The sequence below is a fragment of the Ruegeria sp. AB8 genome (assembly GCF_056542605.1).
In genome coordinates this window covers 1-48,869 of record NZ_JBQGAB010000024.1, presented here as the reverse complement: position 1 = coordinate 48,869, position 48,869 = coordinate 1, and the positions used below count along the sequence as shown (strand labels likewise).

The 48,869-nt window shown below is 58.1% G+C and carries 41 protein-coding genes; 34 read left to right on the top strand and 7 right to left on the bottom strand.

The window, feature by feature from the left end; all coding sequences use genetic code 11:
* Nucleotides 1-282 precede the first annotated feature (282 nt).
* The 11 genes from ACR0CG_RS20105 (at nt 283) to ACR0CG_RS20055 (ending at nt 11,650) form a co-directional block, all read left to right on the top strand.
* On the top strand, nt 283-633 hold the full coding sequence (locus tag ACR0CG_RS20105; protein WP_170709457.1) for a hypothetical protein: 351 nt from the start codon (nt 283-285) through the stop codon (nt 631-633).
* Nucleotides 634-914: 281 nt separating this feature from the next.
* Nucleotides 915-2,036, top strand: coding sequence for a hypothetical protein (locus tag ACR0CG_RS20100; protein WP_170709455.1), 1,122 nt, complete (start codon nt 915-917; stop codon nt 2,034-2,036).
* A 103-nt stretch (nt 2,037-2,139) separates the two neighbouring features.
* A complete protein-coding gene (locus ACR0CG_RS20095; protein ID WP_170709453.1) occupies nt 2,140-2,391 on the top strand; it encodes a WGR domain-containing protein in 252 nt (83 codons plus the stop codon).
* 527 nt (nt 2,392-2,918) lie between these two features.
* Nucleotides 2,919-3,323: a DUF3768 domain-containing protein gene (locus tag ACR0CG_RS20090; protein ID WP_170709450.1), complete on the top strand. Its 405-nt coding sequence runs from the start codon at nt 2,919-2,921 to the stop codon at nt 3,321-3,323.
* Nucleotides 3,324-3,543: 220 nt separating this feature from the next.
* Complete coding sequence (locus ACR0CG_RS20085; RefSeq protein ID WP_480527065.1) at nt 3,544-5,409, top strand: ParB/RepB/Spo0J family partition protein; 1,866 nt, start codon at nt 3,544-3,546, stop codon at nt 5,407-5,409.
* 177 nt (nt 5,410-5,586) lie between these two features.
* Nucleotides 5,587-6,123, top strand: coding sequence for a hypothetical protein (locus ACR0CG_RS20080; RefSeq protein ID WP_170709445.1), 537 nt, complete (start codon nt 5,587-5,589; stop codon nt 6,121-6,123).
* 246 nt (nt 6,124-6,369) lie between these two features.
* Nucleotides 6,370-6,972, top strand: a complete 603-nt coding sequence (locus ACR0CG_RS20075; RefSeq protein WP_170709443.1) for a methyltransferase — start codon at nt 6,370-6,372, stop codon at nt 6,970-6,972.
* Between the two features lie 629 nt (nt 6,973-7,601).
* Nucleotides 7,602-7,802: a hypothetical protein gene (locus tag ACR0CG_RS20070; protein ID WP_170709440.1), complete on the top strand. Its 201-nt coding sequence runs from the start codon at nt 7,602-7,604 to the stop codon at nt 7,800-7,802.
* A 516-nt stretch (nt 7,803-8,318) separates the two neighbouring features.
* The gene (locus ACR0CG_RS20065) at nt 8,319-8,693 is read left to right on the top strand and encodes a hypothetical protein (RefSeq protein WP_480527062.1); all 375 of its coding nucleotides are present in this window, start codon (nt 8,319-8,321) and stop codon (nt 8,691-8,693) included.
* Nucleotides 8,690-10,525 carry a relaxase/mobilization nuclease domain-containing protein gene (locus ACR0CG_RS20060; RefSeq protein ID WP_170709436.1) on the top strand — a complete coding sequence of 612 codons (1,836 nt, stop codon included), beginning with the start codon at nt 8,690-8,692 and terminating at the stop codon, nt 10,523-10,525. Before ACR0CG_RS20065 ends, ACR0CG_RS20060 begins: the two co-directional genes overlap by 4 nt.
* Nucleotides 10,526-10,612: 87 nt before the next feature.
* Nucleotides 10,613-11,650 carry a hypothetical protein gene (locus ACR0CG_RS20055; protein ID WP_170649850.1) on the top strand — a complete coding sequence of 346 codons (1,038 nt, stop codon included), beginning with the start codon at nt 10,613-10,615 and terminating at the stop codon, nt 11,648-11,650.
* A gap of 449 nt (nt 11,651-12,099) precedes the next feature.
* On the opposite strand, the gene ACR0CG_RS20050 is transcribed toward ACR0CG_RS20055, so the two are convergent.
* The 3 genes from ACR0CG_RS20050 to ACR0CG_RS20040 form a co-directional block, all read right to left on the bottom strand.
* A complete protein-coding gene (locus tag ACR0CG_RS20050) occupies nt 12,100-13,269 on the bottom strand; it encodes a CaiB/BaiF CoA transferase family protein (protein WP_170415554.1) in 1,170 nt (389 codons plus the stop codon).
* A gap of 21 nt (nt 13,270-13,290) precedes the next feature.
* A complete protein-coding gene (locus ACR0CG_RS20045; RefSeq protein ID WP_170415552.1) occupies nt 13,291-14,673 on the bottom strand; it encodes an MmgE/PrpD family protein in 1,383 nt (460 codons plus the stop codon).
* Nucleotides 14,674-14,783: 110 nt separating this feature from the next.
* Entirely contained in the window at nt 14,784-16,163 is a 1,380-nt protein-coding gene (locus tag ACR0CG_RS20040) for an MmgE/PrpD family protein (protein WP_170649848.1), read from the bottom strand.
* Nucleotides 16,164-16,288: 125 nt separating this feature from the next.
* Between ACR0CG_RS20040 and ACR0CG_RS20035 the strand changes: the two genes are divergently transcribed.
* The 9 genes from ACR0CG_RS20035 to ACR0CG_RS19995 all read left to right on the top strand — a co-directional run bounded on the left by ACR0CG_RS20035 (nt 16,289) and on the right by ACR0CG_RS19995 (nt 25,812).
* Nucleotides 16,289-17,233 carry a LysR family transcriptional regulator gene (locus tag ACR0CG_RS20035; RefSeq protein ID WP_170649847.1) on the top strand — a complete coding sequence of 315 codons (945 nt, stop codon included), beginning with the start codon at nt 16,289-16,291 and terminating at the stop codon, nt 17,231-17,233.
* A gap of 107 nt (nt 17,234-17,340) precedes the next feature.
* Nucleotides 17,341-18,138 carry an enoyl-CoA hydratase-related protein gene (locus tag ACR0CG_RS20030; RefSeq protein ID WP_170415546.1) on the top strand — a complete coding sequence of 266 codons (798 nt, stop codon included), beginning with the start codon at nt 17,341-17,343 and terminating at the stop codon, nt 18,136-18,138.
* A 5-nt stretch (nt 18,139-18,143) separates the two neighbouring features.
* Nucleotides 18,144-19,076: a hydroxymethylglutaryl-CoA lyase gene (locus tag ACR0CG_RS20025; RefSeq protein ID WP_170415544.1), complete on the top strand. Its 933-nt coding sequence runs from the start codon at nt 18,144-18,146 to the stop codon at nt 19,074-19,076.
* Nucleotides 19,077-19,204: 128 nt separating this feature from the next.
* A complete protein-coding gene (locus tag ACR0CG_RS20020) occupies nt 19,205-20,197 on the top strand; it encodes a TRAP transporter substrate-binding protein DctP (protein ID WP_170415542.1) in 993 nt (330 codons plus the stop codon).
* A gap of 42 nt (nt 20,198-20,239) precedes the next feature.
* Complete coding sequence (locus ACR0CG_RS20015) at nt 20,240-20,680, top strand: TRAP transporter small permease subunit (protein ID WP_170415540.1); 441 nt, start codon at nt 20,240-20,242, stop codon at nt 20,678-20,680.
* Nucleotides 20,677-21,981: a TRAP transporter large permease gene (locus tag ACR0CG_RS20010; RefSeq protein ID WP_170415538.1), complete on the top strand. Its 1,305-nt coding sequence runs from the start codon at nt 20,677-20,679 to the stop codon at nt 21,979-21,981. The genes ACR0CG_RS20015 and ACR0CG_RS20010 overlap by 4 nt, the downstream gene beginning before the upstream one ends.
* A gap of 8 nt (nt 21,982-21,989) precedes the next feature.
* Entirely contained in the window at nt 21,990-23,066 is a 1,077-nt protein-coding gene (locus ACR0CG_RS20005; RefSeq protein ID WP_170415536.1) for an alcohol dehydrogenase, read from the top strand.
* Nucleotides 23,067-23,070: 4 nt separating this feature from the next.
* Nucleotides 23,071-24,549: an aldehyde dehydrogenase gene (locus ACR0CG_RS20000; protein WP_480527059.1), complete on the top strand. Its 1,479-nt coding sequence runs from the start codon at nt 23,071-23,073 to the stop codon at nt 24,547-24,549.
* A gap of 51 nt (nt 24,550-24,600) precedes the next feature.
* Nucleotides 24,601-25,812, top strand: coding sequence for an aminomethyl transferase family protein (locus tag ACR0CG_RS19995; protein WP_170649845.1), 1,212 nt, complete (start codon nt 24,601-24,603; stop codon nt 25,810-25,812).
* Nucleotides 25,813-25,929: 117 nt separating this feature from the next.
* Here the strand turns inward: ACR0CG_RS19995 and ACR0CG_RS19990 are convergent, their stop codons facing one another.
* A complete protein-coding gene (locus tag ACR0CG_RS19990; protein WP_170415531.1) occupies nt 25,930-26,799 on the bottom strand; it encodes a LysR family transcriptional regulator in 870 nt (289 codons plus the stop codon).
* Between the two features lie 93 nt (nt 26,800-26,892).
* Here ACR0CG_RS19990 and ACR0CG_RS19985 point away from each other — a divergent pair, with 93 nt between their 5' ends.
* Genes ACR0CG_RS19985 through ACR0CG_RS19975 form a run of 3 tightly spaced genes read left to right on the top strand, consistent with a single transcriptional unit; the run spans nt 26,893 to nt 31,820 of the window.
* Nucleotides 26,893-28,542: an acyl-CoA dehydrogenase family protein gene (locus ACR0CG_RS19985; protein WP_170415529.1), complete on the top strand. Its 1,650-nt coding sequence runs from the start codon at nt 26,893-26,895 to the stop codon at nt 28,540-28,542.
* 33 nt (nt 28,543-28,575) lie between these two features.
* Nucleotides 28,576-29,718: an aminomethyl transferase family protein gene (locus tag ACR0CG_RS19980; RefSeq protein ID WP_170649843.1), complete on the top strand. Its 1,143-nt coding sequence runs from the start codon at nt 28,576-28,578 to the stop codon at nt 29,716-29,718.
* Nucleotides 29,715-31,820 carry an acetate--CoA ligase family protein gene (locus ACR0CG_RS19975; RefSeq protein WP_480527056.1) on the top strand — a complete coding sequence of 702 codons (2,106 nt, stop codon included), beginning with the start codon at nt 29,715-29,717 and terminating at the stop codon, nt 31,818-31,820. The genes ACR0CG_RS19980 and ACR0CG_RS19975 overlap by 4 nt, the downstream gene beginning before the upstream one ends.
* A 4-nt stretch (nt 31,821-31,824) precedes the next feature.
* Here ACR0CG_RS19975 and ACR0CG_RS19970 read toward each other — a convergent pair whose 3' ends face one another.
* Nucleotides 31,825-32,694, bottom strand: coding sequence for a LysR substrate-binding domain-containing protein (locus tag ACR0CG_RS19970; protein ID WP_170415523.1), 870 nt, complete (start codon nt 32,692-32,694; stop codon nt 31,825-31,827).
* A gap of 152 nt (nt 32,695-32,846) precedes the next feature.
* Between ACR0CG_RS19970 and ACR0CG_RS19965 the strand changes: the two genes are divergently transcribed.
* The 7 genes from ACR0CG_RS19965 to ACR0CG_RS19935 are packed head-to-tail and all read left to right on the top strand — an operon-like array spanning nt 32,847 to nt 41,405.
* Nucleotides 32,847-34,058 (top strand): aminomethyl transferase family protein, encoded by a 1,212-nt coding sequence (locus ACR0CG_RS19965; RefSeq protein WP_170649840.1) that lies wholly within the window; start codon nt 32,847-32,849, stop codon nt 34,056-34,058.
* Complete coding sequence (locus ACR0CG_RS19960) at nt 34,055-35,122, top strand: helix-turn-helix domain-containing protein (protein ID WP_170709419.1); 1,068 nt, start codon at nt 34,055-34,057, stop codon at nt 35,120-35,122. Before ACR0CG_RS19965 ends, ACR0CG_RS19960 begins: the two co-directional genes overlap by 4 nt.
* On the top strand, nt 35,110-36,723 hold the full coding sequence (locus ACR0CG_RS19955; RefSeq protein ID WP_170649838.1) for an AMP-binding protein: 1,614 nt from the start codon (nt 35,110-35,112) through the stop codon (nt 36,721-36,723). The genes ACR0CG_RS19960 and ACR0CG_RS19955 overlap by 13 nt, the downstream gene beginning before the upstream one ends.
* Nucleotides 36,720-37,511, top strand: a complete 792-nt coding sequence (locus ACR0CG_RS19950) for a crotonase/enoyl-CoA hydratase family protein (protein WP_170709417.1) — start codon at nt 36,720-36,722, stop codon at nt 37,509-37,511. The genes ACR0CG_RS19955 and ACR0CG_RS19950 overlap by 4 nt, the downstream gene beginning before the upstream one ends.
* Nucleotides 37,504-39,108 carry an AMP-binding protein gene (locus tag ACR0CG_RS19945; protein ID WP_170709488.1) on the top strand — a complete coding sequence of 535 codons (1,605 nt, stop codon included), beginning with the start codon at nt 37,504-37,506 and terminating at the stop codon, nt 39,106-39,108. Before ACR0CG_RS19950 ends, ACR0CG_RS19945 begins: the two co-directional genes overlap by 8 nt.
* Before the next feature lie 15 nt (nt 39,109-39,123).
* Nucleotides 39,124-40,557 (top strand): aldehyde dehydrogenase family protein, encoded by a 1,434-nt coding sequence (locus ACR0CG_RS19940; RefSeq protein WP_170649837.1) that lies wholly within the window; start codon nt 39,124-39,126, stop codon nt 40,555-40,557.
* 2 nt (nt 40,558-40,559) lie between these two features.
* Entirely contained in the window at nt 40,560-41,405 is an 846-nt protein-coding gene (locus ACR0CG_RS19935) for a crotonase/enoyl-CoA hydratase family protein (protein ID WP_170649836.1), read from the top strand.
* Nucleotides 41,406-41,890: 485 nt separating this feature from the next.
* On the opposite strand, the gene ACR0CG_RS19930 is transcribed toward ACR0CG_RS19935, so the two are convergent.
* Nucleotides 41,891-42,886, bottom strand: a complete 996-nt coding sequence (locus ACR0CG_RS19930; RefSeq protein WP_170570592.1) for a LysR family transcriptional regulator — start codon at nt 42,884-42,886, stop codon at nt 41,891-41,893.
* Nucleotides 42,887-42,965: 79 nt separating this feature from the next.
* On the opposite strand from ACR0CG_RS19930, the gene ACR0CG_RS19925 reads away from it, so the two are divergent.
* The 3 genes from ACR0CG_RS19925 to ACR0CG_RS19915 all read left to right on the top strand — a co-directional run bounded on the left by ACR0CG_RS19925 (nt 42,966) and on the right by ACR0CG_RS19915 (nt 45,017).
* Nucleotides 42,966-43,280, top strand: a complete 315-nt coding sequence (locus ACR0CG_RS19925) for a hypothetical protein (RefSeq protein ID WP_170415507.1) — start codon at nt 42,966-42,968, stop codon at nt 43,278-43,280.
* A 75-nt stretch (nt 43,281-43,355) separates the two neighbouring features.
* Entirely contained in the window at nt 43,356-44,336 is a 981-nt protein-coding gene (locus ACR0CG_RS19920) for a haloalkane dehalogenase (RefSeq protein WP_170570589.1), read from the top strand.
* A 69-nt stretch (nt 44,337-44,405) separates the two neighbouring features.
* Nucleotides 44,406-45,017, top strand: a complete 612-nt coding sequence (locus ACR0CG_RS19915) for a glutathione S-transferase family protein (RefSeq protein ID WP_170415503.1) — start codon at nt 44,406-44,408, stop codon at nt 45,015-45,017.
* A gap of 291 nt (nt 45,018-45,308) precedes the next feature.
* Here the strand turns inward: ACR0CG_RS19915 and ACR0CG_RS19910 are convergent, their stop codons facing one another.
* On the bottom strand, nt 45,309-47,201 hold the full coding sequence (locus ACR0CG_RS19910; protein WP_170649835.1) for a type IV secretory system conjugative DNA transfer family protein: 1,893 nt from the start codon (nt 47,199-47,201) through the stop codon (nt 45,309-45,311).
* A 164-nt stretch (nt 47,202-47,365) separates the two neighbouring features.
* Here ACR0CG_RS19910 and ACR0CG_RS19905 point away from each other — a divergent pair, with 164 nt between their 5' ends.
* On the top strand, nt 47,366-48,067 hold the full coding sequence (locus ACR0CG_RS19905; protein WP_170389003.1) for an IS6 family transposase: 702 nt from the start codon (nt 47,366-47,368) through the stop codon (nt 48,065-48,067).
* Nucleotides 48,068-48,869 lie beyond the last annotated feature (802 nt).

Below are 48,869 nucleotides of genomic sequence, written 5' to 3'. Positions count from 1 at the left end.
CATGGGGTGGCTCCTTTCAAAAGCAGACTTTGACACCTGCACTATGGCGCATTGCGACGCCGGTTGAAGCAGGAGCCATCCACCCCATCAGCTATGTGGGCGTGAACGCAGCATCGTGAGGGTAACGTGAAAGTCCGGAAAGGGCCGAATGAGTCTAATGAGGGCCTGTTGCTGGTTGAACTGGTCACCAAGATTGCCGTATTGGAACTGTGAGGCTCAGCCGACAGAAATCGCCTTCGATAGCCTGACCAACCAAAGTTCTTTTCCAGAAGAGATTTCCTTATGAAAACACCCAAAGTCGATCCTTCTAGCACACAGACCAAGCACGAGATCGAACAGTATTTGAGATCCGTCAACGAAGGCGATCAGGTTGTAATCCGCAGCACTCAAGGTGGGTTATTGGGTTTGAAGGTTGCTCAAGTCACCGGTACCAAGCCGAGTGCAGGGCGCCTTAATACCGAGCATAGCGGCGGTTGGGGAGGAACTGCTTGGTATGCGAAATCTGGGAAGAACTGCCATGCCCCCAAGGGCCAATCAACTCTCGTTATCCCTACGCGTGAAGTCCTTGAATACGCAAGTACAGTCAAAATTCCTGAGTTCTATGTCGTCGCGCCTGGATCCCACATGCTCTAGCTATTGAATTGGTACTACGCAGAGGGTTTTGTTGACTAAATCGACGCCGAGCGGATCGACAACCGAGCCAATCTTGTGGCCAATTTCGAATTTGTTGAACGACCATTTAAGGTGCTTGACGATACGCTATAGAAGTCATACCCAGTGATTGGCCTTCACGCAGGCCGGTGTGCCCGCCATGCAAAGCTAAGCAGCGTTTCAGCATAATATTAGCGCCTCCGCGTCTACTGCGCGGAAAGATTAGTAGCGGGCACCTAGTCAGATCCAAAAGGAGATGACACATGTCAGATTATCACATGAAGAAGTTAAAAGTGTTGGGGAAGCGGTACGCGCGAGCGACCACTATGGCCCACAACGAAGCTCTGAACGCTATCGCAGTACAGCTCGGTTTTGCTCACTGGAAAGCACTGACTGATGCTGTGAAAGCTGAATGGCAGCCAACCGAAGACGATCTCAAGCAAGCTGAAGCGTTTGTATGCGATGCTGGTGCAAAGGCAAACGGTGATGCCACCAACAATGATACCCTATTCTCCTTCGAACCAGCATTTGAAGAGGGGGAGCTTTGCGGTCATTGGTACCAGATTGGAGACAGTCTTGGTGATGTTGTAGTTTCAGGAAAGGGTTGGGATTTACGGATTCCTGAGGCTCCGCTTGAAGCGCCTATTGTTGAAATTGACGAGCGCTATTCAGAAACAAGCCCGGTAAATGATCCGAACTTTCTTGCCCAACTTCTTGAGATCGCTCAGGCGCGCAGCAATAGAGTGCGCGCACAGATGGCGGTTGATTGGCCTCGAAGATCAACAAAAGCAGATCTTGATGGCGTAGCACGGCATCCTTTGGGGCGTGGCGACGCCGCAACATGGTTTTGTCACAGTTGCGATGTACAGATCACGGGCTCGCAAGCGGCCGAAAACTACTGGCATTGTCCCAACTGTGGCACTCACCCATTGAATATCCATCCGGTACCATTTGATGACCAGTTTCCTGGGGAGCCAGTTCAGACTCCAGATGTGGCGCAAAGGCAGAATCCGGAAATAAGGATTGTGGAACCGCGGCTTACACTGCGTTTGGATGAGGAAACCGTTGCAACTCTGGTTCGCTGCGCATTGCTTGAGGACGCGACTACAGTCAACGAACGGCTTGGCGCTATTCGCGCACAAATAAGTCTGATCGACGGAGAGGTTGTTTGGATCACCTTTGACGAATTGCTTTGGCCTGAGGACAAGGAGCCGACTTCTGCGCGGGCGGTTGCCACGAAGCTCGGGCTCGAGGTCGAACAGGAGATTTCCTTGTTCTCGGAACCATTCGCCTGGCCTGATTTAGGCGGAATGACGGCAAATACCGCCGAGTATGTGGAAATGCTGTTGAACGCTTATGAGGAACACGGTGTGATAAAGCGCTGATGCCGACGACCTGACGTCAGTTGGGTGACTGGGTGTGAGATCCCGGTCACCTCGTTTTGCAATGTCATTGGACAGACGGGCTGAGTTCGCCGACAATCGCGTCATGAAACTGACGGCAACCACACCTGTCCACCTGATCCATGTGGACCCGGACGTCAACATGGCGCGGTTCTATGGAATTGAGTTGCAGCCGACATTATTTGGGGAAGTGTCCGTCCTTCGTACCTGGGGACGAATTGGTACAAACGGACAGGCCATGATGGTGACATATGACGACGAAGCCCAGGCTGCTGATGCACTCCAGAAACTCGAAAAGCAAAAGCGCCGACGAGGCTACGTCCCGGTCGGTGAGTGACTTCGGGTGGCAATCTGTTTCCTTAGCAAATCCCGAGCCTGTCGTCTCGTGACCGGGCTCTAGGTTTCAGCCGGCATGCCGGCTTCCACCCAGAACACCCCAGCATGATCTCCCTGTCCCAGTAGCCCCTGATCCGTCTCTTGCGAGCCGGGGCAGGGGGCTTTGGGTCATGGTCGCTCCATGCCGTTGTGATCTGCCCGTTCGGGTTTCGATCCCTTTTGTGCTCCCGCAGGATCGAAGATCCTTTGGCTTCTTTTGTTGGTCAGGCGGGATTTGGACAAGCCAAACGCCCCCCGACGTCAGGGGGAAGGCGCGGCCTCCCCCCTCGGACAAGACAAATAGACAAGACCGTGTCCTCGCGCGTTGCGCTGCGGGCCGCACCACTCTTGTCGATTTGTCCTGTCTCGCCCCTCTCCGCGTTCGCCACGGGGCAGGTTTTAGAGACGACGCCCTTTCAGGGCTCGGCTCAAAACCAGCACCAAAAGGGGATCAACCCCGAAGGTCGCACCACAAAAGGAGAGACGGTTTTGGACACTGAGACGACAAACGACATCGAAAATGACACCAGCCTTCAGGCGGCAGAGATTGCAGCCCAGAATGACCTGTTCCGGAAAGCCCTGATCGATCCGACAGCGGCGATTGAGATGCACTCCAAAGGCATTCAGGGGCAGGTGTTTGTCACGCCCGGTGTGTCAGACGAAGGGGTTGAGTTCCAAACCGCCGCTTTGGCTGCAGTGGCGTCGGATGACCAGTTTGACGAAGGCAATGACCCTTATGGCGATCACACATTCGGAACGGTGACGGTCAGCGGCCAGAAGCTGTTCTGGAAAATCGACCTTTATGACGCGGACTACAAATACGGCTCCGAGCGACCGTTTGATCCCGCAGTGACCCGCCGCGTCCTGACCATCATGTGCCCCAGCGAATACTGATCCCAATCCCAATCCAGAAAGGAGGTGAGTTCATGAACCCATACACCCTCGCGCGTCAACGTCAGTTGGCTTGGAACAATCTCAAGAAGGGCGGCCTCTCCGGCAAGATCGCCCGCGCCTTCTTGAAACAACACGCAACCGCCTAATCGGCCCCGCTCTACCCCCGAAGGGGTAGGGCACCCTTAACACAAAGCAAAACACTCAAACAAGGATTTGCCCCATGAGCAAAATTGAAACATTCACCGCACCTGAAACCATCGAAACCGTCGCACTGTCCAATCTCTACCTGTCTGATCTGAACCCACGACAGGAGGTCACGGAGGAAAGCATCGCCCTGCTGGCCGACAGTCTGGTCATGTGCGGACTGATCCAGAACCTCAGTGGCCTGCGGGATGCAGATGGCAAAGTCGCCATCGTCGCCGGTGGCCGCCGCCTGCGGGCTCTGAATATCGCCGTGACCGAACGGGCCGATCTGGCTCAGGTCCCCGTGAAGGTCACGGATAATCCCTTTGTGGCCGAACAATGGGCCAATGCGGAAAACACGGCCCGCGAAGAACTGGACCCGGTGGACGAGGTCCGCGCCTATGGCAATATGGCCGAGAAATCCCTGTCTGTTGCCAAGATCAGCAATGCGTTTGGCGTGACCGAAGCCCATGTGCGCCGCCGCCTCGCGCTTGCCTATCTGCCCGCCGCCGTATTGGACGCGCTCAAGGCGGGTGAGATCAGCATGGGACTGGCCAAGGCCATGACCGTCAGCACCGAGGAAGAGAAAATTCTGGACGTGCTGGAACAGGCCAAGGAATGCAGGTGGTTTAGTGAGCATGATGTGAAACAGGCCCTGACGTCGGAAGCTGTCAGCAGCACCAACCGCAAGGCCGTGTTTGTGGGGCAGGAGGCCTATGTAGAAGCAGGCGGCACGGTCACCGCTGATCTCTTTGCCGATCAAACCCTGTTCAATGACGGCGTGCTATTGGATCATCTGTTTGCTGAGAAACTGGCGGCAGAAGCAGCAAAGCTACGCGAAGCAGAAGGCTGGGACTGGGTGGACACCCATGAAGACAGCTACATTCCGTATGGGTTTTCGGGCATCGAAGGCATGCACCGTCTGGAGATGGTGAGCCGGGAGTTCACCAAAGAACAGGCCGAGCGGTATGACGAACTTGTCGAACTCTATGAGGCAGAGGCTCTGGACGCGGATGGTGAAAAGGAGCTGGTCGCGCTCGAGGACTATGCAGCACCCTTCTATTCCGACGATCAGCGCAAGCTGTCCGGTGTGTTTGTCTATGTCGGCAACAACGGCGAGATCAAAACATCCTCAGCCTATGTCGCGGATGAACATGTGCAGGCCGCCATTGAGGTCGGCGTTCTGGCCCCGGTCAAAGAGACAAAGACCAAGGAGGCACCAAAACCTGCCTATTCGCAGAAGTTCATTGATGACATGGTGGCGATCCGGCTGGCCGCGATTCAAACGGCTTTGCTGGATAAGCCTGATTACGTGTTGAGCCTGTTTGCCTTCTACGCAACCCCGGCTTCCGGTCTGACCAGCAACCTGTTTGGGTTGGGCTATGGTGGCGCTGAGCGAAACACGCCCCAGATCGATGACCAGTTCATCCTCGATCCGCGTCTTGGAGGGGAGCGGGATGAAGCGGCAGATGCAGCCTATGACCAATTCCAGGAGATGGCCGCTCAAGGCAGCGTGGAGGCGTTCAAAGCGTTTCGCGAGCTGGGCAAGAAGGTCCGGAATGGAGAGATCACGGCTTTTCTGGCCCGGCGGTTCCTGACCCAGCGCCCGGAGTTCATGGCCGAGATCGAGGCTGAGATTGGCGCTGACATGCGCGCGATCTGGACACCGTCGGCAGAAAACTGCTTCCAACGGCTGAAAGGCTGGCAGCTGGATGATCTCTACAAGGACCTGCTGGAACTGCATGTGGACACCGACGCCTTCAAAGCCTTCGCGAAATCCAAGAAGGGCGCGAAGAACGACGCGCTGCACAAGCTGTTCAACGACAACGCGCATCAGGCCGCATTGGCTGTGACCGAGGCACAGAAAGCCCGGATCGATGCTTGGGTGCCGGATTGCTTCTGACCCCAACAGGGCAGGGTGCGTTGCGCCCTGCCTATCAATCTCTGGCTGTGTCAGCCTCAATGATGAAAACTCAAAGTGGCATTGCGCAAACACCCCGTCGCGCATAGCTATCAGAGGTCGGTCACCCGGCTCATTTTCTAAAGCGATCACTTGATCAGAACGGATTTGGTAAGACCCATGGATACCTCATCGAACAAGCTCGAGAAAGCCGCCCGCCGCGTTTGGAAATCCGCGCAGATGTTTGTCGGGTTTCATACGGATCAGGAGGGCAAGCCGCGCGAACAGCCAAAGCTCTGGCCACCAAAGAACGGAAGCGCGTCGATCCACAACGACCCCAGCGCACAGGAGGCGATTGTTGTGGTCAAAGCCGCTGATCCGGAAGCAACGCAGGACGTGCAGATCAAGCTGCATCCAAACCGTATCGTTGTGCGCCGCGATGCGGATATGTGGTGGCAGGGAGTTGCGATGGATCAGCATTCCGTGACGGTCCGAATGGCTGACAATACGCTCATTGAAATCCGCCATGACGGGTCGGTGAAACGTCGCTCGGCGGAAGATGAAACCCATGTTGAGGCCGATGGCAGCATCTTCAAGTTCACGGAATTTGCCGAGGCGCATATGACGGGTGACGGGGTGGAGATCACCCGGCGCACCGAGGATCGGATTGCCACGATCACGGCCGATGGTGTTGTCGATCGCGCGCGCAAGCGTTAGCCTGCAATCAATACCTCGAGACTTTCCTTCGATTAAACTTGTGGCCCGCTTCGGTGGGCCTCTTTCTTGTGGGAAAGGTCGTCGGCAGAGGCTTGCCGAAGTCGCTTCTATTCCTTCCATATGCTGTTCCAAATCCATGTTGACTGTTGTCGCCAACCTAGCCAATGTCGCGCGTTCGTATCGATGCGTCTGCCTCAGCGCAGATGTGTTGGGGCCGATGCAAACCCACAAGGAAACGCGAGCAACATGACTGATGACTGGAACAACTATGCCGATGGTTGGGACGACAATAGCGACGTCAGACGCTATGCGAGTCGCGCGTTCGCCACGCTGGACGAACACCTGGATATTTGTGGGAAGGATTGGCGATCAAAACGCGTGCTCGACTTTGGATGTGGTACCGGATTGCTCGCGGAAAAAATTGCACCGCATGTGGAGGAAGTTGTCGCCGTCGATACTTCGGAGAATATGATTGCCGTCCTGCAGCAAAAGCAGCTGCACAATGTCAGAGCAGTTCACGGAGATATTCTGGCTGGAGATGTTCCGGAACTAGGGAATGGGTTTTCAGAATTCGATTTGATCTGTGCGTCTTCCGTTTGCGCTTTTCTTCCAGATTACAGTGGCGCTGTGGCGGTGCTGGTGGGTTTGCTCAACAAGGGAGGGCATTTTGTGCAGTGGGATTGGCAAGCGTCAGATGATGACGGCTTTGGATTGACGCTGAATCAAATGAAGGCCGCGCTGGAGGCGGCAAGGCTTGGTTTAATTCGGGTCGAACGGATATTCGAGTTCAAATCTGATGAACAGGTCATGCCTGTTCTGATTGGAGCGGGGGTTCGAAATACGGAATGATCTTGTGTTTGGATGAGTGAACAACCATTGCGTCCAATTAACCGACCTTTGGTATGGCTCGAGCAGCAAAGTTCAACTTAGAGATTTAGCGCCGGTTATTTGGTCTGATCCCACCCCGCCAAATTGAGTCCGTCTGTTAACCTGATCCGCACAAGCGCGGACCAGGGCCGGACCGTCCGGGCTTTGGCCTCCGCCAGTAGGAAAGCGCGGCTGTCACCGCCAGTCCCCTCCATTCAATGCCACGACGCTCATTCCAATCCAGAAAGTCCACCCGCACCCTGAACTGAGTATTGCGTTTGCGTCGGATCGAGGTGATCTTGCCGCCACTTGTCTCATCGCTTTGTTCAGATGTCCCGCGCGCAGCGATCCCAAGAAGTCTTGCCTTTCACCTGGTCTGTCAGTTTCAACCTCGTTGCCGGAGAAGATCCTCGGCTGTGGTGTTTCTGAAGGGATGAACATAAGCGGGCAGTCGGGGAAGACGCGCGGTGCCCGGCCCGGGCACCGCGCTTCAACAAGGAATTTCCCCTGCGCCTGCGGCGCATTCCGCGCGGACCAAATTCCCTGCTGACGTCCCCTTGTTGCCCGCTTTTCCCATGTTCATCGAAACACGCCATAGCGAGGATCAAACAATGGCAACTCAAACTCTGAAACTGAACGTCAAGACTGGCGAAAAGGAAGGCAAGACTTTCTGGGATCGGTGCGGGGTTCTCTTCGTAAATTCTGATGAGACCGGCAACATCATCTCGATCCAGGTCAAGCACAGCATGTTCCCCGGCGTTGAGATGGTGGCCTTCCCAAAGCGGAACGATGACGAGCCCGTCACCGAATGACGAAAGGGCAGGGCGGCGCAAGCCGCCCTTTCTTCTGCTCCGGCCAGAGGCCGGACCACATATGCGCCACACGTGGCGCGCATCCCAACGGACGGGCAGGGAGGTAACCCACCGCAACGCGGCAGCTCTAACCCCTGCCACACCCGCCGCGCAGGCGGCGGGATATTGAGCGCGCTGAGGCGCGCGGAAAATGCCATAAAGAACTTAAACGTGCCGGTACGTGACGGGCGCTGTTCGGGCAGCCCACGCTTTGCGTGATTGCCCTGCGCCGGTCCACCGGCACCCACGCCTGCTGGCTGGAAAAGGGGCGGGACCCTTTTCCCGGCGTGGAGATTGCCTCCAAGAGCAAAGCTGTTCCGAGGGCAATTTGAGAAAATACGGATTTCTAAAATCACCCCCAGTTTCCTCTTGGAGAGTATGACAGGATAAGGTAGTTGTGTTACAAATTGAAAATACAACCATAGGTATGCATTGAGTATGCCCACCGATACAACTGTCTTTTCCGTACGCTTGCCAGTGGATGCGCTGGAGCGTCTGGAGGCGGCCGTTGATGTACTCGGAGCCAAGAGCCGCAATCAGATCATCCAGCGCCTCGTCTATCGTCTGATCGGTTATCTCGATCCTGACCCCGCTGTTGTGGATCTCTGGCAGAAGCACTTGCGGCAGGTTCAGGGTGGATACACCAACCTCAATCAGCTTGCGAAATCGGCCAAGCGCGGCACGGTGATCTGGACGGATGATGACCGGCGCGATGTTGAAAACCTCCATCGCGCGATCATCCAGCACCGACAAGACATGAAGGCGATGATCACAGCGGCCCGCCGAAACCGTGAGCCTGAATCCGCCATTCGCCGAATCTTGCGCGACGACGATTTGACACCTGAAGAATGAATGCCGCTGCCCGTGATCTGACAGCAGGAGACTTCCTGGAGCTTGCCTTCCGCGAGGCTCAGAAAGGTGTCGATCGATCCAAGCAGATCACTCAGCAACTGCAGACCGCCAAGCGCATGAAGTTCATGATCTCGCGGGCGTCGTCCATCAAGGCTCGGCTAGGTGCTGTGGTTGGAAAGCCTGAGGCGGTTGTGAAACACGTCCGCAAAGGTGGGGTGAAAAACGCACATGAGCTGCGCCGCCAGATCAATTATCTGACCGTCCGAGCAGAGGGTGTATTGGACATCCGAGACAATGGCGTGACCCCGCTCGATGCAGATCAGGTCAGTGATTTGATCGAGACTTGGGCCGAGGATTTCAACGGGAAAACCAACTACGGTTACACCCGTCACATGATCGTTTCTTTTCCCGAAGGCACCTATCCGGACGCCGCTCATGAGGCCGGTTTGGAGTTCGCTGACCGCCTATTTGGCAGCGGTGATTTTGGGGATACCTGGGACTACCTGACAGTGTTCCATAACGACACTGACAACCCCCACGTCCACATCGTTGTGAACAATCGAGGCGTTGAACACGGGCAGTGGTTGGCTATGGGTATGAGCAGCGAAATGAACATCGACGTTCAGCGCTCCATCCAGGTTGAGGTTGCTGAGGAATACGGAATTGAGCTGACCGCAACGACCCGCCTTGAGCGCGGATTGCGGCAGGAAGTCGAAACCGATATGTGGAAAGTTCAGGCCGGAATGTCGGTTGTTGAAACCACTCCGGAAGTCGAAGTTACGGCCCGCGACATGGCCGCCGACGTGATGACTCTCTCCATCGCAAGAATGTCGGATCTGTTTGATGAGCGCGCCAACGCCGTCAAAGACCGGATCGAAGAGTTTGCCATCCAACTCGTTGAAGGAGAGGAACCTATGGTATCGAGAATGGAACATCTGTTGGATCAAGCCCATCATTTTGATGATTATGGTGAGCCGGGAGACCCGTCTTATGTGTCCCCCGAAGTCATGAGCAACTTGCGGCGACACATCGAATTAGGCGGTTCTGAGGAAACAATAGCACCCGAGCTGAAGGCTCAGGTTGTTGCCCATATCAGCGACGTTCGGGACAACGAACAGAGCCATCCGTATCTGTCTGCCCTTGCTGATATTGTCGATGACAAGGCGTTCCAGGCGTCCGCAGATTATGCCCCGGCAGCACGCCGCTACGAGGTCTATATGCAGGACACCTTGGGCGAGGGGGCCTATGAGGATTTCCAGTCTCAGACCAAAGAATTGCTGCAATCCATCGACAAGATGGAAGGGCCGGCCCGTGAGGTTGATGACCCTCATCTGCGTGTCGCTATGGACATTCAGATTGGCGAGCTGAAGGGCGACGTTGCGGATCTGCGCACCAACGATCCGGACCTTCAAGCCTTCATCATCGAGGACCGGCGCTATTCAACGATGATGGGAATGGGCACCGCTGAAATGGATACCCTCGACTATCCGGAGGCCGAACAGTGGGCGGCGATCCGCAAGGAAGTCACCGAAACGGCCAGCAGCTATGGCCTCGATGGTGAGGCGTTTGTTGCGCGCTTTGGCGACCACCAGAACGTCACTTTGGGCACAACAATGGGATGGCGCAGCGACGACATATCGACCGCCGCGGCCCACTTCCAGGCTCAAGGATTGTCGGACAGCCACGACCGCGCTGAGGCCGTTGTTGACGAGCTGCACCAGCTTGCTTCTTCCAGGATCATCGCAATCTCAGAAGAACTCTCAGAGGTTCACGCACACGCAACACACCCGCTCTTGCAAGGGCGCGGTGACGATGACGGACACAGCCTTTAAGGAGTTCACCCTGTCTGCCTGATGAGCGCGCCAACGCCCCAGGCAGAACCATCACAGAGTTATCCATCAACTCGCAAAGGAAAAACTATGGTTTCGCGTACAGACTATCTTTTGAACGAAGTTGAACACTTCGCACCCTATTCCCAATTTGATCAATCCGCCCCGCGCGAGGATCGCGTTTCAGAGCAGATCGACATCATAAAGAAAGAACAGCGGGCGATGGGCTTTGATCGTGCAGCCATCGTTTCAAAGAGCTTCAACATCGAGGACCAGGCCAACCGCCGTGTTGACGAACATACGGTGCAACAAGATTTGGTCGAAGAACTGAAAATCGAATTAGAGGCTGCGGAGCGGTCAGGGGAACCGGTTGATCTGAACGATATGCAGGCTTTGGTTTCTCAGCACATGAACGATGCTCAGGAATACGACCTGTATCACCCCTACTATTCGTCCCTTGCTGATCTGTCCGGCGACAAAGGTTTTCAGGATTCCGACGACTACCAGTCGCCCGGTGATCGCTATGTTCAGTATATGCAATCCGCTCTGGGTCAGGCCGGTTTCGAGAACTACGAACAGCAGACCAAGGACATTGTGAACTCCATCGAGAACATGGAGGCTCTTGCACGTGAGGTCGAAGATCCGCATCTGCGTGCCGCAATGGACGTGCAGATCGGAGAGCTGAAGGGCGATGTTGCCGAGCTACGCCCATACGACACCGACCTGCAGGCGTACACTGTTGCTGACGACAGTTACACCACATCCATGAATGCGGCCGAGTTGGACAACTTGGACCCGTCCGAGGCCGAAAAGTGGCTGGCTGTGCGTGATGACATTGTGGCGACCGCCAACAGCTTCGGTCTCGACGGAAACAAGTTCCTGGCCCGCTATAACGATCATGACAGCGTTTCAGTCGGCACCACGGCGACTTGGCGAGACGCGGACATTTCCACCGCTGCCGCCCATTTTAATAGCCAAGGCGTTCCGGACAGCTACGAGCGCGCCGAGGCCGTTGTCGGTGAGCTGCATCAAGTTTCATCCAGCAAGATTGCAGCCGTGGTCCAAGAGATTGCCCATACCCGCGAACAGGCCACCCACGTCCATGAGTATGATGGACACAGTCTGTAATTGCCGAGCAGAAGGTATTTATTGATGCAACAGGGCTAAATTCAGGCTCGGCGCAAAACAGGGCGGGATGGAATCTTCCGTACAGGATTTTTGGAAAACGACCCTTCGCTGCCGTTGACGTGTGCGACCGCAACGCGGGACTAATCCGCCTTATGCGCGCGCGGCTACTGCTGATGCAACATTCCTTTGCGAGTGCAGAAGACTTTACGCAGCGAAGCCCTGCGCTTCCCGTTTTGGGTCATTCAACATTGCTCGGGCGGTGAAGTTCAGAGCGACCTTTCGCTGCATCGCGGGCGGACGCGCAAGTGCGGGATACGGCGCGATTTATCCACGCAGAAACTTTGCGCTGCGAGAGGGAACTCAACGGTTCAACCATTTGCCCGAACTCTACTGTGCTGAATAGACGTTCATATGAGCGGCTGTGCCAAGACAGAGGAAAGGCCCAATATTCATCCCCGAGCATTCGCTGAACTGTCTATGGGCTGGTACGAGCCTCCGAACTCGTCAAAGACGCTAGCGGTATGCAGCCCAAGAGTCGGAGGTGGTGGCAGGCTGTCATTTACGTCGATGGATCGATGAATCGGCGGAGCTGCCATGGTAACTTCCGTGCCCATGGTGGTCGCAACGCGGACACGCTTCAGTCCAGCGTGATCGGCAAGCGCTGCTACAGAATTGACGGAGCCATATGCGATATCCGCGTTGGCCAGTCTTGTGGTGAATGATTCCCGCGAGAGCGCGCGCGAAACGCTGCCGATTATGTCATGCAACGCCTCAACATTTTCAACCCGCGCATTGTTGCTGATGAACCTTTCGTCGGTGGCCAAGCCCGGTCGCTCCAGTACCTTGTCGCAAAACCGTGCCCATTCGCGTTCGTTCTGGATGGCGATGATGACCTGGGATCCGTCGTTCACCTTGAAGGCTGCGTAGGGCTGGATCGTAGGGTGCATCAGGCCAACCCGCTTGGGGGCCTTGCCGCCGTATTCGTACTGCATCAGCGGCACGTTCATCCATTCCGACGCCACCCCGAAGAGCGATACGCTGACGCCATAGCCTTCGCCGGTGCGTTCGCGATAGAGGAGCGCCTCGACGATCGCCGCGTGCGCTGTCATCCCTGCCCCAATGTCGCAAATCGAAACGCCGATGCGGCCAAGGTCCTCCGGTGCACCTGACACATCCACCAGACCACTTTCGGCTTGAACAAGAAAGTCATAGGCCTTGAGCGCGCTGGCCGGACCATCGTCGCCATAACCGGAGATGTCGCAGGTGATGAGCCGCGGGTTTTTCTTGCGCATTTCCTCCGATCCGAACCCCGCGCGGGCCATCGCGCCCGGCGCGAGATTCTGGACAAAGACATCAGCCTTCGCCAGCAGGCAGTGCATCAGGTCGGCGTCCCTTTCTGATTTCAGGTCCAGAACCACCGACTCCTTCCCGTGGTTGGTCCAGACGAAATACGAACTGTCGCCGTGGACTGAGGCATCATAGCCCCGTGCGAAATCGCCTCCGGCGCGTTCGATCTTGATCACCCGCGCGCCCATATCGATGAGGCGCGATGTGCACAGAGGTGCCGCCAACGCCTGTTCGACAGACACCACCAGCAGGTCGGAAAACGGGTTTGCCATGCTACTCTCTCCGGGTCGACGTCAGGCCGCGCCAAGGCTCTTGGTGACCTCGCGAAGGTCTTCGGCGACCTCCAGAGCGAGGATGTCAGCAGTCACCCGGTCGGTTCGCTCAATACCAAGCGCCCCGGTCGCCAGCGTGCGGAACTTTGCCGCAATTTCCTCCGGGGTCATTCGGTTGTTCGGGTCGCCCTTGGCGTAAATCTGTTCCCCTGAGAAGACCCGACCATCGCGGGTTTTGACATCCACGAGGGCGGCAACAGTATTGGGGTATTTCTCTGCCAGTTCCATGCTGGCCTCGATCTTGATGCGGGGCATCAGATCGCTAATATCCGGGTCGGCAAGAGTTTCGTCCGAGAAGCGTTCGAGCGTGACTGCACCGTCCTTGAGACCCAGAGACACGGCGAAAGGCGTGCTGAGACGCGCTGCAAGGGGGCTCTTTGGCGCATAGTTCATGCCCTGTCCTGGCATGGTCTCGGACTGTACGATGCTGACCTCAGCGATGTCTTCCGTTTGCAGGTCGTTCTCGGCGACCAGGTCGAGCGTTTTTGTCACTGCCGTATGGCTGCATTGGATTGTCGGAAGCGATTTCAGACCGCCGATGCTGACCTCGTAGTATTCTCCCAACCGGTCGAGAAGAGGTTCGGGGTTTGGCTCTTCCGAGAAGGCGTTGAAGAAGCCAGACGGATATTCAAGGATTCCAAGCGGGCCGGTCGCACCGCCTTTGACCAGTTGGGCAAACAGCACAGCTTTCATCGCTGCCATGGCAGGATGCAGACTTTTTGAGAAATCGCCATTCTCGACGCCGTAGCGAAGCCCGCCAGCTGCATCAGCCGCGAGTCCCATGGTCATCTCGATGCCAACAGCATCCAACTTCAGCAGCTTCGCTGCGGCGGCGGCTGCGCCGATGCCCCCGAAGGTCGCGGTGGGATGCCAGAACTTGTAGTGGGTCGGCATAGTGCAACGCCCGATGCGCCCGGCCACATCGAAGCCCAGGACAAAGGCCTCGATGATCTCCTTGCCGCTCGATTGCAGTTCCTCGCCCAGGGCAAAGGTCGTGGCGACCAGAGACGATCCGAGGTGGGAAATCGACGGCATATGCGTGTCGTCGAAGTCAATCGTATGTGCCATGGCGCCATTGGTCAGCGCGGCTGTAACAGCGCTGGTTTTTCCCGCCTCGCCAAAGACGGTGGAATATCCACCCGCTTTTTGAGCCGCGGCGAACCCCGTCACCCAGGAAACCTCTTCCCTGGCCTGAACGCGACCGCCCAAAGCACAGCCAAGGGTATCGAGTATGAAGAGTTTCGCCTGTTCGACGACCTCGGTCGGCAAGTCATCGAAGCTTGTGCGAGCAACGAACTCTGCGAGCTGACGAGTCAGGTCCACCTTGTTTGTTGATTGTGCCATAAAATTCTCCGGTTCGCGCATATCTTGGTAGGGTGTCTGTTCAAACCAGAACTCGCATCTGCGTTGGCATTGAAAAACTAAAATGCATGGATAGGTGCTATATCAGGTTTTTATGATGCAGCTTGCTTGGTGCAGGTGTCTGGGTCGTTCTGGCCCCGCAACCATTCATCAAGGGAGGCAGGCTCCGCTGCCTCCACGGCATTCCAAAGATCGGATGCGGAGTCTTCGCCCAGCAAAGCCTGAGCTTTGGCCTTGATCTTCTGCTCGCGTAACGCGAGCCCTCCCATGCGATCAATGTCGTGGGTGATTTCAACGCTTCGGCCATCATTGGTCGTGATCCGGGCCGTTGCTTGCGTTTCCGCCAATCCGTCAACGCCTTTCACCACCACGCGGTCGCGCAGGGCAACGAGGTCTGGGGCGCGGCAGGCGGCGTCAGAATAGGTGGTCAAGGCAGCCGTGTCCTGGCCCACGAGAACCATCGCGGAACACTGGCGGTAGCTGAACTTCGCCTCAAGCCCCGTCTGGGGTTCAAGGATATTGCAGACCTTCAGATAACGCGGTGGCACTGAAAGCGTGACACTTGCAACCTCGTCCGGTTTTACGCCCAGACTGTCACGCGCTTCGATCAAGGCCTCAAGCGACGCGTGTGCACCGTGACAACAAGCATGGAACTTATGCAGCACCCCTTCGAACATCCAAGACTGGCCAAGGCCGTCCAGTATCTCGTCCGGAGCCCGCATTTCTGCGGCGTGCGTAATCGCGAAACCCTGGTCGGCCTCCAGTGTGTCGGGACGGGACTCAAATCCTGCCTGGGCGAGAAGCGCGGCCTCGACACCATTGGACGCGGCCATGCCGGCATGAAACGGTTTGCCCATTGTCCCGAATTGTGCCCGCAAACCCGAGGCGCGCGTTGCGACCAACCCGAGGGCGTTTCCTGCGCCCCGCACGTCCAGTCCAAGCAATCGGGCCGAGGCCAGTGCCGCGCCGAAGGCACCTGCGGTTGCGGTGGAATGAAACCCGACGAAATGGTGGTGGCGCCCGAGCCAGGCGCCGATGCGGGTTGCGGCCTCCATACCGACAAGCGATGCTTCCAGAAACGTCTTGCCACTCGCTCCGGTCTTTTGCGCCAAAGCAAAACTCGCAGGAAAGACGACGACGCTGGGATGCCCGAGATAGGCGAAATGGGTATCGTCATAGTCAAGTGCGTGACTGATCGTGCCATTGGCCATTGCGGCTGCCCGCGCTGGCAGCTTCTGCGCCGTTCCGACAACCGTAGCTTCAGCGACACCACCTTCGGTCGCGACATAGTCCCTGACGATCCGGCTGACCGGCTCGTCCTGCCCGGCGATCGAAACAGCCAGCCAGTCGAACAGTGATATGCGTGTCATGCGCAGCGCGGCCTCAGATCGGCCCTCATCTAGAGAACCCGTCGCAAACGCTGTGATGGCCTCAGTGATTGGAGCGGAGTTCAAGGTGTCAGATTTGCTCATCGGCGGTTCATTTCTGTAAATCTCGTGTGGCCTCTTGCAAAACCACATTTACTCTTTTCCATTGACGGAAATAAAAATATGCGAAAGTAAGTATATCCACGATAACGAAATTCGAAGGCGTCGACGTGGATATCAAGCAGCTCAAGACTTTCATTTGCGTTGCGGAAACCGGATCACTCAGCGCGGCCTCGGACCGATTGCGCCTGGCGCAACCGGCCCTGTCGCGTCACATTAAGCTGTTGGAGCATGAGATCGGCGTTCAGCTTTTCGCGCGCCATGTCAGGGGTATGACACTCACCGAACCGGGGGAAAAACTCCTTGGGCGTGTTTCCGGCCTGATCCGCCAGTTGGAGCAATCGGTCGACGACATCCGCTCGAATGATGAAGTGGTCAAAGGCAACGTTGCGATCGGTTTAATGCCCAGCGTGAACACCGTTTTCGCCGTGCGTCTCGTAGAACGAGTGCGGCGCGAGCTGCCCAAGGTCACACTCCGGATCGTCGAAGGTTATTCAGGCCACCTGATCGAATGGCTTCAGCGAGGCGATCTGGACATTTCGTTTCTTTACGGACCTGCGGCTGACCTGCACCTGCGCTGTAAGGAGTTGCTTTACGAGGATATCGCGCTGATCAGCCCTCCGGATTCGTTGCCCGACCTCGGCCCGCAGATCCGGATCGCCGAAGTGGAGCATCTGCCGCTTGTTTTGCCCAGCCGTCCCCATGCTATTCGGATGCTGGTTGACAATGCCGCTTCTAAGGCAGGCGTTTCTCTGAACATCGCGCTGCGCGGTGACGCGTTCTGGGTGTTGAAGTCACTCGTCGCTGACGGGTCTTATCATGCTTTCATCCCGCTGTCGGCGGTTTCCGAAGAGGTCAAATCGGGAGTGCTCGAAGCCCGGACTTTTGTTTCCCCTCCCATCCGCCGGCAACTCGTTCTGGCAATGCCGCCGGACAGGTCAAACACCAGAGCCACGGACGCGGTGATCAAGGTTCTTGCCAGCGAAATCGCCACGATGATTGAAGAGGGCGTATGGAAGGCTGATCCGGAATCGGATCTTGTCGAAGACATTTGACGTGCGGCCGCCCGCCATAGAATTTCTGCATGGCATCACTGCCAACATTTTAATTGTTTGATCGCATTGAGCCGCTGATCTTATCGAAAACGGCAATGGATCACCTCATGACAACTTCCTCATTTTCGACACTCGAGATAACAACGCCGCGTGACCACGTGCTGCAGGTCACACTGAACCGGCCGGCATCTGCGAACGCCTTCAATACGCAGATGGCTCGTGATCTGGTCCAGTTCTACGAGGACCTGGCGCTCGATCCCGGGGATACAAGGTGCGTGGTCATGACGGGCGCGGGCGAAAAGGCGTTCTGCGCGGGGGCCGACCTGAAGGAACGCGACGGGATGTCTGATCATGACTGGGGCCTTCAGCATCTGGTCTATGAACGCATGATCCGTGCCATTCTGGGCTGCCCGGTGCCGATCATCGCCGCCGTGAACGGTGCGGCCTATGCCGGAGGCTGCGAAATCGCGGCGGCTGCGGATTTCATCTATGCCGCCGACAACGCCCGCTTTGCCCAGACCGAAACCCGGATCGGTATCATCCCCGGTGCCGGCGGCACGCAGACCTTGGCACGGGCCATCGGCGAACGGCGTGCCAAGGAGGTGATCCTGTCGGCCCGCCCGTTCAGCGCCGCCGAGGCGCTGGACTGGGGCCTTGCCAATGCCGTCTTCCCGATCGGGGAACTGCTGGAGGCTGCGCTTGACACCGCCGAGGCGATGGCGCGCAACGCGCCGATCGCTGTCCGACAGGCCAAGCAGGCAATCTATCGCGGTGCGCAGATGTCACTGGCCGATGGGCTGGCCTTCGAGATCGAAACCTATAACCGCACGATCAACACCGAGGACCGGCGCGAGGGCGTGCGGGCGTTCAACGAAAAGCGCCAACCGCAGTTCAAAGGGCAATGAAACGCATGACTTTTCCTGACAAGGTGGACTTGCGCGAAGTTGGCCTTCGCGACGGGTTGCAGATGGTTGGCCGGATCCTTCCGACCCAAACCAAGCTCGACTGGTGCCGAGACCAGGTGGCTTGCGGGTTTTCGGAGATCGAGGTGACCTCTTTCGTTCCGCCATCCTCCATTCCCCAATTTGCGGATGCGGCCGAGGTTCTGAAGGGAGTAAAGGCCATCGGAGGTTTTACCGCGGCGGTGCTTGTGCCGAACCTCAAGGGTGGTATCCGCGCCCTTGGGCGCGGGGCGGACAAGATCACCTTCGTTCTGTCGGCCAGCGAAGCGCACAACATGTCCAATGTCCGGCGCCCGACCGATGCGTCGGTGACAGAGTTCGAGGACCTCGTGACGGAACGCGATGCGCGCGGGTTGAAGGGCAAGGTTGCCCTGTCGGCGGTTATCGCGACCGCATTTGGGTGCAGCATCCAAGGCGAGGTGCCAGAAGACCGCGTTCTGGCTTTGTCAGAAAGACTGGCCGCCGCCGGGGCGGACGAGTTGAACATCGCCGACACGGTCGGTTACGGCAATCCGCTCCAGGTGCGCAGGATGTTTTCCGCCATTTCGAACTTGGTCGGCCCGCTTCCACTAGCCGCCCACTTCCACGATACCAGGGGCATGGGGCTTACCAATGTCATGGCTGCCGCCGAGGTTGGCGTTCGGCGCTTCGATTCAGCGCTTGGGGGGCTCGGTGGATGCCCTTTCGCCCCCGGCGCGACGGGGAACATCGCGACAGAAGACTGCGCCTATCTGCTGGAAAGCATCGGCTTGAGCACTGGAATTGATTTCGTGCGGCTGTTGAAGCTGCGCGCGAGGCTTGAGGAATGGCTGCCGGATGAACGCATCGAAGGCCGGTTGAAACAGGCGGGCTTGGCTAAAACCTTTCTGTCAGCCGCCTAACACTGCGTTGCAAATTCGTTATAGCACCCATATTCGCGTTATAATTTTGTCACCCCACAGCATTTGCAAAGCTGCCCTTGCAAAGGCGTCCTTCCGCGTTGGGGGCGCTCGAAACTTGGGAGGACAAAATGATCATCGCAAAACTGTCAAAATATGCTGCCGTATCAGCGCTCGTCTTGGGCCTTTCCAGCGTTGGCGCAATGGCCGAAACGCTGAAAATGGTCAGTTCCTGGGCATCGAACCAGGCGACCTATCGCGTCAATGTCGAAACCTTCGTAGCCAAGGTGGCCGAACATACCGGCGGTAATACCGACATCAATGTTGTCGGGCCCGAAGCGATCAGCCCACTGGAACTGGTCGAACCACTTCAGACCGGCATCATCGACATGATCTTCACACACCCGGCCTATCACGCGGGGACTACGAAGATCGGCATGGCCGCCGACGGGATCGCCGTCGATCCGGCGACCTGGCGTGAAAGCGGCATTTTCGACGCCTTTGACGCCTATTACCAGACCCTGGGCATCAAGGTGATCGGGATCATGCCGCTGGGCCAGCGTGGTTTCCGCTTCGTGACCAATCAGGACGTTGAAGGGCGCGAGAATTCCTTTGAAGGTATGAAGGTGCGGGCCAATGCCTCATACATCGCGATCATTGAGAAGCTGGGCGGCAGCCCTGTTCCTCTGGGTGGTGGCGAGATCTACTCTTCGCTTCAGAATGGCGTGATCGACGCTGCTCCCTGGAGCGCTACTGGGCTGGTCGATTTCAAGCTCTACGAGGTTGCCAGCCATGTTCTGCAGCCTGATTTCGGATCGCTGTCGAATTGGATGTTCATGAACCTCGACAAATGGAATTCGCTCGACGCCGACACGCAGGCGGCAATCACCCGCGCCGCGGCCGAGACGGAACTCTACGCGCTCGAAGAAATGACGCGCATCGCCGACATGGAGCTGGGCCAGCTTCAGGAAAAGGGCATGGCGATCACCAACATGAACGCCAGCGAGGCCGAAAATATCTCAGCCTGGATGTCGGAAGCCATGTGGGGCTTGGCGATGGACACCGATGCAGATGTGGCGGCAGGCATTCGTGAACTGGCGGTCAAAGCTGGGCTTTCCCAATAAATGCTGACGCTGAAGCGGATCGAAAAAGGAGTTGCGGGGGGGATGGCGTTCCTCTCAGCGCTTCTTCTTGCGGGGATCGTCGGTCTGTTCGTGATGGAGATTTTCATGCGCTACGCCATGAACGCTCCGACGAAATGGAGCAACGACGTCATCAGCTTCATCATGCCCGCGATGATCTTTCTCGCGCTGCCCGAAGTGACCCGCCGCAACCAGCATATCGCGATCACATTCCTTGTCGAAGCGGTGGGCGATGACGTGGCGGTAAAATGGGGCCGAGTTCTGGCTTTGGCTTCGGCAGTTGTCGCGGCGCTGGCGGCGTGGATCGTTGCCTCGTCGGCCTTGAAGCAGTTTTCGACGGGCATCCTGACCAACACGGTTATTCAAGTGCCCAAATGGGCCTTGCTGTCGCCGATAGCATTCAGTTTCGGCGTTGTTGCGCTGATCTTCCTAACAACTGCCCTGATCGGGAGGGATGAGGCATGAGCTGGGCCGAAACCCTTATGATCCTGCTGGGGCTTCTGCTCGGCTCCTTTGCGACGGGACTACCGGTATTCATTGCGTTCTTCGCGATTTGCATTGGCGCGGTCTTCATGCTGTTTGGCTCGAACGGGTTCGGGCTGGTCGCGAACTCGATCCTGACGGCAACGTCCATAGTGTCCCTCAGCACCGTGGCCATGTTCGTTCTGATGGGTGATCTGCTGTTTCGCTCCGGGTCGACGGAAGTGCTTTTCGACGCGGCGAACCGCATCTTTGGCAGGCTGCGGGGACGGCTTTATTTCCTCGTGATCGCGCTTTCCACGATCTTCGGCGCTTTGTCGGGCTCCATCGTCGCGGTGACAGCCATGCTCGGGCGTTCGGTTCTGCCTTCTATGAACCAGCGCGGCTACGACGAAGGCTTGTCGATCACCACGATCCTGTCAGGCGCAAGCCTCGCCCCCATCATTCCGCCATCCATCGTCGTCATCATCCTGGGATCCCTGGTGAATGTCTCGATTGCCGGGCTACTTGTCGCTGGGTTGCTGCCGGGGCTGCTGATTGCCGCCCTGACCGGTCTTTATGTCTGGGTGCGGATCAAGCGCAACCCAAGCCTCGCCCCGGAAGACGACGCCAACGGAGGCGAAGATGGCGACAGCCTGGGGTGGCTGCTTTTGAAATGCGTGCCGTTCCTCATGGTCATATTCTCCGTCATTGGGTTTATCCTGCTTGGTGTTGCCACGCCATCGGAAGCCGCGGCCAGCGGGGTCGTCGGTGCCCTGATCACAACCGCGCTTTATCGAAAGCTCAGCCTCAAGTTCCTGACCGACAGCCTTGTCGAGGCGGCGCTTCTGACCGGTTCGATCATGGCGATCTTTGCCGCCTCCAGCCTGTTTGCTCAGATACTGTCCTTTACCGGCGCATCGCAAGGCTTCCTGAAATTCTTCTTGGCGCAGGACCTCACTGGCCTGACGGCCTTCCTGGCGACCATGCTCATCACGCTCGTGGCCTGCATGTTCATCGACGTGATCGCCTATATGCTGGTCAGTGTGCCGATCTACGCGCCGATCGCCGACGCGTTTGGGTTCGACCCGATCTGGTTCTGGGCAATCTACCTAATAAACGTCACCCTTGGTTCGGTGACGCCCCCGTTTGGCTACGCGCTGTTTGCGCTCAAGGCTGCTTCCCCAGACCTCCCGATGGGCAAGACCTACCGCGCGGCGTGGAGCGTCGTAGCCATCTTCGCGATAGCGATCACGTTGCTCTATCTTGTTCCGGGCATCGTCACACTTATCCCATCCATGCTGTGAGAAACCTCATGACCGAATACACCAGCTATGATCTTATTGAATGGGGCCAGCCCTTCGAAAAACGCCGAAATGCATTGCCGGAGCCCAGCGGGGCCGAGGTTATGGTGCGCGTTACGGCGGCAGGTCTCTGTCACTCGGACCTGCATGTCCAGAAAGGCTATATGGACCTTGGCGAAGAGGGCAAGCTGACCTTTGCCGACCGCGGCGCGCAACTGCCGATGACATTTGGCCACGAGATCGCCGGCATTGTCGAAGCCGTGGGCCAAGAGGTGACGACGGTCACCCCGGGACAGCAGGTTCTCGTCTTTCCCTGGATCGGATGCGGCACATGCGAGGCCTGTCTGGACGACCGGGAGAGCGATTGCCCGAATATGCGGATCATCGGGCTGAAGCAAAAGGGCGGCTTTGCCACCCATTGCCTGGTGGAGAACGAGAAGTTCCTTGTCGATATCGAGGGCCTTGATGCGGCCGCTGTCGTGCCCCACGCGTGCTCGGGCATCACCGTCTACAACGCGCTGGAGAAGATGGGCGCGCTGCGGGAGGGTGAGTGGATGGCGATCCTGGGATGCGGGGGGCTTGGCATGAATGCCATCGCCATCGCGCGGGCCATGGGGATCGATAACATTATCGCCGTCGATATCGACGACGCCAAGCTCGATGCGGCGCTGGAGATAGGCGCAATGAAGATCATGAACAGCACGCGTGAAGATGGGGTTGCGGAGTTGCAGAGCCTAGCAGATGGCCGCCTGATGGGGGTGCTTGATACATTCGGCGGCCCCTCTACGGGCCAGCTCGCCGTGCGCGCTCTGGCCAAGGCGGGGCGCTATATTGTCGTCGGGCAGTGCGGCGGGGATTTCAAGATGCCTCAAGTCTGGCTGCCGCAAAAGGCCATGACCGTGCGCGGCAGCCATGTGGGCAATTCGCCGCAATTGCACACGCTGATCGAAATGGTCCGCGCAGGCAAGATCAAGCAGATGCCGATCGAGCGGCGTCCGCTTTCGCAAATTAACCAGGCAGTCGAGGATCTGGAACATGGCCGGGTCACAGGCCGCATCGTGTTCCAGCCCGACCAGGACGACGAGTGACATCATGAAAACCTATCAGCATTACATCAACGGCGCCTGGGTTGAACCAGCGAGCGGCGAATATTTTGACACTGACAACCCCTACACGGGCGAGGTCTGGGCGCAGATCGCCAAGGGAAACACCGAAGATGTGGCGCGCGCCGTTGCAGCTGCCAAGACCGCCTTCGAGACGGGGCCGTGGGCCGAGATGCGCCCGACGACCCGGGGAAAGCTTCTGGTCAAGCTGGCGGAGACCATCGAGCGCGAGGCCGAGCGCCTTGGCGAACTGGAGGTGCGTGACAACGGCAAACTGATTGCCGAAATGGGCACCCAGACCCGCTATCTGGCCGAGTGGTACCGCTATTATGGCGGTCTGGCCGACAAGGTCGAAGGCGCGGTTCTGCCCTCGGACCGGCCGGGTATCTTCAACTACACGAAGCACGAGCCCTTGGGCGTGGTCGCGCTGATCACGCCCTGGAACTCGCCGCTCCTGCTGCTGGCCTGGAAGCTCGCTCCAGCACTGGCGGCTGGCAATACAGCCGTGGTCAAACCGTCCGAGTTCACCTCGGCTTCGACCCTCGAATTCATGGACCTGGTCAAGGAGGCTGGTTTCCCCGATGGCGTGGTGAACTGCGTGACCGGGTTCGGCCTCGATACCGGCGCGCCATTGGTGGAGCACCCGGACGTCGCCAAGGTTGCCTTCACCGGATCTGACCTCGCGGGACAGAAGATCTATGAGGCGGCGGCGAAAAAGATCATGCCGGTCACGCTGGAACTGGGCGGCAAATCGCCCAACATTGTTTTCGAGGATGCCGATTTCGAAGCCGCCGTGATGGGCGCGATCTCGGGCATCTTTGCCGCAACCGGTCAGACCTGCATTGCCGGGTCGAGGCTTCTGGTGCAACGCTCAATTCACGACAGGTTCGTCAAGCGTCTGGTCGAGGTGGCTGGTGAAGCCAAAATCGGCGACCCGATGTCAATGGACACTCATGTCGGCCCGGTGACCACGCCGCCGCAATACGAAAAGATTCTCCACTACATCAACGTCGCTCGAGAAGACGGGGCAACCTGCGTTCTGGGCGGCAAACCCTATACCGGCAATGGCGCGAAAGGGGACCGTTTTGTCGAGCCGACGATTTTCACCGGCGTCTCCAACGAAATGCGGATTGCACAGGAAGAGGTCTTCGGCCCAATCCTGTCGGTGATCCCCTTCGACACCGAGGAAGACGCGATCCGTATCGGCAACGATATCCTCTTCGGGTTGGCTGCCGGGGTTTGGACCTCGGACATCGGCAGGGCCTTCCGGATGTCGGACAAGCTCAAGGCAGGTACTGTCTGGGTAAATACATATCGCGCTGTCAGCTTCATGACGCCCTTCGGTGGCTTCAAACGCTCCGGTCAGGGGCGGGAAAGCGGGCAAGAGGCGATCAAGGAATTCATGCAGGTGAAATCTGTCTGGATTGCGCAACAGACCACGGCTGCGAACCCTTTCATCATGAGATGACAGCGAGCTTTGGCCGCTCTTCAAACCAACATTCAATACGGAATCCAGTAAATGCACGAAAGCATTCTGAGCAAACGCTACACCATCAAGGCAATCCCGAACGAGGACCGCCGTCCAATCGAGCTGAGTTCGACAATGAAGCCGCACCCCTTGTCCTACATGGAACTGCCCTTCGACCCGGAATACTCGCTCTACTGCAATCGCATGACCCCGGAACGGCTGAACCACGTTACCGATGACGAGCAGTATTGGGCTGTCCGACAGAAGGTCATTCTGCGCAATACCGGGGAATTCCCTGTGGAAATCTCGGGGCCGGATGCCGAGATATTCGCGAACCGGGTGTTTGCACGTGACGTGAGCCGGGTAAAGGTCGGCCGATGTTCTTACAATTTCGCCCTCTACCATCATGGTGGCATGATCACTGACGGTGTCATGCTGCGCCTTGCGGAAGACAGATTCTGGATGGCTCAGGCCGATGGCGAGCTTTACACTTGGTACATGGCCCACGCGCATGAGTTCGACGTGACGATTTCGGATCCGAGTGTCTGGGTCTCACAGGTACAAGGCCCCCGATCGATGGACGTGCTGCGTGACGCCATTGACGGTCATTTCCCCGATCCATGGCGCTATTTCGACATCGCGACCGTGTCGATTGCAGGGGAAGAGGTCATCATCACCCGCACCGGATTTTCCAATGAGCTTGGGTGGGAATTCTACCTACGGCCGGAAAACGATGCCGAGAAGGTCGGCAACCGCATTTGGGAGGCGGGTCAAAGGCACGGGATGATCCTGACCGGCACGCCAGTATTCCGTGCGCGCCGTATCGAAGCAGGGCTGATGAGCCAGGCGGAGTTCGACAGCACAACTACACCCTTTGACGCCGGTCTCGGACATTTTGTTCAGATGGACAAGCCGGATTTCAACGGCAAGGCAGCCTTGGAAAAGGCCGATAAACGATCGCGAACCTTCGGAATGCGGGTGTGCGGCGGAATCGCGGAACGCGGGCGGACTATCTCGGTTGGTGGCAAATCCGTCGGCACGGTATGTTCCTCGACATGGTCGCCTTACCAGGAATGCGGTGTCGCGCTGGTGCGGATGGATGACCCGAATATGGGACCGGGTACAGAAGTGGGGGTGATCGGCACGGACGGCGCCACGTACAGAGCGCAGTTGTGCAGCCTGCCGATGTATGATGCCGAGGGTGCAATCGTGCGAGGCAGAAACACAACGATACCCGAAGGCCCTGAACCATGGCGGGGTTGACCCTGCCACAACGAAAAACCGCGCTGTCCCGAAGGCCGTTCGACTTCAGTCGGCCTGGCGGGACAGACCTTCACTCATGGAATTGATGACGGATTTGTGTTTGCGACTTGGTTGCCGTCACACCCCCTGCGCCATTATCCAAGTCTTGAACACTTCCGTTGCAGGTGACGCGGTAGGCTTTGCTGGCAGAACGATGCAGTAGGCGAAGTTGGAAATGGCAATGTCTGACAGCCACACAAGCCGACCGCTTTCTATCTCTGGCTCCGCAAACTCGTCCTGCATCCCCAATCCATTTCCGGCGATGACCGCCTGAAGGCGGCTGTTGGCGTCCGGCAGCGAAAGTGCGTTCTTTCTCGGCGCGAATGTCAGTCCCGCGAGATCATGCCAGTCGCGCCAGGCGGCCATGCCGGATGCGTCCGGCAAAAGCGGGATTTCCTGAAAAGCGTTTTCAAGACCAAGTGCTTCGACACGGGCAGCAGTGTCCGGGCTAGCCAACGGCCGGGTGTTGGAGTTGAGCAGAACCTCAACTTCCATGTTTTCGACCGACGGGTCGCACCAGAAGATCGATAGATCGAGGGCGGGGTTTTGCAGATCGGCCTTGGTATTGATCGGCTCGATCTTTAGCGAAATATCAGGGTTGGCGCGGGTGAAGTCGGACAACCTAGGGCCGAGCCACCGCGCGATGAACCAGCTATGGGCGCCGACGCACAGCGGTTCTTCAACGGTTGATCTGATTTCGTATATCACGGCCTCGAGGCGGCCCAGGTGCCGTGTCGCTGCGTCTTTCAGGCGCGTGCCTTCCACTGTCAGGCGGATATGGGTGTGGCGGCGCTCGAACAGGCGCACGCCCAATTCGTCCTCAAGCTTCGCGATCTGATAGCTCACCGCGCCCTTGGACATGTTCAAGGCTTCGCCCGCCGCTGTGAAGCTCATTAGCTCGGAAACGGTACGGAAGACGTTGAGGCTGTCAAAGGATCGAAATCGCATAGTTCTGTTTAATTGAGCTGAACACAGAGATCAAGAAATTGGGTTTGCCGCAGGATGGTTTGGGCATCTAGTCTCACTGCAGGGAGAGACATCATGACACCACGCGATCCGATAGCGCATTTGCCGACCCATGAGGTCATCAACATGCCCCCCCACATGGGCGATCAGAACCTGTGGGCAGATGACCGCGCACTGAGACACTGGGCTTCGCATATGGGCGGGGCGGGTCATACCGGGCATTTCACGCATGTCGGCCATCTGACCGGGCTGGACGAGACCTTCCAGAAAGCCAATCAGGCCAATCGTCATGGGCCCGAACTGCAGGCCTTTGACCGCTACGGCATGCGCATCAACGCAGTCGCGTTTCACCCGGCCTACCACGACCTGATGGACCTGGCGATTTCCAACCAGGTCCACAATTTCGCGTGGCATCATGAGGGCAATGCCGGTCATCTGGGCCAGTCGGTTCTGACCTATATGTTCAGCCAACCCGAAGGCGGCGTGATGTGCCCGATGGCGATGGCCTATTCCGTCGTGCCGTCCCTGCGCATGGCGCCCGCAGTTGCAGAGGAATGGATGCCGCGCATCCTGTCCACCGAGTATGACCGGCGCGACATCCCCGCGAACGAAAAAACCGGCGCAATGATCGGAATGTTCATGACCGAGAAGCAGGGCGGATCGGATGTGCGCGCCAATTCGACAGTGGCCCGGCCTGACGGTGACGGCTACCTGCTGACCGGGCACAAATTCTTCTGCTCGGCTCCCATGTGCGACGCGTTTCTCGTACTGGCCAATACTGAAGGCATGGGCATTTCCTGCTTCCTCATGCCCCGCTGGCGGCCCGACGGAACCCGCAACAACCTGTTTATCCAGCGGATGAAAGACAAACTGGGTAACAAGTCCAACGCCTCGACCGAGATGGAGTTTCAGGACACTTACGGCGTGATGGTGGGCGAGGAAGGCCGTGGCATTCGCACGATCATCGAGATGGTGACGGGCAACCGGCTTTATTGCGCCATGTCCTCGGCGGGGATCATGCGGCAGGCGCTGGTGCAAGCGCTGCATCACACCTCGCATCGATCGGCCTTCCAGAAACGCCTGATCCAGCAACCGCTTATGCAAAATGTTCTGGCCGACATGGCTGTTGAGGTCGAGGCCGCGCTGGCGCTCGGGCTACGGGTGGCGCAGGCGATGGACCGCATGGATGACCCGGCCGAGGCGGCGCTGGCCCGCATTGGCACAGCGGTGGCGAAATACTGGAACACCAAGCGATGCCCGAGCCTTGTGGTCGAGGCGCTCGAATGCCACGGGGGTCCAGGCTATGTCGAGGAAAGCATCATGCCTCGGCTGTATCGCGAAGCGCCGCTTAACTCGATCTGGGAAGGGTCGGGCAACGTGATGGGGCTCGACGTGCTACGGGCCATGGGGCGCGAGGCCGAGGCGATCCCCGCCGTGATGGCGGAACTAGAGAAGGCGCGCGGAAACCATCCCAATCTTGACCGGGCAATCGACGAGCTGCGCGATGAACTGGCCGACCCGGAGGGGCTGGAGGGCCGGATGCGCATGGTGACCGAGATGATGGCCCTGACCCTGCAGGGGGCGCTTTTGACCCGCCACGGCGATAGCGCCGTTGCCGATGCCTTTTGCGCCAGCCGCCTTGCCCCAAGATATCGCGGCGCGTTCGGAACCCTCCCCAAGGGGCTCGACCTCGACGCCATCATCAGCCGCGCACTGCCCGGCTGATCCACCCACCCAAGAACGAAAGGAGCCATGGATATGGCCGGAATGGTATTGCCCATGATCTCTAGCTGTGCGCGCTCGCCGTGGTTCAAGGCGACGCGCGAGATCACCACCGCCTATGGCGACCACGAAGGGCGGCTGACGCCCGTAACCTTTGATCGGCCCATCGTCGAAGAGTACCGGGTGTTGCGCACCAAGGCAGGCATTTTCGATGTACCGGAGGTCCCGCTGGAAATTCGAGGGCCGGATGCAGCGGCGTTCCTTGACTATGTGTTCACGCGGCCTGTCAGCACCATGGCCGTTGACCGGGGGCGTTATGGCCTGATGTGCCACGATGGAGGCGGCATTGCCTGTGATGGTGTTGTGTTCCGGCTGGCGGAAGACTGGTTCTGGTATGTCCATGCGGACCGCGACGTGTTCACATGGCTTCAGGCCCTGAAATTCGGCCATGACGTCGAAATCCGCGATCCGGGAGCCTGGGCGATCCAGATCCAGGGGCCGAACAGCCTAGAGATACTGGACGCCTGCGTCGATGGCAGGGCCCCGGACGGGTTCAAATATTACCATGCGCGTCAGGTCACTATGGGCGGTCAGCCGGTCCTGATCAGCCGGACGGGCTGGACCGCCGAACTTGGCTTCGAGGTCTACAACTTGGAGCCGCATGTCGATGGCATTGCGCTTTGGTCTCACCTGATGGCGGCAGGCCGGCCGCATGGGATGGAGATCCTGTCGACCTACGCCATGAACCCACGGCGGATCGAGGCGGGGATCATGAATTACGGCACCGACATGGGGTGGGACACAACGCCGTTTGATCTGGGGCTAGGCGAGTTTGTCGACTTCGATCATGACTTCGTCGGGCGGGACGCCTTACAAAGCGCCGAACGGAATCCTCGGTTCTCTGGCTTTATGACCGAGGCGAGAGACATCAAATGGGGATCGCCTGTCCAGGCGGATGGCCAGGTGGTCGGCCGTGTGAAGGCATTCGAGCCGTCGCCAACCCTCGGCATGGGGATCGGCTATGTCCTCTTCGACACGCCCGAGGCCATGGCGGCCAATACCTTCACCGTGACGGGCCGAGACGGGACTGAACATCCGCTGGCCCTGCATGCACTGCCATTCTTTGACCCTGACAAACGCATCCCCCGAGGCCTTGAGGTCATGGAGTTCAAAGGATGAAAGACACCGTCTCCAGCGCTCGCCGCGAAAACCTGAAACGCCTCCTGAAACCGCGCCACATCGCTTTTGTCGGCGGCAAGGCGGTCGAGGGCTGCATCAACGCCACCCGTAAATCCGGCTTTGCCGGGGACATCTGGGTCGTGCATCCGAAATACGAGGAACTGGCAGGCATCGCATGCGTTCCAAGCCTTGCCGATCTGCCCGAACCGCCGGATGCCGCCCTGATTGCCGTATCGCGGGAACGCACCGTTGACGTGGTGGCCGAGCTCAACGCTATGGGGGCTGGTGGCGCTGTTTCCATCGTCGGCGAATTTGCTGAAACGGGAGAGGCCGGGGCCGCGCTACAGGCCCGGCTGATCGAGGCGGCCGGAGATCTCGCGCTTGTCGGCCCGAATTGCCTTGGGCTGATGAACATGTTCGATCGCGCAGCTGTCTGGGGTGGCGACAACGTGTTCGAACCAGTCAATGGTAACGGCGTCGCGCTGATCAGCCAGTCGGGCTATGTCGCCTATTCGATCACCAATGTCGAAGAGGCTTTGCCGCTGGGCTACGCCATCAGCATGGGCAATCAGGCGGTGCTGAACGTCGCCGATTTCATCGAAGCCCTGCTGGATGATCCGCGGGTCCGCGCCATCGGCCTTTATCTGGAAGGGATCGTCGATGTCGCCGCGCTGAGCCGAGCCGCCTTGCGCGCGATCGACAAGGGCGTTCCGCTCGTGGCTTTGAAGGCTGGCGGTACGCAGGAGAGTTCCGAACTGACCCGCAGCCATTCGGGAACGCTCGCAGTTGCAAACGAGCTGTGGAGCGCGCTGTTTCGCCGCCTCGGCATTGTCGAGGCTGGGTCGCCCAAGGGCCTGATCGAGACGCTGAAGCTTCTCGGATCGCCCAGGCTGCCAAAAGGTAACCGAGTGGTTGCCGCGGCAAATTCCGGCGGCTATGCCGCGATGATCGGCGAAAAGGGCCGCGCCGCAGGGCTAGAGTTTCCCGCGCCTGACGACGCAGCGCAGAAAGCTCTGCGCCATGATGTGCCCGATCTGGTGTCGCTCCTGAACCCGCTCGACTGGAACCTGCCCTGGGCCAGCATGGCGCGGTCCGAGACCTCGGATGTCGGGCTTGGGTATTTGATGACCGATGAGGTCGACCTCTTGGTCTATTTCATAGACTGGCCCCGGCAGAAGGATGTCGCGAACGTGTGGTGGCCAACGCTCGAAGGTCTGACCCGCCTGAATGCGCGGATCGCCCAACCGGTCTTGGTCGCCAGCGTCCTCCCCGACGGGCTGCCCCCGGATTTGTGCCTCCAACTGACCCACGCAGGCCTGATCTGTCTTCAGGGGCTGGACGACGCATTGGCGGCGATCGCAGCGGCAGGCAGATACCACAGCTTGCGCCGTGCAGTTTTGGCGGACCCTAAAAACCGGGAACTGTCTGCTCCCCCACCTGAGCCCAAGTCGGTCATCCAACTTGACGAGGCAGAGGGCAAGGCAGCATTGGCAAGCTGCGGGCTGACGATCCCTAAGGGCGCGACGGGTTCGGCTGGGCATGTGATTGCTCAGGCCGACACACTCGGGTTTCCTCTCGCGGTCAAGCTTCTCAGCGCCGATCTGGCCCACAAGAACCACGCGGGTGCAGTGCATCTGAACATGGGAAGCAAACCCGCGCTGGAAGAGGCGATTGAAGCGATCAAAACGTCTGTCAGGGCCTACAATCCGGCCCTGTCTACCGACCGTTTTCTGATCGAGCGCATGGTGGCGCAACCCCGAGCAGAATTCATCGTCGGCGTCAGCTACAAGCCGGGATTGGGGCATGCTTTGGTCATTGGTCGCGGCGGGACGGCGGTGGAAGAGCTGAAGGACTATGCCACATTGCTGCTTCCAGCGGGGCGGGCACAAATCGAGGACGCGCTTGCCGGCCTGAAGATCAGCGGCAAGCTAAGGCTTTCCGATACCGAGCGAACCGTGCTTGTGACGCAGATAGAGGCAATCGCTGCATTTGCGGAACAGCACAGAAGCCGTCTGGTCGAGCTCGACGTGAATCCGATCATACTTGACACCGAGGGGCGCGCGACAGCGGTAGACGCGTTGCTGCGGCTTGCACGGGAGTAATCGATCAGGTTCCAGCCTGTTCTTTGAGCCAAACCAGCATCGAGCGCGCACCGGGTGACAGCACTTCGCCCGGAAACACAACGTGGTACCCCGCGCCCTCCAGCTTGGCGTCGGAAAGCGGCACCAGTGTTCCGGCTTCCACCTCTGGCGCGACCAGATCATCCCAAAGGGCGATCCCCTGGCCATCCACGACCGCCTGAACGCGGCTGTTTGAGTCCGGGATGGTCAGGCTGGACCGGCTGGGCGCGTAGGGCAGCCCTGCGGCTTTGTGCCAGGCCCGCCAACCCGCGTCACCGGAGCTGTCACCCAAGAGCGGAAGCTGCCTGACCGCCTCGGCCAGACCAAGCCGCCTAACCTGCTCTGCGACTGCGCGGTTTGCGGTTGGAACGGCAGACAGGGACAGAAGAAGTTCGCTTTTGTGACCCTCCCAGCCGCCAATTCCCCAGAGGATAGCCATGTCCACTCTGACAGATCTCAACATTTCCACCGAGTTAATCGGCTCGATCCGCAGGCTGATACCGGGATTGGCCTCGAAGAAGCGAGTGAGCCTTGGCGAAAGCCAGCGAGACGAGAAGTAGGTCAGTGCGCCAACGGTCACGGCACCCGAGGCTGTGCCACGCAGGTCTTCGATTTCACGATCGATCTGGCTCAGGGCCGTTTGGGACACATGCCACAATCTGCGCCCTTCCTCCGTCAGTTCCAGTTTTGCGTGTGCGCGCTCGAACAGGCGAAAGCCGAGCTCGGCTTCAAGTTTGCCCACTTGGTAACTGATCGACCCTTTCGACTGATGGACCTCGTCCGCCGCCTTGGTCATCGACAGATTGCGGGCAACGGCATCAAAGATCTTGAGGGTATCATAACAACGAAAGCGCATGATTATTGTCTAATTTTTTCGAACGACTTGTGCAAATCATTAGATTTGCTCGGAGCCCATGTGGTCGAATACCATAAACTTAATGCGTGGCACCCATCTGTCCTTGTCGAAGATCACCCGCAGGCGTCTAACAACTCTAAACGGTGAACAACATGACAATCGACCTCTCCCACTATCGTTTCGTCGCCAAGGCTTTGCTGAACAAGGGCGCGCGCCCGCGCGAGCTTGCCCGGACCATGCCTGCCCATCCGCTGAGCTACATGGAACTGCCCTTTGATCCCGAATACACGCTCTACAATTCGCGCCTGACGCCAGAGAAACTCGACACGGCCACGGATGACGAAATGTATTGGGCCGTGCGCACCAACGTCATCTTTCGTCACACCGGCGAGTTGCCGATCGAGATCAGCGGGCCGGATGCGGAAAAGCTTCTGAACAAGTTGTTTACTCGGAGCGTCAGCATGGTGAAGCCGGGCCGCTGCTCCTATCAATTCGCCTGCTATCACGATGGCGGCATGATCACCGATGGCGTGCTGCTGCGGCTGTCGCAGGACAGGTTCTGGATGGCGCAAGCCGATGGCGACCTCTTCAGCTGGTACAAGGCCCATGCCGAGGGGCTGGACGTGAAGATCCACGACCCCAACGTCTGGGTCAGCCAGATCCAGGGGCCGCGTTCGCTGGAACTTCTGGCCGCTGTGCTGGACGGGCCAATGCCCGATCCTTTCCGTTATTTCGATTGTGCTGAGGTCTCCATTGCGGGCCAGACCTGCTGGATCAGCCGCTCGGGTTTCACCAACGAGCTGGGATGGGAGGTCTATACGCTGCCCGACACCGACATCCCGGCCATCGGCGACCGGATCATGGAGGTCGGCGCGGCGTTCGGCATCCTGCTGACCGGAACGCCGGTGTTCCGCGCACGGCGGATCGAGGCCGGGTTGCTCAATGCCGGGTCCGATTTCGGAGCGGAGACGACGCCGTTCGAGGCAGGGCTTGGCGGTTTTGTCGAATTTGACGACCGTGATTTTGTTGGCCGCAAGGCGCTGGAGGCCGCTAGCAAATCCAGTCGCACCTGGGGCATGCGGGTACCCGGCGGTGTAGCACAGCTTGGCCGTGTCATGACCGTTGATGGCAAGGTGGTCGGCCGCGTCTGCTCCTCGGGCTATTCGCCGTATCAAGGCTGTGGTGTTTGCATCGTGCGCATGGACGACCCCGCACAGGGTCCGGGCACAAAGGTAGACGTGCTCTGTGCTGATGGGTCCACTCAAAGCGGTGAGCTCTGCACCCTGCCAATGTACGACGCCGACCGTCTGATCCCGCGCGGCAAATTGGTGGATATCCCGACCAAACGGGTCGCGGCGGAATGACCTTCATGCCCAGCGTTTCAACTGAACGCACTAGGAGTTGCGAACCAGAGGCGGCCTCGGCCGTCTCCACGCACTTTGCATTTCTACTATTGAGGTCGTTCTCCTCGTTGGATCTTTGCGCTGCGCTGGACGTGTTGAATGAAGCCAACCAGTTTGACCAGACGCCCAGATATTCGTGGTCTTTGTTCAGTGAAGACGGAAACGCTGTGTTGGCGTCTAACGGATTGTCCATGAATGTAGATGGCCCGATGATGCCGGTGAGCCGAAAAAGCACAGTAATCGTTCTGGGAGGTAAAGAATATGTAGGCGCATCTACTTTGCCAGTGCTGGCATGGTTGCGAAGTGTGTCCCGGAAAGGTGCGCGCATAGGCGCAATTGGGAGCGCTGTATTCACATTGGCAAAGGCTGGTGTGCGTTTGAACGGGCCAGTTTCTGCACATTGGGCGTATAGGGGGGCAATTGCCGAACATTGCCCAGATTTGGAGTTAAAGCAGAACATCTTCTGTATTGGCGAAAAAAGCCTAACCTGTGCCGGTGGGGCGTCGACCCTCGACATGATGTTGCAACTGATCGCATTGACCAGTGACGGCAGAATAGCCAATTGGGTCGCAGACCGGCTTGTTTGCAGTTCCTTCAGGACTGGACAAGAGGACCAAGGGGCCACCGAGTTCGTGCACATGCGAGAGCGCAACTCCAAGCTGGCAAAGGCAATCAGGGTAATGCAATCGCGCTTGGAAGAGCCTGTTTCAGCGCAGGAGATAGCTGTCTTAACCGGCGTCTCGATGCGTCAGCTTGAGCGCATCTTCAAGGCTCATATGGCGACCAGCCCTAAAGCATTCTATGTGAAGCTGAGGCTGGAACATGCACGGCGATTGCTTCAACAAACAGAATTGCCTCTGATCGAAATTGCGATTGCGAGCGGTTTTCAGAGCCAGTCCCATTTCTCCCGCCTTTACCGGAAGCAGTTTGGAGTTTCACCGCTTCTGGATGTGGGAATCCGGCGAATAGATGATCCTCTCCCAGATGGCGACTGCTCAGAAGGAGCAAGAAAATGTACAATTTGAACCTCACCACCTCGCACTTTCCGGTACAGAATGATGCGGAAATCCGCGACATCACGGTTGGCGGGTTGCTACGAGAGGTGGCAGCCAGCCACCCGGATGCCGTGGCGATGGTGGATGTCGCAGACAGCGGTGACTGCGGCCAGTCATGGACCTATGCGGAGATACTGGCGCAGGCCGAGAGCCTTGCGAATGCCCTCGCCACGCGGTTCGAAGCTGGTGACAGGGTCGTCGTCTGGGCACCCAATATCCCCGAATGGATCTTCATGGAATATGCCTGCGGGCTGGCCGGGTTGGTCCTGGTCACGGCCAACCCGTCCTTTCAGGCCTCAGAACTCAAATATGTGCTGGAGCAATCCGGTGCTGTTGCTCTGTTCATGGTTGATGAGTTTAGGGGCAACCCGATGGCTGAGATTGCGCGCGAGGCGACGAAAGGTAACACGCGCTTGCGCGAGGTCGTCAATCTGGAAGACGAAGATGCGCTCTATGCACATGGAGAACGGTCCGCCATCCTGCCAGATGTCCAGCCGGATGATGCCGCGCAGATCCAGTACACCTCGGGAACAACAGGATTTCCCAAGGGCGCGGTGCTCAGCCACAAGAACCTTGTGAACAACGCGCGGCTGTTCTGCGCGCGCAAGCAGGTTGGGCCGCACTCGGTCTGGGCCAACTTCATGCCGCTCTTTCACACGGCGGGCTGCGCGACGGGGGCTTTGGGGTGCCTTCAGGCCTCTGCCAAGATGCTGTTGAACAAGCGGTTCGACGCGGATGTCTTTGCGCGATTGATCGAGGAACAGGGCGTCACAACCTGTTTCGCCGTTCCCACCATGCTGTTCAACCTGCTGGAGGCGCTTGATCGGACCCCGCGCGACATGTCCTCGCTTGAGGTCATCACGACGGGCGGCGCGCCGGTGCCACCCGATCTAGTCCGCCGGGTGCGGGACCGTCTGGGCTGTCACCTGCTCAGCGCTTTTGGGCAGACGGAGCACAGCCCGATGATCTGCCTGAACCCTGTCGAGGCCACGCTTGAACAGATCGTAGAGACGGCAGGCCAACCACTGCCACAGACAGAGGTTTCGATCCGTTCACCTGAAGACAATCGGGTGCTCTCAATAGGTGAAGTCGGCGAGATTTGCGCGCGGTCCTACGCCGTGATGATCGGCTATAACGACAACCCGGAGGCCACTGCCGCCGCCATCGATAGCGAAGGTTGGCTGCATACCGGCGATCTGGGCACGATGGATGCCCAGGGGTTCGTGCGGGTGACTGGCCGTGTGAAGGACATGATCATACGCGGCGGCGAAAACCATTTCCCGGCCGAGATCGAAGCGGTGTTGGTGACCCACAGGCATGTGGCACAAGTCGCCGTGGCTGGCCTGCCGGACGAGAAATGGGGAGAGGTGATCGCGGCATTCATCTTGTCCGACCAATCGCTCGACGTGGCCGATTTGCGCACCCACTGCCGGGCGCATCTGTCCGCGCAGAAAACGCCATCGGTCTGGGTGCGGGTGCCGGACTTCCCGCTGACAGGTTCCGGCAAAGTGCAGAAATTCGCCATTCGTGAGAAGTTCCTCGCAGGTAGCTACGGAGAGGTTCTGCAATGAGTGTTCGCATTGAAAAGGACGGCCCCGTCTGGACAGTCATCCATTCCCGCCAAGAGGCCCGTAATGCCATGGACCCCGAAAGCGCCCAGGCACTCTTTGAGGCGTTCCAGTCGTTTGACGCGGACGATACCGCCAGCGTTGCCGTGTTCTGGGGCGAAGGCGGTGCCTTTTGCGCCGGGTGGGATTTGAAGCATGCAGCCTCCCTTGCCGGGGCCGAGGCGCTTGATCCGTTCGACTTTCCCGATGAGGGTGAGCCACCGATGGCGGCCATGGGACCCAGCCGGTTGGAGCTCAGCAAACCGGTGATCGCTGCCGTGGCAGGGCCTGCCGTGGCTGGCGGCATGGAACTGGCGCTTTGGTGCGATATCCGGGTGATGGAAGAGACCGCCTTCATGGGGGTCTATTGCCGTCGTTGGGGCATTCCACTGATCGACGGTGGGACAGTGCGCTTGCCCCGTCTGGTCGGCGAAGGTCGCGCGATGGACCTGATCCTCACCGGCCGCCGTGTGGATGCAGAAGAGGCTCTGCAAATTGGCATGTGCGAATACGTCGTGACTGAAGGCGACGCGCGAACCAAAGCCGAAGCCCTGGCCCATGACATCGCCCGCTTTCCCCAAAGCTGTATGCGCGCAGATCGGCGGTCCGTGCGGGCCCAGCACGGGCTCTCGATGCGCGAGGCGCTACAGCAGGAATGGCGTGGCAGCAAGACTGAGGTCACCAAAGGTGTCGAAGGTGCCACCCGCTTCACCAGCGGAAAAGGCCGCGGGGGCGATTTCAGCGATGTATGAGCTAAGCCTCACCACCTCCCATGTCCCGGCCCAGTCCGACATGGAGACGCGCGACATCACCATCGGCGCATTGCTGCGCGAGGTTGCTGCGGCGCGCCCGGATGCCGAGGCTTTGGTCGAAATCCGACAGGACGGATCAGAAGGGCGGCGCTGGACCTATGCCGAACTGCTGGCCGACGCCGAGCAGTTAGCCCATGCACTGTCGAACCGTTTTGCGCCCGGCGAACGGGTGGTGATCTGGTCGCCCAACAGCCCAGAATGGGTCCTAATGGAATATGCTTGCGCGTTGTCCGGACTGGTTCTGGTGACTGCAAACCCGGCCTTTCAGGCGCGGGAATTGGCCTATGTGCTGGAGCAATCCGGCGCGGTCGCCCTGTTCCTTGTCGAGGAGTTTCGCGGCAATCCGATGGCCCGGATAGGTGCTGAGGTCGCGGCGTGCATCACGTCGGTGCGCGAAGTCACGGACATGGAAAGCGCCGCGCTTTACGCGGAAGGGGCCCGCCCGCCTGCTTTGCCCGAAGTCACCCCGGGCGACGCGGCGATGATCCAGTATACATCCGGCACGACCGGCTTTCCCAAAGGGGCGGTGCTGAGCCATCGCGGGCTGGTCAACAATGCGCGCTTCTACGCTTCCCGCTGCGGGGCGACCCAGGCAACCACTTGGGTCAACATCATGCCGATGTTCCACACTTCGGGTTGCGGCATGGTCACGTTGGGCTGCCTGCAGGCGGGGTGCCGGATGGTGCTGGTCAGCCTTTTTGACCCGGACATCGTGCTGGATCAGTCGGAAGCGAACGGCGCGGACATCATCCTTGGCGTGCCGACCATGGTGGTGTCCTTGCTCGATGCACAAGAGGCGCGTCCGCGCGACCTGTCGGCCCTGAAGCTCGTCAGCTGCGGCGGCTCGATGGTGGCGCCGGAGCTGGTGCGCCGGGTGCAGACCCTGATGGGGGCCGGATTTTCGACGCTCTATGGCCAGACTGAACACTGCCCGGTGATCACGCAACACCACTTGTCGGACAGTATCGACGACATCTGCAACACGGCTGGCCAGGCAGTGGCGCAGACCGAGGTTTCGATCCGTAGCATCGATACCAATAGCGCAGTCTCCGTCGGCCAGGTCGGGGAAATCTGTGCCCGCGGCCCATGTGTCATGTTGGAATACAACGACAACCCCAAGGCCACGTCCGAGACTGTCGACGCGTTGGGTTGGCTGCACACCGGCGATCTGGGCCGGATGGATGCGCGCGGCTACGTCACCGTGACGGGACGGGTCAAGGAAATGATCATCCGCGGCGGCGAGAACCATTTCCCGGCCGAGATCGAGAACTGCCTGTTGGAACACGCTGATGTGGCCGAGGTCGCCGTGGTCGGCTTGCCGGACCCGAAATGGGGCGAGGTCATCGGCGCGTTCATCCGCGGCACAGGACCACTCGAAAAAGGCGCGCTGCATGCTCATTGCCGCGCAAACATTTCCCCGCAGAAAACCCCGAATGTTTGGGTGCAGGTCGAGGACTTCCCCCTGACCGGCTCGGGCAAAATCCAGAAATTCGTTCTCCGCGATCGTTTCATCGCCGAGGAATATGTTGAACTCTGACTGACAGGAACCACCATGCAGGACGCATCCAAACACTATATCAACGGCCAATGGGTCGCCTCGGTCGACGGGCGCGAAATGGCGGTTGAGAACCCGTCCACGGAAGAGAAGATCGCCACGATCACTTTGGGTGGCGTCGCTGATGCTGACGCGGCCGTCGCCGCAGCCAAGGCAGCCTTTCCGGCCTGGGCGGCAACAGACCCCGAGGAACGGATCGCCGCACTGGAGCGGTTGATGGAAGTCTACAAGTCTCGGGCTGAAGACATGGCGCAGGCCATCAGCACGGAAATGGGTGCACCTATCGCACTGGCAAAGACGGCACAGGTCGGCGCCGGGGCCGGGCATCTTAAGAACACCATTCGGGCGGCCAAGGCTTTTGCCTTTGAACGTCCTTTGGGGGATCACGCTCCCGGCGACATGATCCTATACGAGCCGGTGGGTATCTGTGCCTTGATCACTCCATGGAACTGGCCGATGAACCAGGTGATGCTGAAGGTCGCCCCTGCATTGGCGGCGGGCTGCACGGTGGTTCTGAAACCCTCGGAACTGTCTCCACTCAGTGCCATTCTGCTGGCCGAGATGATCGATGCAGCGGGCTTCCCACCAGGCGTGTTCAATCTTGTGAACGGTGATGGTGCCGGTGTTGGCGCGCATCTCACCGCGCACCCGGACGTGGACATGGTCAGCTTCACCGGGTCAACCCGAGCTGGTGTCGCGATCAGCAAGGCCGCGGCAGACACCGTGAAACGCGTCAGCCTCGAACTGGGGGGCAAGGGGGCCAACATCATCTTCGCCGATGCAGATGAAAAGGCCGTTGCGCGCGGCGTGCGGCACTGCTTCAACAACTCGGGTCAGTCCTGCAACGCGCCGACCCGGATGCTGGTGGAGCGCTCGATCTACGAGCAGGCCGTTGAAACCGCCCGAGCCGTAGCCGAGAAAACGGAGGTCGGACCGGCGGACATCGAAGGCCGCCAGATCGGGCCGGTTGTGTCTGAAAGTCAACTCAACAAAATCCAATACCTGATCAAGCGCGGCATCGACGAACAGGCCACGTTGATCGCGGGTGGTCTTGGCCGCCCCGACGGGCTGAGCGGGGGTCACTTCGTGCGCCCCACGATCTTTGCTGATGTCACGCCGGAAATGACGATCTGGAAGGAAGAAATCTTCGGGCCTGTTCTTTGCATCACACCCTTCGATAGCGAGGAAGAGGCCCTCGCCTTGGCGAACGATACGCCCTATGGCCTGACGAACTACGTCCAGACTACGGACAAGTCCCGCGCACGCCGGGTCGCGCGTCAGCTGCGGTCTGGTATGGTCGAGATGAACGGCAAGTTCGGCGTTGCCGGGTCGCCTTTCGGTGGCATGAAGCAGTCGGGCAATGGCCGAGAAGGCGGTGTCTGGGGTCTTGAGGAGTTTCTGGAGGTCAAGGCTGTCAGCGATTGGGGTTAGGTATGGCAAAGATTCTGTACGAGAAAGATGGCCGGATCGGGCGGATCACCCTGAACCGACCTGAGGTGATGAATGCCATCGACGATGACCTGCCGCGCGAACTGGCGGCGGCGGTGGCAGAGGCCGACCATGACCGAGACATCCACGTGATGGTCCTGTCTGGCGCAGGAAAGGCCTTTTGCGCAGGCTATGACCTGGCCCACTACGCCGAGGGCAATGGTCCCAACAAGGTGGTACAGGACATGCCCTGGGACCCGATGCAGGATTTCCAGTTCATGTGGGCCAACACGCAAGCCTTCATGTCGCTGTTCCGGGCGATGAAGCCGGTGATCTGCAAGGTTCACGGCTTTGCCGTCGCGGGGGGATCGGACATCGCGCTCTGTGCCGATCTGACCGTCATGGGCGACACTGCTCAAATCGGCTACATGCCCACCCGCGTTTGGGGCTGCCCGACGACCGCAATGTGGGTGCACAGGCTGGGGCCGGAAAAGGCCAAGCGGATGATGTTCACGGGTGACAAGATCAGCGGGGTTGAGGCCGCTGAAATGGGGTTGGTGCTGAAATCCGTGCCTGATGACCAACTGGATGATGAGGTCGAGGCACTGGCAACGCGCATGGCGACCGTTCCCGTCAACCAACTGGCCATGCAGAAGATGGTGATCAACTCCGCAGTAGAGGAAAAGGTCAACCAAACACAGCGCCTTGCCACCGTGTTTGACGGCATCACCCGCCATTCACCCGAGGGCATGAACTTCAAAGCCCGCGTGGAGCAAGTCGGCTGGAAACAGGCGGTGCAGGAACGGGACACCGGGACTTTTGACTGGACCCGCAATAAGCCCTTCGACTGACAAAGCCCGCGAACTACCTGGAACCAACCGTTCGCGTTGGCGTGCCAAATTACGACAAAGCCCCGCCACCCGAGTATAGGATAGGGAAAAACCGCTGCGCTCCGAACGAATGGCTGCCCTTCTCGTCGCGCGGAAGCACCCTGACCAATGCATGCGCGGCAGTTCTTCCGCTGCGAGCGCGCGAAGCGCAAAATCGACACTTCTGGTATGGGCTCCCAGCCGCCATTCGCCGTTCAATGCACGAATGCGTGCTGTCGGGAAATGCTATCATTCGCGTCGTCGTCAGCGAACAGGCCAAACGCGGACAAAGCTACCGTTGAACTATTCTGCTCGAACGACGGCTTCAGGAACTTGGCGTCACCCGCGAGCAAGAGAAGAGCAGCAAAGTTTCGTGGCCTTAACAACAATTGCCATCGCTATGCACAATAGTTTCGAAGAGGCGGTTCAAAATGGCAGCAGGGGATCAATTAGCTTGAAAGACGATTTCAGCCAGTCTGTTTTGGCAGCTCTATCGTTACTCCACTCTCACCCCTGAATACACTGATCAACTGCGGAAGAGAGCGTACCAAATGATCACTCAGAACGCGCACACGGGCATTGTCGCGAAGTTCCGCATGGCGCAACAGCCAAAGATCCTGACGTGGAACGAATTCGGGATCTGTTATCCTCACCAACTCGGGGTCCTGGTCGCAAAGGACACAAGGCAAAAGAACCAGACCAATGCCCGCGCGACAGGCCAACTGCTGCGTTCGCATGTCACCTATCCGCATGACTGTAGGATGGTTTGGGAAGGGGGTGCTTTTCTTCCAGGACTCTGAAGAGCCACTGGGACTAAAGCTGATCCAACCCAAGTCATCAAATGGCTTGCCGTTTCGAATTTTCTGAGCAAGTGCCTTGGAAAGATAAATCGCGCGGGCGGTTTCAGTCAGTTTGCGACCAACGAGGTGGTCGTCCGGGCTTTGTCCGAACCGCAATGCAAGGTCGGCATCACGTCTGTCCAGGTCGGACAGCGATGCGCTCGTTATCACACGCAGATCGATACCAGGATGTCTTCGCCTGAATTCGTCCAGAATCTCCAGCATCGGTTTGACCGCCAGAACATCCCCCATCGACAGGGTGAGCGGTCCGGAAATCTCGCGGCTTTGCCCGAAAGTGCGGCGATCCAAGTTGGCAATCTCATCCTCAATGGTTGCAGCTGTCGAAAGCACTTCCTGTCCAGTTTGAGAAAGCTCGATTTTGCTACCTTTTCGCTGATAAAGTGGTGCACCCGCCAACGCGCTCATCGCCTCCAACCGGCGCGCGACGGTAGAATGGCTGATTCCGAGAGCCGCGCCAGCAGCCCGAGTAGAGCCACTTCGCACAAACAGCAGAAAAAGTTTCAAATCGCCCCAGTCCATCTGTCTCATATGTGCACCAATATGTCTCAATTCAGGAAATTGCGTACCGATAGTGAGACTACTAGCTTTGGCCTGTTCGAGCAACTCTGCCCGAGATCATGCCCCAAACGCCGTCTGTGAGGCCGTGCCTGGGGTGAGAAAAGAAACACATAGGAGAACCGAAATGGCATATATTCTTGTTGACATTCTTCCCTTCAGGGAAGGCAAAACCATCGAAGATGCGCTATCCTATTTTGAGAAAGTCCGCCCGGCGATGGAACGTCATGGTTTGCGGCGCGTTGATGCCCCGCTTCGGGCGCTCAAGTCGCTGCGAGGGGCGCAACAGGCTGACCTCATCAACTTGTTCGAGACCGACGATCCCGAAACCTCGATGCAGGGCATGGCGGGAGATGCAGAGTATCAATCTCATATTGCACTGCGCGACTCGATATTCGACCTAGAGAGCGCGTCGATCATTCTGACCACGAAGCGCGCCTGAGCTATCAGGCGCCTTGAAACCGGACGAGCAAGCAGTCCTTGTCCGGAAGAAACCAACTACCTTCAAGGAAATACCATGAAACTCAAGTCAAGTATTCTGGCTTTGGCCGGAACGATGGCGCTCGCCTCGACGCCAGTTGCTGCGATGTCCGAAGGCGCAAAACTGCCGATCCCTGCAGTGTCGGAGGAACTGACGCTCGCTCCACAGAGTGTCGATGTTCTGTCTTCTTCGATGTCATATATCGAGACAGGTTCCGGGGATCCGGTCCTGTTTGTGCATGGAAACCCGACCTCAAGTTATCTTTGGCGCAATGTCATGCCACATGTGGCCGAAACGCATCGCGCAATCGCAGTGGATCTGATCGGTATGGGGACATCTGGCAAACCGGACATCGACTATTCCTTCGCAGATCACGCTCGGTTCCTCGATGCATTTGTTGCCAAGATGGGCCTTACAGATATTACGCTCGTGGGGCATGACTGGGGTGCCGCACTGGCGTGGGATTTTGCTCGGCGCAATCCCGATCTCGTAGTCAGATTAGCCTTTATGGAAGGCGTTCTTCCACCCGCGATGCCGCAGCCCAGCTATGAGGCAATGGGCGAGGAGATGGGCGGCATGTTCCGCGCACTTCAGGATGAAGAACAGGGATACGAGATGGTCATGGAGGGCAACTTCTTCGTGGAAGGCATCCTGCCCATGATGGTCAACCGCACCTTGGGCGAGCGGGCAATGCAGGCCTATGGCGCACCCTATGCAACTGTCGAAAGCCGTCTTCCAACCTGGATGTGGCCGCGCGAAGTACCGATTGGGGGAGAGCCGACAGAGAACGTTCAACTGATGGCCGACATTCAATCCTTCATGGGCGAAACGGATATGCCTGTCTTGCTGACCTACGCGGAGCCGGGCGTTCTGGTGCCGCCACAAGCCGTTCCTTTCTACAGCAACCTGATCGGTGATCTGGAGACAGTGTTTATCGGTCAGGGCTTGCACTTCATCCAGGAAGACCAGCCGGTCGCGATTGGACGCGCCATCGCGGACTGGCTGCGTCGCAACTGAGAATGTCGGGGAGCGGGTGCATTCTTCGCTCTCCATCCGCCACTACATAAATCCACACATGAGACTGAGATGACCAAGTTTTTCCACTTGCCTGCCAGCTGCTCTTCAGCGGTTCACGCGGCACTTACAATCACGCAAACCCCATTTGAGCTCGAAGTCGTCGATCTCGGCAACAAGTCACAGGCGTTTGAAGAGGCCAACCCGCTTGGAAAAGTGCCAGCACTCTTGGACGACGGCGGGCCTGCCTTCGAAGGCGGAGCCATCAACCTATGGCTCGCAGCAAGGAACCCTGAGGCAGGCTTGATGCCAGAGCTTTCTACTTATGAAGGGCGTGAAGCGTTGAAATGGTTGTTCTTCTGCTACGCAACGATTCATCCGATTTGGATCAGGCTGTTCTTTCCGCAGCGTATTGCGGGGGAAGGTGATCTTGCAGCGGTTTCCAAGCTGGCTGAGACTGATTTGATGGATAATTATGCCTTACTGGACGCGGCCCTTCGGGATCAGGATTTTCTCGCTGGCGATACGATGAGCCTGGCCGATTTATATGTGGCGTCGACACTGCACTGGGAGGCCAAGATCGACGGTAAGATCACACAAATTTTCCCTGCGCTTGCTGCCTTGAAGCAACGCGTTTTGGGTGTTCCCGGCGTGAGCAGGGCCTTTGCCGGAGAAATCACTTAGGCGACCTAACCCAAGCCAAAAACCGCAGGGCGCACAACGGACATTCATGCGACCTGCGGCATTTGTCAAAACGGGCTCTTTTCCCCTCTTCGCCGCGATCTGCACGAACGGCTGCAATCCGATTTAGACCCCATCAGGTATTTAAGGCCGTCGAGACGAGCGTCTGAATAACCTGGGAAACCGAGCCATGAACTGCAAGGAGCTAATTTGAGGTGGCCTTTCTTGTGCAGTTCAAAATTGCGTGGCTGATCACCGTGTTTTCACACGCGGATTGCTGAAACAGCACCCCCGTCAAGCGGAGGCACTACCTTCTGGCCGTTTGGCTCTCATTTTCTCCATCGCCATATCTTTCGCTGACCGGCTTTTCCGCTTTGCGACCGTGCGCTGTGCATCAAATGCCGCCTGAAGTTCCTGATCTTTTTCCGAAACCTCTCTCTTCGGGGCAGGGGCCGGTTTCGCCTCAGCCAGAGCCTTCGCTGTGTCCTTGGCCTGTTCGTCAGCGAGATCCCGATGTGTGCCTTTAATTTTCGGTACATCACCCCCAAGGAACTGCATGAAATACGGATCTTCGAAGTATCGGATCTTGTTTGCAATCACTGGCATCTTGCCTTCACGGATCAGCACAACCTCATTTTCTGGCAGTCGGCCTACATGTTCCGGACGCAGCAGACGAATGCCTTCTTCTCGCTCTGATATGCTGCCCATTTCCATTTTGCCGAGCGCCCGAGACTTCGACTTGCTCATTACTGTTTTGTCACCGATGGACCTGGACACATGTTCGCGTACCTCTGAATCTTCAGACGCCGCAAACATTTGCGTGCCAGCGTTTGCCAGCATCGCCCGAACGCCTTCATGCCCATAGATGCCCTGCAGGCGCGACAGCGTTTGCGAAATCACCACGAGCCGGCCGCCGAACGATCGCATGGTGTCATAGGCTTCAACGACACGGTCAAGGTGGCCGAGGCGCTGAAACTCATCGAGCAGGATCAGAACCTTGAACGGCTCATCTTCGCCCGGCTCAACGGTTTCGATGGTGTTCACCAGATCGAGGAAGAACAGGCGAATGAGCGTCCGGAACTCTTTGACCTTCTTCCCTGGCACAGAAAAGTAGATCGAGGTGGGGCGCCGACGCAGATCTTCAAAGCTGATGTCATTGCCCTGCGTGGCTCTTGCCACAGACGGGTTGCGCCAGAGCTGAAGGCCGGAGTTCAACATAACCGAAATCGTTGACCGCAAGATTTTGGATTCTTCGGCTGCAAGATTCAGGAACTCATCTGCAGCTCGCGCATATCCAACTTCTTCAGCCATTTTCTCATAGTCCTTTTGCTTGGTCGTTTTGACCAGGCGTAGGACTTCGGAAATGTATGGCCGCTTTCTTTTGGTCGCCAACATCGCCATTGCGCAAAACATGCCTTCGACGCCACCCATAAAGCCCTGTGCGGACGAGCTGGGCGTGTCGAACATCTGGGTTGCAACCTGAATCACTTCTTCCCACCGCCGGTCCAGATTGTCGGCACGTGCTGCGCGGCGCAGAGGGTTGTAGCTGTGGCTTTTGTCGGGGTTCTCGGGATCGAACACAAAAACCTCATCGCCCATTGCTGCCCGACGCGCACCCGTGGTCTGGAAAATCTCGCCCTTGATGTCCAGGACGACGCAAGAACCATTGAAACGCAGGACGTTCGGGATCACAAAGCCGCTGGTTTTGCCCGAACCTGACGGGGCAATGAACATCGCGTGTGGCTTTTGGACACCGGGGCCGGGCTTATAGTAGATCGCGTTCTTGTCCTTTGGCTCACCAAATTTGGCAAACACGATTTCACTGTCCAGTGGATCTTTGAGCCTCAAGACTGAAGCGTAGCCCTCCTGGACAAGCTGAGGGGCTTTTGCAAAAGTCGCATCCCCGTATTTCGTTGAGGGTCCACGCAGCGCAGCCGCCACGAATGCAAAGGTCAAAACCCCCACCGCGACCACCGCCACCAGACCCATGATCTGCTGCGTTTCTGCAGGCTGTGCCATGAACTTCTCTGGGATCGCCCAGATATCCAGCCCGCGAAAGCCCCTAGTGTTGATGTATTCGAGCGCCAGCCCGATCACCAACACCGCGCAAGCCGAGGTCGCGATAAAGCCCATAGTACCGGCTATCGCTACCTTCTTGCCTTTGGGTAGATCCTGAAACTCAGCCATCCGTCAGCTCACGTTTGAAGAAGCACACGATGCCAAACTCGGCAGGTACGACGCCGACCATTTCCCAACCGTCTTGCCCGAGCTTCGCAAACTTCTCGCCTGGGTGTTGTCACGTTAACCGTCGTTCGGTTGCTCATGCTTGGATTTGGACATAGGTGACATCGATGAATTCATCGTCGATCAGCTACAAGCACCACCGATTTCCTCCTCAGATCATCGCTCACGCGGTGTGGCTTTATGTTCGCTTCAATTTGAGCCTACGGGAAGTTGAAGAGATGCTTCTACAACGTGGGATCGATGTTTCTTACGAGACCGTCCGCCGTTGGGTCTTCAAATTCGGGCCGGCGATAGCTCAAAACTTGCGGCAGAGACAGGGCTGCCCAGGTGATGTCTGGCATCTGGATGAAGTTGCCGTGAGAATCTCAGGTCGCAAGTATTGGCTTTGGCGCGCGGTCGATCAACATGGCATCGTGCTGGACGAAATACTCCAACCGAAACGGGACAAACGGGCTGCAAAACGGCTGTTACGCCGCCTGGTAAAGCGTTTTGGTATTCTTCCCAAGCGGATCATCACGGACAAACTGCGCTCATATGGCGCCGCCAAGCGAGAAGTCGCGCCGGGGTTGGATCATTGGTCACACAAGGGTTTGAACAATCGAGCCGAAAACAGCCACCTGCCATTCCGTAAGCGGGAACGAACGATGCAGGGGTTTCGGTCCCCAGGAGGTTTGCAGAGGTTCGTGACAACCCATTCAGCCGTTCGGAATTGCTTCTGTGCCCCCGCACGCCGTCGCTCAGCCTTAACAATTCGATATCACCGCCTCGAAGCATTTGACGCCTGGAATGCCGCCACTCGAGCTGCTTGAAGTCCGGGCATCAGCATTCCTTGGTGGGTCGGAAGTTAACGTGACAACACCGTTTCCATCGCATTCGCTCCAAACCCGGCGAAGCAAAGAATCGTCGCCAGGAAAGACTCAAAAACTCGCATCGCCGTAATCCTCTCGATTATGTCTCGACGTCAACCTATGGCAGAAGGAAGCTAAAGGTCCATGACGAATGATCTTCTGAACCATGACCCGATCGCACGTTCAGCTACGTTCTTGAACCAATACGCTTCAAGCGCGCTATGGTGTGAGAGGCTGACTCAAATCACATTCGAATTAAGAAATTATAGTAGTGGGCATTGGCGCTACCTCAGCGTCTCATCCCATGTGCCCCGAATCGTGAATTATCACGCTTGACTGTTGTCACTGTGCCCTTAATTTCTGGACGCAGATGCATCTTGGTGCATTTACCCAGGTTTTGTGCCCTTAATTCTCGGATATCCACAGGCCACCAACCAGGGACCTCACATACATTCGGTGAAGGACCGAAGGGTCCCTGTACCGGATCACGTCTGCCTAACACACGACTTATCCCCAGAATGCACGGTCTTGGAATTTAAGGCACAGTCCGGCAATTAAGGACACAGTCCAGAAATTAAAGGCACAAATTGGAACTGATTTTACTCAATTTTTTGAAGCAAGCGTCCAGAAATTAAGGGCACCGTGACACACGATCAAACCGCCGCTCTGTTTGGATCTGTTGCAAACTTTTGGCTGTTGACGAGGTCAGATGCTGCGGGTGAATGACTTTCGGTAAAATCAGTCGAAAGTCAGTTCATGATTT

What these genes read in the sequence shown, in the direction of transcription:
- ACR0CG_RS20105 (WP_170709457.1), top strand. Translation starts at nt 283, where the DNA reads ATGAAAACACCCAAAGTCGATCCTTCTAGCACACAGACCAAGCACGAG.
- ACR0CG_RS20100 (WP_170709455.1), top strand. Translation starts at nt 915, where the DNA reads ATGTCAGATTATCACATGAAGAAGTTAAAAGTGTTGGGGAAGCGGTAC.
- ACR0CG_RS20095 (WP_170709453.1), top strand. Translation starts at nt 2,140, where the DNA reads ATGAAACTGACGGCAACCACACCTGTCCACCTGATCCATGTGGACCCG.
- ACR0CG_RS20085 (WP_480527065.1), top strand. Translation starts at nt 3,544, where the DNA reads ATGAGCAAAATTGAAACATTCACCGCACCTGAAACCATCGAAACCGTC.
- ACR0CG_RS20080 (WP_170709445.1), top strand. Translation starts at nt 5,587, where the DNA reads ATGGATACCTCATCGAACAAGCTCGAGAAAGCCGCCCGCCGCGTTTGG.
- ACR0CG_RS20075 (WP_170709443.1), top strand. Translation starts at nt 6,370, where the DNA reads ATGACTGATGACTGGAACAACTATGCCGATGGTTGGGACGACAATAGC.
- ACR0CG_RS20070 (WP_170709440.1), top strand. Translation starts at nt 7,602, where the DNA reads ATGGCAACTCAAACTCTGAAACTGAACGTCAAGACTGGCGAAAAGGAA.
- ACR0CG_RS20060 (WP_170709436.1), top strand. Translation starts at nt 8,690, where the DNA reads ATGAATGCCGCTGCCCGTGATCTGACAGCAGGAGACTTCCTGGAGCTT.
- ACR0CG_RS20055 (WP_170649850.1), top strand. Translation starts at nt 10,613, where the DNA reads ATGGTTTCGCGTACAGACTATCTTTTGAACGAAGTTGAACACTTCGCA.
- ACR0CG_RS20050 (WP_170415554.1), bottom strand. Translation starts at nt 13,269, where the DNA reads ATGGCAAACCCGTTTTCCGACCTGCTGGTGGTGTCTGTCGAACAGGCG.
- ACR0CG_RS20045 (WP_170415552.1), bottom strand. Translation starts at nt 14,673, where the DNA reads ATGGCACAATCAACAAACAAGGTGGACCTGACTCGTCAGCTCGCAGAG.
- ACR0CG_RS20040 (WP_170649848.1), bottom strand. Translation starts at nt 16,163, where the DNA reads ATGAGCAAATCTGACACCTTGAACTCCGCTCCAATCACTGAGGCCATC.
- ACR0CG_RS20030 (WP_170415546.1), top strand. Translation starts at nt 17,341, where the DNA reads ATGACAACTTCCTCATTTTCGACACTCGAGATAACAACGCCGCGTGAC.
- ACR0CG_RS20025 (WP_170415544.1), top strand. Translation starts at nt 18,144, where the DNA reads ATGACTTTTCCTGACAAGGTGGACTTGCGCGAAGTTGGCCTTCGCGAC.
- ACR0CG_RS20020 (WP_170415542.1), top strand. Translation starts at nt 19,205, where the DNA reads ATGATCATCGCAAAACTGTCAAAATATGCTGCCGTATCAGCGCTCGTC.
- ACR0CG_RS20015 (WP_170415540.1), top strand. Translation starts at nt 20,240, where the DNA reads ATGGCGTTCCTCTCAGCGCTTCTTCTTGCGGGGATCGTCGGTCTGTTC.
- ACR0CG_RS20010 (WP_170415538.1), top strand. Translation starts at nt 20,677, where the DNA reads ATGAGCTGGGCCGAAACCCTTATGATCCTGCTGGGGCTTCTGCTCGGC.
- ACR0CG_RS20005 (WP_170415536.1), top strand. Translation starts at nt 21,990, where the DNA reads ATGACCGAATACACCAGCTATGATCTTATTGAATGGGGCCAGCCCTTC.
- ACR0CG_RS20000 (WP_480527059.1), top strand. Translation starts at nt 23,071, where the DNA reads ATGAAAACCTATCAGCATTACATCAACGGCGCCTGGGTTGAACCAGCG.
- ACR0CG_RS19995 (WP_170649845.1), top strand. Translation starts at nt 24,601, where the DNA reads ATGCACGAAAGCATTCTGAGCAAACGCTACACCATCAAGGCAATCCCG.
- ACR0CG_RS19990 (WP_170415531.1), bottom strand. Translation starts at nt 26,799, where the DNA reads ATGCGATTTCGATCCTTTGACAGCCTCAACGTCTTCCGTACCGTTTCC.
- ACR0CG_RS19985 (WP_170415529.1), top strand. Translation starts at nt 26,893, where the DNA reads ATGACACCACGCGATCCGATAGCGCATTTGCCGACCCATGAGGTCATC.
- ACR0CG_RS19980 (WP_170649843.1), top strand. Translation starts at nt 28,576, where the DNA reads ATGGCCGGAATGGTATTGCCCATGATCTCTAGCTGTGCGCGCTCGCCG.
- ACR0CG_RS19975 (WP_480527056.1), top strand. Translation starts at nt 29,715, where the DNA reads ATGAAAGACACCGTCTCCAGCGCTCGCCGCGAAAACCTGAAACGCCTC.
- ACR0CG_RS19970 (WP_170415523.1), bottom strand. Translation starts at nt 32,694, where the DNA reads ATGCGCTTTCGTTGTTATGATACCCTCAAGATCTTTGATGCCGTTGCC.
- ACR0CG_RS19965 (WP_170649840.1), top strand. Translation starts at nt 32,847, where the DNA reads ATGACAATCGACCTCTCCCACTATCGTTTCGTCGCCAAGGCTTTGCTG.
- ACR0CG_RS19960 (WP_170709419.1), top strand. Translation starts at nt 34,055, where the DNA reads ATGACCTTCATGCCCAGCGTTTCAACTGAACGCACTAGGAGTTGCGAA.
- ACR0CG_RS19955 (WP_170649838.1), top strand. Translation starts at nt 35,110, where the DNA reads ATGTACAATTTGAACCTCACCACCTCGCACTTTCCGGTACAGAATGAT.
- ACR0CG_RS19950 (WP_170709417.1), top strand. Translation starts at nt 36,720, where the DNA reads ATGAGTGTTCGCATTGAAAAGGACGGCCCCGTCTGGACAGTCATCCAT.
- ACR0CG_RS19945 (WP_170709488.1), top strand. Translation starts at nt 37,504, where the DNA reads ATGTATGAGCTAAGCCTCACCACCTCCCATGTCCCGGCCCAGTCCGAC.
- ACR0CG_RS19940 (WP_170649837.1), top strand. Translation starts at nt 39,124, where the DNA reads ATGCAGGACGCATCCAAACACTATATCAACGGCCAATGGGTCGCCTCG.
- ACR0CG_RS19935 (WP_170649836.1), top strand. Translation starts at nt 40,560, where the DNA reads ATGGCAAAGATTCTGTACGAGAAAGATGGCCGGATCGGGCGGATCACC.
- ACR0CG_RS19925 (WP_170415507.1), top strand. Translation starts at nt 42,966, where the DNA reads ATGGCATATATTCTTGTTGACATTCTTCCCTTCAGGGAAGGCAAAACC.
- ACR0CG_RS19920 (WP_170570589.1), top strand. Translation starts at nt 43,356, where the DNA reads ATGAAACTCAAGTCAAGTATTCTGGCTTTGGCCGGAACGATGGCGCTC.
- ACR0CG_RS19915 (WP_170415503.1), top strand. Translation starts at nt 44,406, where the DNA reads ATGACCAAGTTTTTCCACTTGCCTGCCAGCTGCTCTTCAGCGGTTCAC.
- ACR0CG_RS19910 (WP_170649835.1), bottom strand. Translation starts at nt 47,201, where the DNA reads ATGGCTGAGTTTCAGGATCTACCCAAAGGCAAGAAGGTAGCGATAGCC.
- ACR0CG_RS19905 (WP_170389003.1), top strand. Translation starts at nt 47,366, where the DNA reads ATGAATTCATCGTCGATCAGCTACAAGCACCACCGATTTCCTCCTCAG.